The sequence below is a fragment of the Microcoleus sp. AR_TQ3_B6 genome, assembly GCF_036702785.1.
Taxonomy (GTDB): domain Bacteria; phylum Cyanobacteriota; class Cyanobacteriia; order Cyanobacteriales; family Microcoleaceae; genus Microcoleus.
The window spans coordinates 1-55,757 of sequence record NZ_JAUBVJ010000054.1 but is presented as its reverse complement, the minus strand read 5'-3'; the positions used below and the strand labels follow the sequence as shown (position 1 = coordinate 55,757).

The following is a 55,757-nucleotide window of genomic DNA, read 5'->3' as shown; positions in this document are numbered from 1 at the left end:
TTACCTATAAAGAGCTGAATCAACGAGCTAATCAGTTAGCGCACCACCTTGGGAATTTGGGTGTGGGTGCAGAGGTATTGGTGGGTATTTGTGTAGAGCGTTCATTGGAAATGGTAGTAGGCCTGCTTGGCATCCTCAAAGCTGGTGGAGCTTATGTACCCCTAGACCCGGCTTATCCCCCAGAACGTTTGGCTTTCATGTTAGAAGATGCCCAAGTACCAGTGCTCCTGACTCAGAGGCAGTTGGTCGAATCTCTTCCCAAACACCAAGCACGTATCGTTTGCCTGGACACAGAGTGGGAAATCATTGAGCGACAGAGTGAGGAAAACCCTGGATGCAGCTTAACGCCTGAGAACCTGGCCTATGTGATTTACACTTCCGGGTCTACAGGGAAGCCCAAGGGTGTTCTAGTGGCGCACTCTGGGGTAAGCAACCTGGCTACAGCACAGATCCGGATCTTCAATGTGCAACCGAACAGTCGTGTCCTCCAGTTTGCCTCTTTGAGCTTTGATGCCTCGATTTGGGAGGTTGTCATGGCCTTGATGGTAGGAGCGACCCTGGTAATGGGAACGCGGGACTCCCTGCTACCTGGAGGATCTCTGATTCAGCTATTGCGCGACTATGCGATCGCGACTGTTACGCTGCCACCGTCAGTGCTGGCGGTACTACCCGCTGAGGAACTACCCGCGTTGCGGACAATTATCGTCGCCGGAGAAGACTCTTCCCCCGACCTCGCAGCCAAATGGTCATCAGGGCGTCGATTTTTTAATGCTTATGGGCCAACGGAATCCACCGTCTGTGCCACCATCGCCGAATTTACCGATAGTAAAGAGTCACTGCCCATCGGTCGGCCTATTGCCAATACACAGGTCTATATTCTAGATGCTCAACTGCAAGCTGTTCCGATCGGCATTCCCGGAGAGTTATACATTGGCGGTGCTGGTTTAGCACGGGGCTACCTCAACCGGCCCGAACTAACTGCGGAACGCTTTATCCTCAATCCCTTTAGCGACGAACCGAGCTCGCGCCTCTACAAAACAGGCGACTTAGCCCGCTACCTATCCGACGGCAATATCCAATTCCTGGGTCGCATCGACCAGCAAGTGAAAATTCGCGGCTTCCGCATCGAACTCGGGGAGATCGAAGCGGTATTGAGCCAACACCCGGATGTGCGAGAGTCCGTCGTTATGAAGCGGGAGGATGCGTGGGGCAATCAGCGCCTAGTAGCTTATATTGTTTCCAACCTCACACCACAACGTATTCCCTTCAAAAGTGAGTGTCTGGCAGAATTTGACGGGAACCCGGCGGTGAAACTTCGCACAGAAGACATCTCATTAGGTGGCGTCGGCCTCCTGGGCGTACCAGATACTTGTGGGCCCGGTCAAAGGGTCCGCCTGCGCCTGCATCTGCCTGAATGCGATGAGGAGCTATGGTTGGCGGGAACTGTCGCTTGGTGCCGGGGAAACCTAGCAGGGATTGAGCTGGCTCTGGGTGCGAGCGAACAAGATCTTTTTCAACACACCATAGAGTATCTTCTGGAAACGTATGGCTTCTGGAAATTTTTGCAACGCACAGCGGTCGGGAGTTTACGCAATCTTCTCCAGCAGAAACTGCCCAACTATATGATGCCCTCCAGCTTTGTGTTTTTGAAGACGTTGCCACTGACACCGAACGGCAAAATAGACCGCAAGGCGCTGCCAGAGCCAGATAGTTTTAACCCACAGTTGGATTATGCTGCACCCGAGACAGAGAGCGAAGAAGCGATCGCTACAGCTTGGCAACAAGTATTGCACCCAGCAAAAGTTGGTGTAGATGATAATTTATGGGACATCGAACTCGGCGAGATTCAGGCGGTATTGAGCCAACACCCGGATGTGCGGGAGTGCGTCGTTATGAAGCGGGAAGATGCGTCCGGTAATCAGTGCTTAGTAGCTGCTTATATCGTTTCCAACCTCATACCAGAACGTACTCCCTTCAAAAGTGATTGTCTGGCAGAATTTGACGGGAACCCGGCGGTGAAACTTCGCACAGAAGACATGTCATTAGCTGGCGTCGGCATAGTGGGCGTACCAGATACTTGTGAGCCCGGTCAAAGCGTCCGCCTGCGCCTGCATCTGCCTGGTTCCGGTGAAGAGCGGTGGTTGGCGGGAAGAGTCACTTGGTGCCGGGGAAACCTAGCAGGGATTGAGTTTGCTCTGGGTGCGAACGAACAAGCTATTTTTCAACAGAGCATAGCGTATCTTCTGGAAACTCAGGGTTTCTGGAAATTTTTGCAACGCACATCGGTCGGGAGTTTACGTAATGTTCTCAAGCAGAAGCTGCCCAACTATATGGTGCCCTCCAGCTTTGTGTTTGTGAATCATTTTCCCCTAACACCCAATGGCAAAGTAGACACTCTGGCGCTACCAGTTCCAGACGCTCTTAACCCGCAGTTGGAAACAACTTATGTTGCACCCCAAACTGAGCTAGAGCAAATTATCGCTACCGTTTGGCAACAGGTATTACACTTAGAAAAAGTAGGTGTAGAGGATAGTTTCTTCTCTCTAGGCGGTAATTCATTACTGATAGCTCAGGCTCAAAGTAAACTGCGCGAATTGGTGGATAAAAAGGTTTCAATCATGGAAATGTTTAAGTATCCAACCATCAGCTCTTTGGCAAAATATTTAAGTGAGGAACCTGAGGAAAAATCTTCTTTAGGGCAAAATCAAGATCGCGTTAATAAACAAAAAGACGCAATCAATCGCCAAAAGCAAAAACAGCGATCGCAAGGAAAGAATAAAAATGGATAGCTCTGAATTTTCCCAGTTTAGAGAAGGTATCGCTATCATCGGCATGGCAGGTCGCTTTCCTGGTGCTAAAAATGTTGATGAGTTCTGGCAAAACCTACGCGATGGCGTGGAATCTATTTCTTTCTTCTCTGAACAAGAACTAGAATCTTTAGGTATTGACCAATCAGTGGTGCGTGACCCCCGCTATGTAAAAGCAAGAGGGGTACTAGAAGATATTGAGTTATTTGATGCTTCATTCTTTGGGTTTAATCCTAGAGAAGCTGAAATCACAGATCCACAACACCGCTTTTTCTTGGAGTCAGCTTGGGAGGCTCTAGAAAATGCTGGGTACAACTCAGAAACTTACGAAGGTTCGATAGGGGTTTACGCAGGCGCAGGGAGTTTCAATAGTTATTTATTGAATAACCTTTATCCCAATCATCAGCTTAGAGAATCATTTGGAGATTTCCAACTTGCGATCGCCAATGAGAAAGATTTCCTAGCCACTCGCGTTTCTTATAAATTAAACTTGAAAGGACCGAGTATTACTGTACAAACAGCCTGTTCTACTTCATTGGTTGCTATTAGCATGGCTTGCCAAAGCTTGCTGAGTTACCAATGCGATATGGCTTTGGCTGGTGGCGTTTCTATAGGCGTTAACCAAAAAACAGGATATTTTTATAAGGAGGGAATGATTTTTTCACCCGACGGACACTGTAGAGCCTTTGATGCTAAGGCCCAGGGAACTGTTAGCGGTAGCGGTGTAGGAATTGTGGTTTTGAAAAGATTAGAGGAGGCGATCGCAGACGGAGATTATATTCATGCGGTGATTAAAGGTTCTGCGCTCAATAATGATGGTGCCAAAATTGGCTATACAGCTCCCAGTATAGATGGTCAGGCGCAGGCGATCGCAGAGGCTCTGGCGATCGCAGAAATTTCCCCTGAAACCGTCAGCTATATAGAAGCTCACGGAACCGGAACACCTCTGGGCGATCCGATCGAAATCGCTGGGCTGACGCAAGCTTTCTCACTTGAAACTAAGAAAAAAGGCTTTTGTGCGATCGGTTCGGCAAAAACCAATATCGGACATTTGGATACTGCGGCTGGTGTCACGGGGTTAATCAAAACTGTCCAAGCTCTCAAACACCAATTAATACCACCTAGCTTGCATTTTGAACAAGCTAATCCCAAGATTGATTTTGCCAACAGTCCCTTTTACGTTAATACTAAACTTTCGGAATGGAAAGCAGGTAAAACGCCGCGCCGTGCTGGAGTTAGTTCCTTTGGCATCGGTGGAACTAATGCTCATGTGGTGCTAGAAGAAGCGCCTACTGTAGAAAAATCGGGAAAATCCCGACCATCACAACTGTTGGTTTTATCTGCAAAAACTAGCTCTGCACTTGATTGTGCAACGGTAAATTTGAGCAACTATTTAAAGCAGCATCCCGATGAAAATCTTGCGGATGTTGCTTATACGCTTCAAGTTGGTAGAAGAGCTTTCAGCCATCGACGGATAGTAGTTTGTAATGACATTGAAGAGGGCGCGATCGCTCTCGACAATCTCGATCCCAAACGAGTTTTTACCAACTTACAAGAGTCCAAAAACCGACCTGTCGTATTTATGTTTTCAGGACAGGGTTCGCAGTACATTAATATGAGCTGGGAACTCTACCAAGTTGAAACAACATTTCGCGAACACATCGATATCTGTTCGGAAATTCTTAAACCTCACTTGGGAATCGATCTGCGCCACGTACTTTATCCAAATGAAGCACTAGCACAAGCAGCTACAAACCAATTAAAACAGACTGCGATTACACAGCCAGCACTGTTTGCGATCGAGTACGCTTTAGCTAAATTGTGGATGTCTTGGGGAGTGCATCCCAAAGCGATGATTGGTCATAGCATTGGTGAATATGTAGCAGCTTGTTTGGCTGGTGTTTTCTCCTTAGAAGATGGCTTATCCTTGGTAGCTGCACGAGGTAAATTAATGCAACAACTGCCGAGTGGTTCCATGCTTGCAGTTCCACTTCCAGAACAGGAATTGCAAGCATCTTTGGGCAATAAACTCGATTTAGCTGTTATTAACGGAGCATCTATGAGCGTGGTTTCAGGTGCTACTGATGCCGTAGATGAATTGGCACAAAAACTACTCGAAAAAGGTATAGAGTGTCGCCGATTGCACACTTCTCATGCTTTCCATTCACAGATGATGGAGCCAATTTTAGAACCCTTCACCGAACAGGTGAAAAAAGTTAAGCTGAAAGCGCCTAAAATTCCATATTTGTCTAACTTTACTGGTAATTGGATTACAGCAATGGAGGCGACAAATCCGAGTTATTATGCTCAACATTTGCGGCAAACAGTACGCTTTGCAGAAGGCTTACAAAAGCTATTAAAAGACAAAAATCAAATCTTGCTAGAAGTGGGGCCCGGACGGACGTTGAACACGCTAGCAAAACAGCATCCCAATAAGGGGGCCCAGCAGATTGTACTTTCTTCATTGCGCCATCCACAAGACCAAAATTCAGATGTAGCTTTCTTACTTACTACATTGGGTAAACTCTGGTTAGGAGGAGTACAAATAGATTGGTCTAAATTTTATGCTTCGGAGCAGCGTTATCGTCTCCCATTGCCAACATATCCGTTTGAGCGCCAACGTTACTGGATTGAAGCACCAGGAATCGAGCAACCGATTAAAACTGCATCTTTACCAGATGAAAATTCCCAACCAGTAGATTCAACACCACCTCACTCTAGACCGAATTTACCCAATACCTATATTGCTCCTAGAGATGAAATTGAGCAAACTATTGCTAGTATCTGGCAAGAATTTTTAGGTATCGAGCAAGTAGGAATTCATGATGACTTTTTTGATTTAGGCGGAGACTCATTATTAGCAGTTCAACTAATAACTAAGTTAAACGAAACACTGCAACAATCCTTGTCTCCCCATAGCCTATTGCAATCATCGACTATTGCTGCTTTGGCTACATTAATTAAAAACACTTCCGACTTATCGGATAATTCTAACCAGCCACTACAGCCAGCTTCTGAATCTTTGTTAGTAGAAATTCAGCGCGGTAGTTTTAAACAACCTTTGTTCTTAGTCCATCCGGTAGGGGGTCACGTTTATATTTATCGGGATTTAGCGCGTTATCTAGGTTCCGATCAGCCTGTTTTTGGTATACAAGCGGACGCTTCAGATCGGGAAACAGAGTCTTTTACTAAAGTTGAGGAGATGGCTGCTCGCTATATTGAAGCAGTACGCGTTCAACAACCTGAAGGCCCCTATTTTTTGGGTGGTTCTTCCTTTGGAGGAACTGTTGCTTTTGAGATGGCGCAGCAACTCAATGCCCAAGGTGAAAAGATAGCAGTGCTAACTTTAATAGATACCCCTGGCCCTGGTCAAATGCCCGTTTTAGCGAGGGAAGATGATACAGCTATTTTGGTATATTTACTAGGCGTTGGTTTCAATATGTCTCTTTCTATGGAGGTTCTTCAAAAACTGGAACCAGAGGAGCAACTTCTCTACTTTTTGGAGCAAGTAAAGATTGCTAATAGGGTAGTTCCTCCACATTTTGGATTACCTCAGATTCGCCAGTTTCTTCATCTGTTTAAAGTACACGCCCAAGCGATGCAAAATTACATACCCCAAAATTATCCGGGTCGAATCATCTTTTTCCGTGCTAAGGAACAAAATGAAGTTAATCCTAAAAATCCAGAATTGCCCTGGATGCAGGTTGCTTCCGTCGGTGTAGAGGTAGGAGAAGTGCCGGGGAATCATATCACTATGAATTATCCCCCTCATGTTCAGGTTATGGCTGAACAACTTAGAGTATACCTTGATGAGGCAAGGCAGCTAATTGAGACGAGAGAGGTACTTTGTGGCGCTGAAGCGCACTTTTGACCTAACAGTTTGTGTGTTGAGTCAGTGTTGCTAAATGTGGAGACGACAGTAATCTCTATATTTCTGGATACTGCCTCTTTAATTCTTAAATAGATAACTTTCAAAGGAGTTCCCATGACTTTATACGCAGATAATATCCAATCCGAAGGTGAAAGCTCATCCTCAGTGCTACTAGAAATGACGTTTGGGTTTAAAACATCCCAGGCTCTTTTTGTAGCGGCTAAACTGGGAATTGCAGATATTCTGAGTGACGGTTCTAAGAATGCTGATGAACTTGCAAAAGCTGCTGGTGTAAATTCTCATGGTATGTATCACCTGATGCGTATGCTAGTAAGCGTGGGTGTATTTTCTGTGGAAGATAATGAGAAGTTTTGCTTAAATTCTCTGGGAAAACATCTCCGGACTGGTACTTCTGATTCTTTACGGGGTACAGTTATGGCAATGGGTGATGAGGGCTATCAGGCTTGGGGAAATTTACTATACGGTATAAAGACGGGAAAAACTGCATTTAATCATACTTTTAATAGGGACTTTTATAGTTATTTAAAGCAAGATTCGGAGGCTAGTGGAAATTTTAATGAGTGGATGAAGGAGACGACAAGAGAGTGGCTGCTTCCGGTTCTTGAAGCTTATGATTTTTCAGAAGTTAAGACACTTGTGGATGTTGGAGGGGGCATTGGAACTCTAACGGCTGTTATTTTGAATGCGAATCCCAAGATGCAAGCTATTTTGTTCGATCGCGAAGAGGTGGTTGTTAGTGCGCAGCGGGTTTTGGAAGGGGCTGGAGTTGCAGATAGGTGTCAAATAGTTGGAGGAAACTTTTTTGATGCGGTTCTCCCTGATGGCGATCTTTACTTAATTTCTCGCGTCCTCCTCAATTGGGATGATATTCATGCTATTAAAATTCTTACTAACTGCTACCAAGCTATGACTGTTAAAGACAGGCTGGTGGTTGTTGATTTTATCTTGCCTAAAGGCAAAATGTCGCCCTTTATGGGTCAGATCAGTCTAAATCTGTTCATTCTGGGCGGTAATTTTATGCGTACAGAGGATGAGTTTTATAATTTACTTTCATCGGCGGGATTCAAGGTGACTAATACGATCCAAACAAGGGGGCCAGTAAGTGCGATCGAGGCGAAACCTGCTTGAGATTAGCAGGTCTAAAAACACCGGAATTATTCTGGTGTAGGATTCCTATTTCTCAATTAATCTCGCTCCTCTTATAGCAATTATGAAAAGTTCTGCAACAATCACAAAAGTAGGTTGGGTGGGACGAAGTGCAACCCAACATCAGGACTGTAGCAATATTTTTCATAATTGCTATTATCGGGACTTGAACAAATTTCCTGTCTACACAAAGCCTAAACCTGCTATGTGTCAGGCAAATACGTCACCATTATGTTGCAGCCAAGCGAAAAAACGATCGTACTTCTCCTCGTGCGATCGCGTTGCTAGGGATTTCAATCACCCGCTTTATGGTCGATATCCATCTATCCTACCGCTTCACCGCATTGTGTTCCCACTTCCAAACACAGCTAGAAATCAAATTCGTACAGATATGAGCCGTAATTGGCACTAACAAATTCCCAGTCGCTAAAACGCTGTAACCCAACAGCAATCCGACAGCGGTTGCCCAAACAGCATAAGGCCACTGATCCATGCCTCCCAAATGCAGAATGCCGAAACAAAAACTCGATAAAACTAAACCGGTAACATTCAATCCCAAAGCAGACAGCATCACGCCTCGAAATAGCAATTCTTCGCTAAGTCCCGGCAGCAGTCCCAGCCAAATTAAATCCGGCCAAAACAAAGGTTTGAGCACTACTTCCAAGTAAACGTCTGCACTGCGGCGATAACCGGGCCAGAGGTGATAAACGATCGCACTGCCGCCTGTAATTGCCAGTCCGAGCGCACATCCTTTGAGCAAGTCCATTCCTATCAATTTGACTGGCAAAAGCGATAGCGATCCAAATAGCAACCACAATTTACCTACCGCCAGCAACATAATTGCTGTCACGCCCATTGCTACTAAAACTTGGGTGCGCGTCAAGGGTTCAATTTCATGATGTTCTGGAAGTTTTTGTGCCACTTAATCACTTTTAGATTTGAGGTTTGAGATTTGAGATTTGAGATTTGTTGGGTTTAGTCAGACAAACGACGCAGGGGGGAGATGTCTGCACCCAAGGAAGCTGGACTGATGCCGGCTCGCTTTGCGACCAAAACTCCGATCGCCTCTAAATATGAGTTTACCTGCAAAGCTTGGATTCCGAGTTTTTCTGGAGTCGCCTGCATCTGGGTTTTGTTGTCGCCGACAGCGATGATTTGTACGGACTCACGCCCGCTCAAACTCAGAATAGCACTGCCGCCGCAGGCTGTGGCGGGTATCACCACCGCATCGACTCGATCGGCCCACAAACCCTGGGACTCGAAATCTCGCCTGTTTGCATAGAATTTCTCTCTTGTGGGGCGGGCAAGATGCCCGCCCAATACCTGCGTGCGGGCATCTTGCCCGCCCAATACCTGCGACAGGCAAGATGCCTGTCCCACAGTAGGAGTGACAAATTGGGGGGCTTTGCCCAGGCCCGCAAGCACGCAAGGTAGGAAAGTATAGCCGATTTCCTCAGCAGCCGATCGCGGGGACAGGTGCGGATCGAGGGGAAGCGCTGACAAGGCGGGGGCGTGGGCGCAGGGGATTTTAAAGGTCCTGACGATGAGGTGGCTGATGACAGCTTCCGCGCCGGCGAGGGGGTCAACTCCTTTGCCGCGGCGGTAGTTTTCGAGGGCGAGGCTGCCTTCATCGTCGGGAAATCTGGCTACAACTGCGATCGCCTCTACTCTTGCTTGTTCGATTAATTTTTCGGCAGCGCGCAATAAACTGTCTGGATTGCCGATCGTCCCCCAGGATGCCCCTGATTCAGAAATACGCAATTCTACTTGCAGGGGGCGATCGGTTAAAACAAAATCGGTTATATTCAAACCCAATGTAGCTCTCGCAGCATCAACGGCTTGCAAGTGGCGCAACTGCAAGTCTGGTTCAATGCCGGCATCGAGGATTAAGCCGATGCGATTTTGATGTACCGGTTGCAGGCCCCAGCATCCGGCAGCAAATTTGTCAAGGGCGTAACCTTCAACGTAGAGTGCGTTAGGTATGGGCCAATAAAGTTGGGCGCCGTTGAGGACGTTGGGGTGAGTGATCAGGGTGTCTGAAATTTGGGCGATCGCCCTAGCCACGGGCAGCGCATCTCCTGCAAAGCCCCCGATCGAGGCTCCAACGCCTGTGGGGACTATCAAAACCACTGTGAAAGGGCGCTGGTTCACGCTGTTGCGGGGGAGGCTTCCACGAGCACGTAGCCTTCTACCACAGCCTTTTGCCGATCAACATCCACGTCTGTGACTGCCCACCGCAGGGGTTCGCCGTGCTTTTGCAGTTCAATTTCAATCGCCGAGTGCAATTCTTCGGCGGTATCGTGGAGGTCAACTTCTGCGGAAATGAAATGGGTGGTCATGGGGCGATCCATAGTGGTTTTACTTTGATCGGTACTTAGGTCAATTTTAGCTTAGTCCTAGGATTTACCGAACTGGCGATCGTACACAATGTCTTCTTTTTCGGTTTCTATCCTCAAGTTCGATCGGGGATAAGCAATGCACAGCAACACATAACCTTCTGCCTGAAGTTCGGGACTGACGCCCATGCAATCAACTTGCTCTACTTCACCCTCAATAATTTTAGCAGCGCAAGTAGTACAAACCCCTGCATTGCAAGAGTTAGGCAGATCGATGCCGGCAGCGTTGGCCACTTGCAGAATTTGTTTATCTTCCGGCACTTCTACGGTATAGGTTGAGCCTTGGTGGAGCAATTCAACTGTGTAAGTCTTAGACATATTTCAATGATTGGTTTTAATTCCCAATTGGAATTTACGCTAGATTTGCAAACAAAGCAATTAGAATTTTACCGCGGTTGGTGATTTTGTGCAAATTTACAACTGCATTTTTTATTGTTAAAATTTTTGGCGTTGCTGAATACAGCTATGAATTCAAGATTTCGGCATTGCTATAAGCCCGGTTGAGGGGGAGTTTTGTAATATCGTTTCCGGTTGCACCGGAATGATGTTGACTGTTGACGGTTGACTGTTGACAGTGAACAGTCAACAGTGAACAGTGAACTCGAATTTACTATTTCGATGCTAACGGATTTGATATAAGGCATCTTTCAAGTCAATTAAAGCGTTTTGGTAGACTCGGCTAGACAACAGGTTCATCCAAGGGAATTCAGTTTGCTTCTCGATCTCAAATCCGCGCTCCGAAGTCGGGCGTAAAGTCGAATCCCGAGGCCAACAAATAATTCGCGCAATTTTTAGTTTTTTGACCCCTCCTTCTACAGTCAACAGTCATCAGTCAACAGTCAACAGTCAACAGTCATCAGTCAACAGTCAACAGTCAACAATGACCGACGGTGTTACCGTAATTGATATGAATTGTCAGTTTTGACGCTGAGTGTGGTTGACTCTCCCAGATCATTAAGCCTTGGTTTTCGGTCGAGTGAAAATATTCACAAAAAATTCCTTCGCTGTCAACCAGATCGTGGTGAACAACTCGGAGGAATTTTAGAAAAGTATCTGGCTATTTAGTCAAGATCTAACAACCATTCAATTCACTGTTGACTGATAACTGATAACTGATAACTGTTCCCCCTGAACTCATCGCCACAACTTAGCGATCTCATCCTTTGTAAACGGATTCTCACCCTTTTTCAGGGCATCAATCCAGCCTTGGCGCTGTTTTTTGCCCTCTGCCGAATCCGTGCCCTTGATATACGCTTGAAAATCTGCCATCGCCCCTGCCCTATCCCCCATCAGCGCCCGGGCCACCCCACGAATATCTCGAGCCCGGATATCGCCCGGTGCAAGTGCTACCGCCGTATCGCACGCCGAGATCACGGTCTTTGCCTCTCGCTGCTGCACACCGTACTTACACAGCCTCTGCCAAGACTCTTGAGGGATCTTCCAGGTTGCGTCGAACTGCTTTGCTTTCTCGAAGGCATCCACTGCTTTCTGAACTTCACCCTCTTTGACTAGGTTTTCCCCTTTTTCGATCAAACCTTCAGCAGCCCACCGTTTAACCTTGTCCTCTGCTGGCACCTTAATGCTGGGCGATAATTTCTGGGCCTTTTGGAACGTCCTGATGGCTAGGCTGAAATCGCCTTGCTGCGAGATTGATCGACCTCGATTGACTAAAAACTGGGCTTTTTCCGCATCGTTCCAGGCCCACTTTTGACAGGTTTCCCCCGCCTCTTTCGCCACGGAGATCATTTCCGTATCCTCACCAAACTGCGTTTCGGGCGTGACTAAAACGGGATGTAAAATTATTCGGTTGCACGCCATCTTCAGCCAATCTTCCCAAGTGCCAACGCGCCATTTGCGCGTGCCATACGAACTGCCGCTGATAATGCTTTTACCGTCAGGGCTAAACGCAACTGAATCGACTGGGTTCATATCTCCCAGGAGGGGCTGACCGATGGGTTCACCGGAGGTGTCCCACAGGCGAAGCGTGGCATCCCAACTACCGCTGGCAATGGTTTTGCCATCCGGGCTAAATTTCACCGAGCGGATTATATGGGTGTGTCCTCTAAAGGGTTTACGGATGGTTTTGCCAGAGCCATCCCACAGGCGGAGCGTACGGTCCCGACTGCCACTGACGATCGTGAGGCCATCCGGACTAAATACCGCCGAGTTGACCGCATCCTTATGCCCTTTAAAGGGTTGACCGATGGGATTGCCTGAAGTATTCCACAGGCGAACTTTCCGGTCATCGCCACCGCTGACGATTGTTTTGCCGTCCGGGCTAAATGCCACGGAGTTGACCGAACCTTGATGTCCCTCAAAGGGTTGACCGATGGGCTTGCCAGAGCGATCCCACAGGCGGAGCGTCTTGTCCGCGCTACCACTGACAATGGTTTTGCCGTCTGGACTCCATGCCACTGAATTGACCGTACCTGTATGTCCTTTAAAGGGCTGACCGATGGGCTTGCCTGAGGTATCCCATAGGCCAATTGTACCGTCATAGCTACCACTGACAATGGTTTTGCCATCGGGGTTCAATGCCGCTGAGTCTACTCCAAAGTCGTGCCCGGTGAAGGGTTGAGCGATGAGGTAGCCGTCCCTATCCCACAGACGAATCGTCCCGATATAGTCGCTACTGAAAATGGTTTTGCCATCGCGGCTCAATGCCACGGACGAGACTGCACCCTGGTGCCCGATGAGGGGATGACTCAGGAGAGGCTTCCCCCCCAGATCCCAAAGAGAAATGCTTCCATCCCCGCCCCCACTGACGATGACGCTACCCGTGGGACTAAATGCGAGTGACCTAATCGATGTACCCTCATGCCCTTTGAAGGGTTGACCGATGCGTTCCCCCGAGGTGTTCCACAAACGAATCAGCCCGTCATCGCTGCCACTGGCAATGGTTTTACCATCGGGGCTCCAGGCCACTGACGCGACCTCCTCCTTATGCCCCCTCCAAGGTTGACCAAAAGGTTGACCAATGGGTTGACCCTGACGAGTCCACAAACGAACCGTTTTGTCTTTGCCGCCACTGACGATGGTTTCTCCATCGGGACTTAATGCGATCGATCGAATCCCACCCTTATGCCCTTTAAAAGGTTTACCGACGGGATTGCCTAAAGTATTCCACAGGCGAATCGTCCCGTCCTCGCCACTACTGACGATCGTGAGGCCATCGGGGCTAAATCGTATTGACCAGACATTGCCTTGATGCCCTTTGAAGACTTTGATGAGCTTACCAGAGATGTCCCACAAGCGAATCGTCCCCTTATCATCGCCACTGACGATCGTTTTGCCTTCTGGGCTAAATGCCACGGAATGGAGGGCGGTTTTAAGCCCCTTGGGCAACGGGTCGAGCTGTTGATGGGTGGGATAGCCAGAGGTATTCCACAGGCGAATCCTCCCGTCATCACCCGCACTCGCGAGGGTTTTGCCGTCTGGACTCAACGCTAATGAGTTGACTGCCTCTGTGTTTGCTGTCAGGAGATTGCGCTCTCTGGCATCTTCGGTGGCATCGCGCAAGCTAGACTGCACCTGGGCCCACGTCTTCGGGTCAACCTTTGACGATGGAGGTGCGTTTTCACCTGTGGCTTGAATCGCCCGAATGAGTGCCTCTACGGGCTCGGCTTCGAGCAAAGTCTGCACGCGGTAAGCCTTTTCCGTTAACTTCTCGGCGCGCTCCCTTTCAGTTGTCACTTCTTTAGATTGTTCATTCACCACTAATAGCAAAAAAGTTGTGGCAATAGTGACAAATGTCATGATCGAGAGCGCACCCACGACCGCTCCCGTTAATAGCATCTTATTTTTGCGTTTTTCTGCGCTACTTTCGGCTATATATGCCTTTTGTAACTCCGTCGCGACGGGCTGTTTCTTTTGTGATTGAATGTCTTTCAACCAAACTTCGGCGATCGCCAATTCACTCCCGCGCAATAGTAGATCTTTCGTCTTATTTTTTTGCTGCCACTCCAACGCCCGCTGAGACCATTTCGTATGATTGTGTAAGTGTTCTCTGTCGGTATCCAGGGTTCTGACCAATTGATTAAAATTGGCATTGAAATCCCCCTCGTTTTGATTGAAATCAATCCACTGGACTTTGGCTAACTCCGGATGCAAGTCTTCTGAATTGACCGATCGATGCAGCAGCGTCACAAACCGCTTGTTCAAATTGGCTGCATACTCCACTTCCATCGCGCAATAGGGTGAATTTACCGATTGCGGGGAAAGAATAAATAAGAAATTATCTGACGATTGGATGCCCTGCTCGATTTCTCGCGCAAAATCCGCTCCCGAGGCAATACTTTCTTGGTCGAACCAGGTGGTTTTTCCCTGTAGTTGCAGTCCGTTATTGAGCTTTCTGGCTAAATCCGAATCTACGCGAGAATAAGAAATAAAAACATCGAGGGATTCCAAGGGCGGTTGCCGCAAACTTTCAGCAATAAATTCTTCTATTAATGCTGTTGGGCGATGCTGCGTTCGTTTCTGCCCTACTTTCAACCACGTCTCTGCACTTCGCAAGTTATAACCTCGCAGCAGAATACTCGGATTCTTATGCTGTCTCTCCCACTTCAAGGCTTGAGTTAGGAACACTTTATGCTCGTTATAGTAAACTTCATCCTGATGTATAATCTTCAGCAATTGGCTTTCATCGAGTACATAATCCCCTTCTGCTACGTTGTCGGTGAGGTCGATATACTGCACGCCCTGCAATGCCTTGGGAATCGATTCGGGTAGCGTTTCTCGAACTAAAATGGGGATAAGTCGCTTGTGGAGTGATACTGCATACTCTAATTCTTTCCGAACAAACTCGGATTGTACAGAGTCCGGCGATACCAGATAGACTAAATTATCGGTTTGTTCGATGCCGCGATCGATCGCACTCTGAAAATCTTCTCCGGTTTGAACATCGGTTGTATTCGTCCAAACGGTCAAACTTTCTCGCCTCAGACTGTTGCGAATTTTCTCCATTGTTTCGCGATCGCGTTCGGAATAAGAGATAAACACCTGAGTCATCAAGTTATTGCCATTCTTGATGCTTTCAGTAATGTATTCGCAATGCAAATCCGTCGGAAAGCAAGGCGGCTGTTCCGAGTTAAAATGAATTTTTAACCAAGCTTCTGCTTGCTTTTTCTCGTCGCCAACTAACAGCCATCTATTTTGTTTTTGCTGCCGTTCCCAGTCTAAGGCTTTGACTAACAATTGCGTATGCTTTTCTACATAATCGGCGTGGCGGTTTAATAATTCAAGTAAGCCGGTGAAAGATTTATCGAAGTCATCAATTCCCTCGCGAAAATACACCCAGTTGATTTTGCGGATCGCCGGGTGCATATTGTTAAAATGCGAATGCAATCCTTTGGCTTTGTAGGCTTCCCACTCCTCGTCGGTTCCCTGGGGTTTTCTCTGCTGCCACAGGTGTCGATCGATCTCTTCGACGTGCAGTAAGGGAATTATCCGTTTGTTGCGCCTTATCGCCAGTTCAATTTCCTTGGCGCAATAAGGCGAGTTGATCGAATGCGGTGCGATGATAAATAAGAAGTTCTCCGCTTTCTCGATGCCGTCGTCAATTTGATTTTGGAAATCGACTCCCAGGGGAATATCGTTTTGGTCGAACCAAATATTCAACCCTTCTTCTCGCAGGCGATCGTATAACTTTCTGCCGAAACCTAGACTATCTGCGCGTCCGTAAGAGATAAAAGCGTCAAATATTGTTTTCATAGTGAGGGATAGGTAAATGGGGAATAAGAAATCGGGCAATTTCCCTCAGGGAATTCAAACATTTTAGATAGGGCCAATAGTATACAGCAAAACCGCACCACCTCACGCGATCTGATTGGATGGGACTCGAACAAAATCAAGCGCTGCGGAATCAAAGTATAATTTTGCGTGTAGGGGTAATTCTAAGTGCTTACCCCGTCAGCGGTGAGGCAACTACGGGGGGATTGAGCCTACAAATTTCATACCCAATTTAGCAAGGCCGATTTACGATATCTTGACAAACTAGATATCGTGGGTTGACTTTCCCTATCTCTATCATGGCTTGGGACTACTGTCTCTTTCAATCCCAAAAGTGCGATCGTAAAGTCGAAAAAGTCGCATCTTTGGCATGAGTACATAATTTAGGGCGTTGCTGGATACAGGTAGGAATTCAAGATTTCGGGATGGCTATAGACCAAGTAGGGTGAGTTTTGTAACGGCAGCATCTCAATGAAAGCAGCCCAGCTAGAAATTGGAGTTTTGAGGCAGGAGTTTTGAGGCAGGAGGCAGAAGGAAAGAGTCAATCGATTTTAGATTTTAGATTTTAGATTTTAGAGGCGACCCCACGGATAAATGCGGGGGCTTTAGGATTTTCGATTTTCGATTTTCGATTGATTCCACGGATAAATCCGGGGGCTTGTACTATCAAGAAATTATTGGTCAGAAGGAAGGAGCTAGAAGAAGTATTTTTACAAATATGAGATGCTCACTTTGTAACTTGCGAGACAAGTTGATTTATACCATGAATCAGCAATGCCAAATTTTTTATTAATTGCTTGGGGCGAGCGATGGCGTCGCGCCCCGCAAGCTACGGCATTTTGTCAAGGACTTTTTCACAAATTATCACGAGGATCGCGGGCGAACTCTGCCAGAAAGCAGTAATTACGTAACTAATTTTTGCCTTCAAGCCAACAACTCCTCAACAGCAACACTAAAACCCGCCAGCACTAACTGAGTGCTGACGGTAGAACCCTGGTTAAAGGTTAACTTTTGAGTTTGAGTCACAATCATTATCCAGCGACTTTCGGGAAAAACAATCCAAACTTCCAGACAACCAGAATCTAAATACTCTTGTGCTTTCAAAAATATATCTTCCGCAATATCAGTAGGAGAAACTATTTCAGCAATTAACGGCGGACTTTGAGGCAAAGTAGGAACATCGCCATATTCAGCAACAAGTTCAGCAGTCAGATAAGCTACATCAGGGCGGCGCACTCGCCTGTCAGTACGACAAGGAACTTCTGTATAGACTTCGCCACCTTGTCCGCTAGATATCTTGTAACTTCTCCAAGAATAATCTAGTCGAGATTGGATTCGACTGTGTTTTACTGTCATGCCATTTTTCTCCGAGATTTGCCCGTCCACCCATTCCATATCATCGGCGGGACAGGCTATAAATTCTTCTAGAGAAACATTGTCTGATAAAACGGCTACCATTACCATCGCCATTTACTCCCTTTTGCAGAATTCACTGATATTGTAGCAATTTTTGGTAATTCGGGATTGGTAATGGGTAATTTGGAATGGGAATTAACAAATAATTTATGCCCTATGCCCCCTTCCCTCTGCCCCATTCCCATCTACTCAATATCAATTTTATTGGGAGGTTTAGGTTGATTCTGTTGCTCATCCTTTAAAGTTTTACGCCCAGAACTAGCATAATCCTTATAAAAATCCACAAACATTTTTGTCAACTGCTGCAAAGAAAGTTGTTCCCCATTAACTTGAGCTTTCATATAAGCTTTAAGCACTTCAATGTAAGCCAAACCGAGAGCAAGCGTGAGAGTTGCTGCGGTTGCAGCGGAGATAGCACCGCCGACAACAGTACCCGCACCCGGAATCATTTTAATCAAATTAGTAACAATACTTCTGCCCACAGCAGTAACTCCGCCTGTGCCGCTAATAGCAGACAGCATCGCCGAAATAAAGCCCTTATCAAAGGGCATTCCAAAAATCACAGTAATATTAGCAATCATTGCCGTTTGCATCGTCATCAAAATCGGCGCATCAGCAAACGGTACAGGAGTCGCACCGACAATTGCAGAACCTGCAACATAAGCACTTAGATACTTAAATGCCATATCGGATTTGAGCGCAATATTGGCAATTTGTTCTTTAACAAAAGCTTTTTTAGCTACTTCCGGCAGCAGTTGAAAAGTTGCATCTACCAACTTATCTAAACCGTGAGATTTTACTGTATAATCCTCATCTATTTCTTCCGGCTCAGCCATCACAGGGATGATTTGACTGACTGGCAAATTCATGTGTTCCAGTTGCTTGAAAAACTCGCTCGGCTTTTTAGATGTCGTCTGAGTCAGCACTAAAAGAACTGGTACCTCTTTGACTTCCATTTCTTTTAGCCAGCTTTCCTCGACAGATTCTATTCTATTGGCGCTGTGATTGATGCAGTACCAGATGACGTGAATGTGGTCTTTTGGGTGGAGGAGTCTTTGGTCTTCAATTAGTTTTGCAACGTTTAATTGAATAACTTTAATTTGTTCGGCGTTGAGTTCGAGTCCGGGAGTATCGTAGACTGTTATTGGGCAATTCGGTTTGGTATATTGGCGAATGCCTTGAGTGATGGGGCGGCCGACTCCGGTTTCTGCTAAGCGTTGGCGAAAAACGGAATTTATCAGGGTACTTTTGCCGACGCCGGTTTTGCCGATGACTAAAACATTGCACTGTCCCACTTGGTTTTCTGCCTCTTTGAAGGCGTAGTAACTTCTATTTAAAAGCTCGTCTAAGGAAAAGTCGTCTGACATGGCGGTTTGCTCCGATAAGGGTGGGATATTAATTCAATACCACCGAATAGAATTCCGATGATCTACAAACGAAGTCCGCGAAGGCGGACTGAGGAGTCTTAAACTTATTGTAGCAATTTGATTTCAGAACTGGTGCAACGGGTAGAGGAGAGTTTTGTATCGCGTGCTGCTAAATGAAAGGTTGTAGAATTTAGTTTAAGCTAGCAATCGATCGACTTCGATGCTAAAACCGATCAGGATTTGTTGGGTGCTGGCGGTATCGCCGGATCTAAATGTCAATATTTGATTTTGAGTCATCACGAATACTAAATGACTTTCGGGAAAAACTAACCAGACTTCCTGACAGCTAGATTCTAAATATTCCTGTGCTTTGAGAAAGACATCTTCGGCGATATCGGTGGGTGAAACTATTTCGGCAATTAAAGGGAAACATTGGGGTAAAGTGGCAAGATTGCCAAATTGTGCAACTAATTCAAGTGTGAGATAGGCGACATCGGGGCGGCGAATTTGTTGGTTGGTGCGGCAAGTAGCTTCGACATAGACTTCTCCCCCTTGTCCGCTGGAATCTTTGTAATCTCCCCAGTAACGACTTAGCCTTGACTGAATTTTACCCGTCTTTAGTGTCATGCCATTTTTCTCCACAAGTTTGCCGTCTACCAATTCCATGTTGTCGGGCGGCTCGGTGATGAACTCTTCTAAAGTAAAATTATCTTGTACAGCACTAGCAGTGACCATAGTTATTTCCTCGCTTTTACCAAACTCACTTGTTACTATTATGGCTGATACGGTGAGAAGTTGTTGCGTGATGAGTACCCGCACTTTTACGGTAGTTTCTCCCGCAGGGAAAGCCAACTGTTGAGATTTTCATCTAAAACATATTGATCGCTGTCAGCGAGTGCTGCGATCACTTTCAATCGATTTTTAAGTTGTCTTAACTCGCGAATTTCTGCAATGGGTAGCGTTTTCCAATCAGCTGCTTTTTTTTCCACATCTTCGCACGACTCTTTGATGTTGTTCCAAAACCATTGTAGAATTAAGTTAACATCGAGAACAGGATGACCGGAAATTACTCCGTGTTTTTCTATCGCCCCAGCCCGCAGCATCATTGAGGAAATCGTAAAAGACTCGCCGCTACCTGGTTTTTTGCGATCGGCATCATTGGCTAGCCGATCGTAAATTGCGGTTGCTACTTCTGCCCATGTGCGATCGGGCAAACCTACACCATTTGGACTTTTTCGAGCCGATTCAGAGCAAACATCGGCTAATAATAGCCAGTTAAAGTCTTGTGGTTGGGCGGTTTTACCTGAAAATATGTTGTTTACCCAAATCAGTACAGATTGGGCATTTTGTTCGAGGATGCGATCGATCGATATTGTCGCAGGAGATTGAGTCATAATTTATCTACTCCACATATTCTCTGCTCAAGGAGTTACTTGGATTTTTAGCAAAGACTTAAGATAAGTATAAATTAATTCTTTTTTCCAAAGTATATGTTCATAATCACTGGTCATAGGATGGATGGTAACATTAACCCCGTTTTCTTGAGATTGAAGTCGATTGAGTCTGTGCTGACATTTGATATAAGTATCTCTAGGTACATAAAATCTGACTTCACCTCCTCCATTTTCCCGAAGATAGTTAACATATTTCTTAGATGCTGTCTTAATAGAGCTAATCGAACTAGGTTTATAAGCTTTGGCATCACAAATTAAACGGTGAGATGTTAAATAAAAATCTGGTTTACAGTAGTCTTTGCCATTTTGAAAGTAAAATGTAGGTTTAATTTGCAAACCTGAGTGAAGATTCTCTATATCATCAGAGTCTAACAGCATTTTTAATAAGACTAATTCCCCTTGATCGCCTTGTAATTGTTTACTCGGTTTTTTTTGATAATAGTCACTCGCGGGATTTTGGGTTAAATCAGTGAGTCTTTCTGTTGCGTTCGGATTTTCGTATAAAATCCAAGAGTCACCCGGAATGTTAGCGAGTTCGAGGGCTAACCATGTGGGTACGCCTGATGCAATAGCCGTTGTCAAAAAAATCTCGCTTTTGGCGATCGCATCTTGAATAGGGGCATCATTAACAGCCGTATTTGCCAATTTAGTTGTTGGAGAAATGATTGAAGCCAAAAATTTTTGATTCCCAATCGTGCCAACACCCCACCGACTTTGTATCTCTTCTAATTCCTCTCTTAAATGTTCAACTTGACTAAAGCATTCCTCGCACATTTCTAGCAGCGTGGAAAACTGCCAATCTAACTCAGAAGCAGGACACTCAGAAAGTCTATCGGCGCAAGCATGAACTTCCTCCATCCCTTCTCGTAGTTGGGAGACTTTACTCCGCCATTGTTCGATGTCGTCTCTGAGTGACCCCATATTTTACTCCTTAACCCCAACGGGATTTTATTCCTTCAAGCATTTCTATAGCTGTTCGGAGTTCGCTAGATACCTCCTCAGTGCCCTCCGTTAAACTTGATAATTTGTTGCTTAATTCCTCGACTGCTGTCTCAGGAATAGTTGCTGATGAGCTACTGACCTCTTCCAGAGACTCAACTATTCTGTTAATCATGGATTGGAATTCTTCAATTTCAGCTTTGAGACTCATTTAGATACCTCCATCTATAGATAAAAACCTTTTACGATTTAGTAGCTAGATAACGCCATAGCGTATCTTCTACTAGGACTTTCTTGCCCACGGGAACTTGAATATAGGGAGTATTTACAAAATCATTATCATCACCTCCAACTAGCATTAAAACAGCCCTGCCGCGAGATTCCTTTGAGATTTTAGCAGCTTGGCTAGTTTCTATAATAGCTTCACTTGCCGCTAAACTTACTCGGAAAACGACTTTTTCTTCGCAGGATTCAAGCACCTGTGGTGTAATAATGGCAGTTGATGGTTTTTGAGTGCAGTAAATAACGTGAAGACCACATTTACGCCCCTTACGCGCATACTCAATTAATCTCGTTTGAATCGTTTCTTTTAATTTACTGGGCGCAAGTGCTATGTCTGCTGCTTCATCAATAATCCAAAGCGTGCGCTGAATCTCAACCCCCTCTTCTCTTAACTGTTTAATATTCTGGACTTCAGCTTCTTTCAGTAACTCGATACGTCTTTGATACTCCTCAGTATGAATTTTTTCAACTAATTTTTGACATTCTTCTACCGTTGTAATAATTTCAACATTATCTTTGAAGTGCTTCACTAAAAAGTTAAAGTCAACTCCAGCAAAATCGGCAATATAAATTTTCCCTGTGGGATTAGCATAGAGAAACTGGAAAATTACCCAATTCAGAAAGTTAGTTTTACCGGCACCTGGTACGCCAGCGACTAAGCGATGAGGAGTTTCTGCCCAGCTTGATATTACGGGATTTCCTTCGTCATTAATACCTACAATGTAGCAATCTCGGTAAGTATCCGAATCTTGTTCCAGTAGACTTTTGTAATAATTGAATAAGTCTTCAGGATTAGCAACGGGCAAGGACTTTTCAGTTATACTTTCAATAGAGATTTCTTGGGTAACAGCTATGCGGAAAAAACCGCTAATTTCTTGAGCAGTCGCCAGTCGATGCAATGGTTTTAAATCAACTATTCGAGATGGGGGCGGAGTTGAGGACAACTTTGCTAAACGAGAACCATCTGAAACAGCATTATATAGTTGCGGTAGTTTTGGATTTGGCTCTGAGTTGACACCACCTATTATGGGTGGTTGACTTTGATGGTTGAATGATGGTTTTTCGGGAAGACTGACAGAATTGCCAAATTTTCCTAATCCTTTTTTTTGTGGCTGAATTGCATTTACAATTGACCGTTCACTGTTGTTTTTATGCCAACCTTCCCATTCAATAGCACTGGAAATATCTACGTTTTTTGTGGCTTCCAAGCTTTCGGAAAATGCGGGGTTGCTTTTGTTGACTTTGACAATTCGGCATTGTTTACCGTGAGGGGTTTCTTTGGTGGCGTGCTCGATGAGGGTACTGAGGACGACAGAAGCATCGCTCCAATTTTCTGCTAAGGCTTTGATACTATATTGGAATAAGTCACTGCTGGGATATAATTGTTGGTATTTTTGATAGAGTGCTAATGTCACAGATAGAAGGTTGTCTTTAGTGCCGCTGGCGTTGACTTTTTCCAATTGAGCGAGCATTTGGTTGATGGCATTTACCCAGGATTTTTGATTGGGGTTATCATAGGTTTGGAGGGTGATTTCTAAAATTAGTTTGCTGTCGGCGCGCTGGATGACATCGCAGACTGCTGACATATCATTGGTTTGATTTGCCTCGAAGAAGTGAGGGATGTAGTAATTTTGGGGTTCGATTAATTCCTCATGTTTTAGTATTTCACCAATAATTTGCACCCATTCTAAGTTTTGGCAGATGGTAAGGTTGGGTTGAGGGGTGAGGGTGAAGAATTCGCTTAATTTGCCTTTGGTGAGGAGGCTAAGGATTTCTTGGGAATTTTCTTCCGTTTGGGTATTGTGTGGTTGATTGATTAGGAGGTATGTTTTGAGTTTGGGGGATTGAGTGAGGTCATAGATGTAGCGGATGGAAATTGTTAGGTTAGTACCGAGGCGGCGGATTGAGCGCAGTGTATGATCCTGAGTTTGTAGTAGCTCTCGACGGATAGTACGTTGGTAAGTGCTATCCTGCAAAGATTTATGAGAGTGAATTTCTAATAGTAGGGGGAATTTATGAATTGTCATTTCTAATTACCATCGTTTAGATAACTTGCTATAGCCTTTCTCCAAAAAATGAGGCACGAATCTTAACTATGAAAGCTTGATAATACAGGATTTGAGCATAACTTATTTACCTAAAAATGCTATCGTCTGCTCTCCTGAGTTTCTGGTGATATAAAAAATACAGATTCCCGTGATGCAGACAATATCCCTGCATGAGAAAAATGCTTACACTACTTTTGCCACCAGCGCGGCAGCTCAAGCAAATCGTCTAATAAAGCTTCTATCAACTTCTCTTTATTATTCAGATGTGATATCAAAAATCTGTAACCAAGCACTATCAAGCCTATCACGATAAATAATATTATTAGTATATCTTTAAGAATCAACAACATAAATATTAATGCAATAATTACTAAACAACCATTGTTAAGTAATTCATCCAATCCAGAATTCTGTTCGGATTGCTGCGACCATACTTCACTTCTCTTGTCCAATGATTCATAGAACACCTGATGACGAAGAGAATCTAATTCATCAAAAGTCTGAAGGCAATCATTATATGTATCAATTTTTTTAGGATGTTCTAACGAGGCAAAGCCCGAAAAATTCTTTATTTTACGATACAAATTAGAGTCTATCGACTTAATCCGATATGGTATTCTTTTTAAGAAAGATTGGTATTTTTTGATTGAGTTTTGAATATGAACTAATTCCTTGATTTGCTCTCTTAAAGGATGAGTAGATTTTTTATCAGTAGCTTGTATGGCATCCTCATGTTTACTTTGCAAATATCCTGTCACCAATGATCCTGATTTCCCATATTTTTCCCCTAGTAATTCAGCAGCATCTATAGCACTTGTAAATATTCCTGAAATTTCCCTTTGATACTGAATAGCTGATGAAAGATTAGTTTCTAGTTGCGAAATAGTCAAGTCTTTATAAACTAATTTCTTGATTTCCCTTCTTAAAGGATTATCTAATTTTTCATTATCTTCAGTAGCACTCTCCTGCATCCATTGCAAATATTCTGCCCATACTACTGATTTTCTATACTTTACTTCCGCTTCAGGGTTATACTTATTATTGGGATTTGTAGGCCTGTAAGTGATTGGTGAAATTTCTCTTTGATACTGACTTGCTGATGAAAGATAAGTTTCTAGTTGTGAAATCTTTGATTCTTGTAGTTCAGGCTTTTGCCAAGTTTTCAAAGTGTAATTAAAAACCAAAGCATCTAACACGGTATGAGCATCAGCATTTACTCTAGCTAACTCCTGCTTGTATGGAGTCAACAACCTCACCGCTAGATTCCGCAACTCTGTATCTTCCAACAGCAGCTTGCTCAAAGTGGTCAGTTTTTTGTTTAAATTTCTTGCTGTATAAACGAGTTCCGCCGCGTCAATCTTCAAAGATACTTCATAGTTATAATTCAAGAACTGATCCAAAGTCTCGAACAGCAATTCTTCTATTTGAGAAGATTCTTTAAATATCAATCTGATCTGACGCAGAGCCACATTCTGCAACGGTATATCTTCTAGCAGCAGTTTACTCAACGTCTCTACTTTCTTTAAGCCGCTTGCTTTGGTGATAATCTCTATCGCCATTATTCTCAAAGTCACTTCCTGGGTGCGATCGATCAAAAATTGCTCTAAATACCCATAGATAAATTTCTGATTATCAACAGATTCCATAAAAAGTGACTGAGCATGGTGCAGCACAACTTCCAGCAATTTGGTATCTTTTTCTTGGCTCAGCAACTTGCTCAAGGTTTTTAGCTTTTTGCTTAAATCCGTTGCTGTATGAATGATTTTAGCCGCAGTTATTCTCAAACTCACTTCATGGTTGGAGTTATGCAAAAACTCTTCCAAAAGCCCATAGATAAATTCCTCAATCTCAGCAGATTCTTTAAAAATTTGCTCTGCTTCACGTAGCGCCGCCTCATGTACAATTCTATTGGACGATCTCAATCCCAAATACACCCCTCGCCCGTGTAAATCGTGAACGACATCTCCTACTAACTCCTGATAATTCCAAGAGCTATCATTACCAGCGAATAACTCCTCAACCGGCCCGTACAGCCAAAATTCTCGGTTTCTATCATATTCTGCCGTTGTTTCCCCTCTGGTGTTTAGGCGCTGAATTCTGTTAATTTCCACCAGCTTACGATCGCGAATTTCCCTACGAATGCGATCGAGAGGTTCAGTGAAACCGCCCCCTTCTAAATGTTGTAAACTCTGCTGAGAATATCCGATCGCCTCCAACGCCGAAGCCGCCGCCCACCGAGTCAAATCGTTGCTAACTTCCCCCTTCCCCTTCACTTCCTTCGCGATATCTCTAAGCACATCCCAGTCTGCTAAAGCCTCTTTAACGTGATAGTGTTTTGCAGCCACGCCTAAGCCTTGTAGCGCTAAAGCCCGCGTGGTTAGTGATGCTTGAGTTTGCCAGATGTTGACGAAAAAAGGAACAGCCCGATCGGGATTGTTTTCTGCAAAATCGAAGAATGCTTGGATTTGTTCTCCCACATTCCTGTAGCGATCGGGTAAATCGCCTCCGCCTGGGATGTTTGAAAGGTTACTCATGGGCTTAACTCAGATAGAGGGGGAAGCGCATGGAGAAATTATAACTGTTGCGGTCGAGCTTGTACCAATTTTTTGAATGTTTGCGGCAGAGATTACATACCCAGCCCCGCTTAACAACGGGGGGACAAAAATTTACAGGACTTACCCACACCAAAGAAACCGGGTTTTTCACTTTAGTTAAAGGCTCAAATGCAGTATTCTCGTCAAAAAACCCGGTTTCTAACCACGCCTGCGTCTAGGAATAATTTAGAAATGTTCCAGCAGAGATTTCTCTTGTGCGTAAACCTTTCGCAGCGACTCCAGCCCGATCGCCCCCAACATCAATTTAATCACCCCCACCAATTCCCCCCACTCCAACAATTCAGAAACACAAACAGCTTTGTGAAATCTATCCGCATAGAAATCGACCCAAAAATCCGGCGCGTGTCTCTGTTTCTGACTCGCTATCCGGCGCTTCCAATAACCAAAATCTAAACCAGAGGGCGATTCCACTCCCAAAACTGGCGGAAAGTCGGCATAACTGACAAACCGACTCATGCCTTTGGCGTGCACGTACAGGATATGCGCCCAGCACTCGAAGCGATATATTTGTTCTACCTTGATTTTCAGCAGCCGCGCGATCGCCTCTTTCGTCACAAACCGGCTCAATCTGTGTCTGGGGGTTGATTTTGGTCGAAAGCTTGCTAACATGGTTGATACATCCCACTTGATGGGAATTTTAAATGGTTGATACATCCCACTTGATGGGATTTGAACTTTGATAGGCGATCGTCCTTCAGTTTTCCATGCCTAGGGGCGATTGCTTTTTACATTACAAGTTTATGACTTATATTAGTCAAAAGTCAAGAGGTTATGGGATTAATTAAGTTGCGGGTTCGAGAATTTGCGGCAGAGAAAGGCTGGACTCTAAAAGAAGTTTCAGAGCGATCGGGCGTCGTCTACAGCACGCTCAGAACCTATGCCCGATCGCCTGGATTAGCAACAGTTGACGTGACAGCCTTGCACAAGTTGGCTAGGACTTTTGATTTGTCGATCGAAGATTTGTATGAGATTGTGCAGGAATAGTCGATCGCTTTTTACGATAAAATTTTATCCCAGAGTAAATCTAGTTTTTTGTCAATGGGTTTAATTAGATTGCGGGTTAAAGAATTTGCTGCTGAGAAAGGCCCGACGATCAAAGAGGTTTCTGAGCGATCGGGAGTCATTTACAGCACACTCAGCACCTATTCACGTTCTCCGGGAATGGCAATGGTTGATTTTACTTGTCTGCTCAAGTTGGCACGTACTTTTGACGTGATGGTGGAAGATTTGGTTGAGGTCGTCAAAGAGTAGTCGATCGCTTTTTGGGATAAAACTATCTGATGATGGTACACCATCATTTGTCAAGTATGGGTTTAGTCAGGTTAAAAGTCAGAGAACTAGCTAGCGAGAAAGGCTGGACGCTGAAAGAAGTTTCAGAACGATCGGGAGTAATTTACAGCACCGTCAGACACTACGCCCGCTGTCCGGGAGTGTCAACCATTGACTTTATTTCAATACATAAATAGGCTCGCACCTTTGATGTAATGATTGAAGACTTGGTGGAAATTGTGCAAGAGTGAGCGATCGCTTTTTACGATAAAATTTTATCTCAGACTAAATCTAGTTTTTTGTCAATGGCTTTAATTAGATTGAGGGTTCGAGAGTTGGCTGCTGAGAAAGGCTGGACAATCAAACAGGTTTCAGAGCGATCGGGCGTAGTCTACAGCAAGCTGAGAACCTATGCCCGATCGCCCTGATTAGCAACAGTTGATGTCAGGGCCTTGCACAAGTTGGCGAGGACTTTTGATGTGTCGATCGAAGATTTGTATGAGATTGTGCATGAATAGTCGATCGCTTTTACGAACTAATTATCCAGTCAATATTACTCGACAGTTGCTAACATCTGATTGACAGACTCACCCCGTTGTAGCGCTTCCCAATCAGATTTAACAGGTTGGTAAGAACAGTAACACACCACAATTCGCTCCTCAGTATCCGAAGCAAAAAACTGCTGAACGCGAGTAACTACCCAATCTCCATCTTTCCCGTGGGTGACTCCATTACCGGGGTCCGATAGATTTTCATAATCGCGGGTTTTGTCCCCTACTTGAGGAATTTCTGGGTTTTCTTCCCAAGTCCAATTTTCCCAAAGTATATTAGTGAGACTGCCCCTGGGCATAAGCTGACGTTCTTCCCAGCCGGGAGCACTCATGCTTTCGGTTTTGTAGACAATCCAGATTTTTTTAGTCATTTTTCCTCCCTTTCCTTTAATCTTGGTAATCTTGCCACATATCCTGAAACGAGGTTTGTTCCCCGTCAAACACGCAAGCCACATCAGGGGGGGTGTTACGAGTCACTCGGATTTCTTTTAACCGCCAGTGGTATTTTTCGCCCATCTTTTCACAGAGTTCGGGATCTGTAACATTGTGTACGTTTTCTGGCTTTGGATTCGGTACGCGATCGCTCCTCACTTCTGACTTCCCTTACAGTTTAAAAACTAAATGTCTTGCCCTGTATGCGATCGCTCCACCACTGCACACAGCAGCTATGTGTTGTTTTGGTTTTGACTTGCTTCTATTTTTGGTTGCTCAGCCTTCATGACATATTGCTCCATAAATTCCAGCAAAACATCCCTCATATTTTTACCGTCCCTAGCAACAGCCGACTTAAATCGGTTCCGCAATTCCGGCGGCATTTCTACTCTAATAGCCACAGTCTTGTTTTCATCCATACAGGCTCAAGGCTTTACAACATATACATTGTGACATTTTTATGTAGTTTGCCTAAAAACCAGCTTTCTGCATACAGGTGCATTATTTTAATAATATGCCTTAGTGCATACTAATGCAAGAGTGCAATAAATGCCGTTTTCCGCGAAAAACGCTACAGAGCGTTAATTTAAGTCATTTAGCTATGATTTACGCTCATAAACCCGGTTTCTGCAAAAAATCTTGAGTTTGGCTTTGTTAGTACATTGCGGTCAATTGTTACAACTTTATAAATAATAGGACTTATGCAGAAACCGGTTTTTTTACGAAAATACTGCATTCGGGCCTTTAACACTGGTGATGAAAGATCGCGCATCGGTTAAAATACAGAAGTAACTTTGCGATCGATAAGTCTGAATGCCTACGTTACTCCGAGTCGGCCCATACCGTTTCTTTTGCTAGGCGGGCGATCGGGATGAACCACCGCACGTTCACGTTGAGCGCGATCGAGAAGAAGCTAAGTTTTGGCTTAGTCCAGTTCGCCTTCAAAATAATAAAGGCTTCAATCGTACAGAAATCAATGGCATTCAGAAACTTGTTGAAGAACATCAACAGCAGTTATTAGCAGGTTGGAATGACTTCTTTAATGGTTGAGTTGCTAGAAATCCCCCAAGCACAAAACGTAGTTGTTACAGACGACGCGCTAACAGTCGATCTATCCGATGGTCGTACTATTTCTGTTCCTTTAGCTTGGTATCCTCGGCTATTGCACAGCACACCAAACGAACGCAATAATTGGCGATTTATTGGTGGAAATGATGGAATCCACTGGCCGGATATTGACGAAGACATTAGCATCAAAAATATTATTCTGGGTAAACCATCTGGAGAAAGTCAGAAGTCATTTCAGCGGTGGTTAGACGAACGTAAAAAATCCGATAGAACATGAGTATATCGCCTAAAATAAGTTAATTCAGCAAAAAGTCATAGTGATATCATGTCCGGTCGAGGAACCGCGATTTTTGTAGGGGCGGGTTCACCAACAATACCTGCGAATAATTGACCATCTCAAAAACCCGCCCCGACCGGGATATTATGGTTAATCGATCGGACATGATATGAGATATAAGCAAGGAGCGATCGCGATGACATTAACTACAGCAAAATGGACAATAGATCACTACCATAAAATGATCGAAGCCGGCATTTTAAACGATCGCAAAGTTGAATTACTAAATGGAATAATAGTCGAAATGGTACCCGAAGGAACGGCGCATACTTATTTTAGCGATCGATTTGCCAACCGATTGCGAGTCGCATTATCTACGAGAGCCCAAATTCGCGAAGCCAGACCGATTACTCTGCCAAATAACTCAGAACCAGAACCCGATATTGCCGTCGTTCAACCTCTCAACGATATCTACCTGGAACATCACCCATATCCAGAAAACATTTTTTGGCTGATTGAATATGCTGATTCCAGTTTGAGTAAAGACTTAGAGGAAAAAAGCAAGATTTATGCAGCAGCCGGAATTCAAGAATATTGGGTTGTTAACCTGCGCGATCGACAATTAATTGTGTTTCGCTTCCCGGAAGGCGATTTTTACCAGCAGCGAAATACTTTCCGAACTGGCACCATTGAACCCCTTGCTTTTCCCGATCTTACCATCCATATTTCTCAACTAATGAACAGGTAAATTATTGCCACCATACATCTCAGATTCCCCACCCCCAACAGGCACACTACGAATTTTGGTTATTCGACCGCTTGAAACTGCCGATCGTTGCCACAAGCGAGGGGTACCTTTGTATAAAAAAAAACTTAATTTTCGCTCCAACTCCCGAAAAAACCGATTGTGACCAAGAATTTCTTGAGGGTACCCGCCACGTGATGTATCCGTGGAATCAATCCCAAATCGAAAATCGAAAATCCTCAAGAAAGAGCATTTATCCGTGGGGTCAATCTAAAATCTAAAATCTAAAATCTAAAATCGATTGACAGTCTCGGTGCGGAATGTAAGATAGATCGAGGTAAGTTTAGATCGTCGAATTTTTTTTGTATTTTCACTAAAAAAAGCGCCTGAGTTCGCCCAGACGCCTAGCATAAAATCAACAAATTGTCAACCCTAACCTAACCCTTCAAAGCCTCAGCACCGCCGGAAACTTCCAGAATTTCCTGAGTAATTGCTGCTTGCCGCGCCTTGTTATAAGTCAGCGTCAAACTACGGATCAAATCGCTAGCATTCTCACTAGCATTGTTCATCGCCGTCATCCGCGCCGCCAACTCGCTAGCAGCAGACTCTTGCAAAGCCCGCAGCAATTGGTTGTTCAAATACAAGGGCAAAAGAGCCTCCAGAATTTGCGCCGGATCTTGCTCGAAAATCATGTCGCGGGGCAAACTCTTCCTAGTAGGTGCAGCAACCTTTTCGCGCGATACTTGAAACTGTCCGCCTTGCGATGTCAAGCGGAAGATTTCATCATCAGGAGTTTCCAAACCTTGGGGGTCGAGGGGCAGCAAAGTTTGAATTACCGGACGCGAACTAATTAGTGACACAAACTTGGTGTAAACTAGCTCAACTCTGTCCACAGTTCCCGACAGGAACAAAGAAAGCAATTCGTCAGCAATTTGTGCCGCTTCCGATGCTGTGGGAATTTGTTCCAAGTTAGCGTAAGTAGCATCGATCGGCTGTTCGCGGCGCTGGAAATACTGAGTAGCTTTGCGTCCTACCAACACGTATTTGTAGTCTAAGCCTTCAGCTTTGATTTCCTTAGCGCGATTTTCGGCGTATTTGATGATGTTGCTGTTGTAGCCGCCGCACAAACCCCGATCGCCCGAAACTACCAAAAGTCCCACCGATCGCACTTCGCGTTTTTTCAGCAGCGGCAAATCCAAATTTTCAAACTGCAAGCGTTCCGCCAAACCGTACAATACCTCTGCGAGTCGATCGGCAAAAGGTCGAGTAGCAGTCACCTGTTCTTGAGCGCGGCGCACCTTAGCAGCGGCCACCAAACGCATCGCTTCTGTAATCTTTTTAGTGTTCTTGACCGACTTAATGCGATCGCGAATAGTTTTCAGATTTGCCATAATTTTCTCCTTAGTCCCTAGCCCGCATCTTTTTAATTAAAACCGCGAATAAACGCAGATAAACGCAGATGAACTTCCGATAATCTGCGTTTATCCGCGTTCATCTGCGGTTCAAAATTCCAACTCGATTTACGCAGAAACCAAGAAAGTTTGCTTGTATTCTGTGATGCCTTCTTTCAGCAGCTTCTCAGCTTCATCAGTCAAGGCCTTTCCGCCTTGAACAATTTCGCCGTACTTCGGCTTGCTAGTCCGCAAATAGTCGCGCAAACCAACAGTAAACTTGCTGACTTTTTCCACCGGGATGTCATCCATATAGCCGTTAATACCGGCATAGATTACAGCCACTTGTTCGTTCATCGGCAGAGGCGAACTTTGGGGCTGTTTCAACAGTTCCCGCAAGCGCTGACCGCGCGACAATTGATTCTGAGTAGCTTTATCCAAGTCAGAAGCAAACTGAGAAAATGCTGCCAGTTCTTCAAACTGCGCCAATTCCAATTTCACCTTACCGGCTACTTTTTTCATAGCCTTAGTTTGAGCCGCCGAACCTACCCGCGATACCGAAATACCGGGGTTTACTGCGGGACGCAAACCAGCGTTAAACAAGTCAGAAGAAAGGAAGATTTGACCGTCGGTAATCGAAATTACGTTTGTCGGAATGTAAGCAGAAACGTCACCAGCTTGGGTTTCGATAATTGGCAAAGCAGTCATGCTGCCTTCGCCCAAATCGTCGCTCAATTTAGCAGCGCGTTCTAGCAAGCGAGAGTGCAGGTAAAACACGTCTCCGGGATAAGCTTCGCGACCGGGAGGACGGCGCAGCAACAACGACATTTGGCGGTAAGCTTGTGCTTGTTTGGAAAGGTCATCGTAAATGACCAAAGTGTGCTTGCCTTTATACATGAAATACTCGGCTAAGCTAGCACCTGTGTAGGGAGCCAAGTATTGCAGGGTTGCGGGGTCGCTAGCGTTGGCTGCTACTACGATCGTGTAGTCCAGCGCGCCCTTTTCTTGCAGGACGTTGACGATGTTAGCTACTGTAGAAGCTTTTTGACCGATCGCCACGTAAACGCAGATCACGTTTTCCGATTTTTGGTTAATAATCGTGTCGATCGCGATCGCAGTTTTACCGGTTTGTCTGTCACCGATAATCAGTTCCCGCTGTCCTCTTCCCACCGGAATCATCGCATCAATAGCGGTAATTCCTGTTTGCATGGGTTCGTAAACAGAACGGCGAGAAACAATCCCCGGTGCCGGAGATTCAATCAAGCGAGATTCAGTAGTTTTAATTTCTCCTTTGCCGTCAATCGGACGGGCCAAAGCATCAACTACCCGTCCCAACATTGCTTCACCCACGGGGACTTCAGCAATTCTGCCAGTAGCAGTAACTGCCGAACCTTCTTGAATGCCGAGGCCTTGGCCCATCAGCACTGCGCCGACGTTATCTTCTTCCAAGTTCAGTGCAATGCCCACGGTGCCGTCGGCAAATTCTAGCAATTCCCCAGACATAGCTTTATCCAAGCCATAAATCCGGGCAATGCCGTCGCCTACTTGCAGAACAGTACCGACGTTAGAGACTTTTACGTCTTGGTCGTACTGCTCAATTTGCTGGCGAATAATGCTGCTAATTTCGTCAGGTCTGATTGCTGCCATGTTAGTTATTATCTGTCAGTTGTCAGTTGTTAGTTGTCAGTTGTCCGTCGATGTTTTCGGCAAGAAAGAATTGGGATTTGGTAATAAGCATTTGAGAATAACCGCTCAAAAACAGAAATTTATTTATTCCTACTTTCTGTTTGATTCTTCCCTTGTTCTTTCTTCCTTCTTCCTTCTATCCGTTACATCCGTTACATCCAGTACATTGCTCGTTGCCGAACTTCCTGCTTCCTTAAATCAGGAATTCAAGCGAATTCCGAGACGGCGCAATTGTCCCCGCAGGCTGGCATCAATTACTTGAGAGCCTACTTTGATTATTACACCGCCGATTAAATCTGGGTCTATTTTGGTTTCAATTTCTACTTGACGAGCGCTGGTCATCGCCTGCACTTTCTCGCGAACCGTCTGCTGTTGAGCGTCTGAAAGCGGGACGGCCGATGTAACTTCAGCCAATACTGTTTGGTTGAGTTCTCGGAGCCTTGCCAAGTATTGTTTGCCAATTCCTTCTAAAAAAACAATTCTTCCTTTGTCTACTAATAGCTTCAGAAAGCTGTGCATCAAGGGGCTCATTTCTTCACCCGCTATTTGCTGAATCACGGCTTTTTTAGCATCCGGTTTTACCAGCGGATTGCCTAAAAATTGACGCAAATCTTCTGAACCTTCTAGCAGGCTCAGCAAGGAACGAATATCTTCGCCGAACTTCTCTGAGAGATTGCTGGACTGAGCCAGTGACATCAAGGCAGATGCGTAAGGCTGTAAGACTTCTGTGCTGACTGTACTCACGTTTTAGCCTCCCAGTAACGCAATGCTGCGATCGATTAATTGGTGTTGAGCGCTGTCGTCCAAGCTAGTTTTTAGCTGGCTTTCCACCTTTGCTAATGCCAGAGATACAACCGCCGATCGCAGTTGGGCGATCGCTCTTTCCCGCTCTGCTTCCAACTCTTGACCTGCTGTTGCTCTCATGCGTTCAACGTCCTGCGCCGCCTGAGCTAGAATTGCTTCTTTTGCTTTCTTGGCAGTTTCTTCAGCAGCGGCACGAATTCGTTCCGCTTCTGCTTGCGCTTGAGTCAATTTTTGCTGTTGCTCTGCTAGAGCTGCTGCTGCATCTTTTTGGCGTTTTTCTGCTTCTTGAATCGCCTCTTGGATTGCCGAACGCCTCTCTGTCAGGATTTTACCTACAAATCCGCGCCCGAAATAAAACAGCACTGCAATAATAATGACCAGGTTAATCAGGTTGGTTTCTAAAATATCGAAATTTAAACCGAAACCACCTTCGCCGCTAGCTTCTGTGGCTAGCAATAAAACAGTCCCCATGATACTCTTCCATAATTGCGCGTGCAGATTGGGTGTACCGATTTTAGATTTGAGATTCCCTCAAAAATCTCAAACTCTTCGGTCTCGCTATTTGGCCAGCGACTGCCCTAATAGCTTTTCGAGAATTTGGCCGCTGAGCGCGTCTACTTCTTGTTCTAGTGAGCGCATTGCTTCTTGCTTTTGCTGCTCTATTTCTTGCCCAGCCTTTTCTCGCGCGACTTGAGCTTCTTGTTGAGCCTCAGCTATTTTTGCTGCCCCAATTTTTTGGGCATCAGCTTGAGCAGCAGCAATTACTGATTGAGACTGTTTGCGAGTTTCTCCCAGTTTTTGCTCGTACTGCTGCGCTAGTTGCTGAGCTTTTGCCAAGCGTTCTTGGGCAGAGACTTGAGTGTTGCGAATGTAATCGGCGCGATCGTCAATTGACTTGCTGAGCGGCTTGTAAAAAATTACATTCAAGACTGCGACTAGAATTAAAAACTGCACCGCCATCAGAGGCAGCGTAGCATCTATATCAAACAGTCCCCCTTCCTTAGCCGCTTCTTCAACTGCTAGTAATACTGTCCAGTGCATCATGATTTTTTGACGGCTTCCATCTAATTCGCTTAATCGATTTTAGATTTGAGATTTTGGATTAGAATCGCCAAAACCTCAAATCTAAAATTTCAAATTATTATGCGAAGGGGTTGGCAAACAGCAGCACTAGGGCTACGACCAAACCGTAAATTGTGAGCGCTTCCATGAACGCCAAACTCAACAGCAAGGTGCCGCGAATTTTACCTTCTGCTTCCGGCTGACGGGCAATCCCTTCTACAGCCTGACCTGCTGCATTTCCTTGACCAATGCCAGGGCCGATTGCAGCTAAACCTACTGCCAAAGCGGCGGCAATTACGGAAGCGGCAGCAACTGTTGGGTTCATGATGATTTTCCTTATCTAAAGTACAAAATTGAGAGCCGAAAGTCTACAGAATTGTCCGATTTTACGGCAGGAAGTTTTAGGAGAGGAATTTTTTTTTCCTCCTTCATGCTTCGCCGTTTATCGGCTAGTTAATCGTGGTGTTCTTCGCCGTGACCGCCTTCTAGAGCTTCACCTATGTAGGCTGCGGCTAAGGTTGCAAAAATCAAAGCTTGAATTGCACTGGTAAATAGTCCCAGAACCATCACTGGCAGAGGAACAAATAAAGGCACTAGCAACACTAGCACTCCGACCACCAATTCGTCAGCAAGAATGTTGCCAAACAAACGGAAACTCAGGGACAGAGGCTTAGTAAAATCTTCTATGATTTTGAACGGCAGCATGAAAGGCACCGGTTCAACATAGTGGGCGAAATACCCCAAGCCGCTTTTGCTGAGACCTGCATAAAAATATGCTAGAGAAGTCAGCAGTGCAAATGCTACCGTCGTGTTGATGTCAGCGGTAGGAGCTCCCAATTCACCTGAAGGCAGCTTAATTAGCTTCCAAGGAATTAGAGCGCCCGACCAGTTTGACACAAATATGAACAGAAATAATGTACCAATAAACGGTACCCAAGGGCGATATTCTTTTTCCCCTATTTGGTTTTTAGCCAAGTCCCGAATAAATTCCAGCGCATACTCCATAAAATTTTGCATTCCGCTGGGAATTCGCTGGATTTTGCTGGTTCCTAAAATCGAAACTACGACTAAAACAGCAATTACAAACCACGAGGTTAGAAAAACCTGCCCGTGAACTTTCAGATTGCCGAGTTGCCAGTACAACTGCTGGCCAACTTCCAAATTGGCGAGGGGGAAACGATTAAAGGTGTTTAGAACGTCAAGCATTGCCATTCAACGGGCTTCCCCATACAAATCGATGAGTTGAGTTTTGCTCGAATTGCCTGACCTACCTGTAGTCTAGTGCTAATGCACTTCGGATCACGTAAACCAACAGCGCAGCTTTGTAAGTCAGAAATCCCAAAAATATCGGTAAAATCTGTAGCTGATTCCACTGTGTTCCTACTATCATCACCGCTAAAAACACACCGAGCCTTGTCTTGCTGATGCGCTGATTTTGGCTGCCGATTCGTTCCACGTCTCTAGCCAACATCTTTAAGTAAACCACACCTGTGCTCGCCCCAAGCAAATAATTCAGGGCAATATTGAGCGAGTAAAAAATCCAAACGGAGATAAAAATAATCGCCGTAAAAGCAAGGGTGTACGCCAACAACTCTTGTTGGAGGCGATAAAAGTCTTGCATGGGATTGGTTGTCTCGGACGAGACTGTCGAGACGGTTGAGACTGTACCAGCTTGAGGAATATCCTCCTCTGCTGGTGTGGGTTCGGTGGGTGTGTTTTGCGTGTTCACGAAGCTCAGAAACTAATGCAGGTAGCAGGCGAGTGCTTTGCAAACTCAGAAAAATAATACCACGCTGCGGTAACAATACTTAAAATAAAATTAATCATATTTCCGGAATTTGGTGTCTGGCGCTTCGGAAAACTCAACCCGTTAAATGTCCGATCGACCTTACCCTACTTCTGGCACCCCCTGACCACACTCTTTTACACATTGTTCTCGTTTTTCTCCCTAAGTAGCTCTCACTAAGTGAGAAAGGAACCCAGGACGATCGGGCAAATAGATGAGCAGACTCTCCCTTCTCGGACTCTGCGCCCTCTGCGCCCCAAAAGTCAATTAAAACTTGCTCTCATTCAATAACCTTAAACTCTTGAAGCGCCGGGAGAAAATTTTTATTCTCGTGGCTCGATCGACTAAGCTTAATCAAAGCAAATCGCTGTACCGGCTGCAAACTCGCCCACTGTCCCAAAGTAATTGTCACGCCGAGTTCTTGTGCTTTTGCAGAAACCGACTCCGGTACAGTTGCAGCATCCATCCACGGGGGATTTTCATCAACGGTCAAATCTGTTCCCGGTTTGCCTGTCTGTTGAATTAATATTTGATTTAGCTTTTCTCGGTAATCGATAATTTCTGCTGGTGTCAAGCAAGGTTTCTCTACAAGAATTTGACGTTCTGCTTGGTTAAAATGATTCCAATCCTGCAACTTTAATTTAATGCCGCAAGTATCTAACTTGAGACGTACTTGCATGGGGATGCAGCGCAAAGCTTCCACAAAATCAGCTTCAAATTCAAAGAATGTCATAGATGTATAGACTTGCAAACTAGATTTTTTTTATTAACCGCAGAGGACGCAGACAGCACAGAGTAAGAGAAGAGAGAGAAATCGATGCAGGTTTTTTACTTTTTATCAATAATTGCAGAAAATGCGACCGGCATTTATAATTAAATAATATTACAAACTATTGACATGGATACCGTAGACTACCTTCGGATTAGTTTAATAGACCGCTGCAACTTCCGCTGTCTCTACTGTATGCCGGAAGGTAGCGAGTTGGACTATGTATTGCAGCAGCAGTTGTTAACTCACTCGGAATTGCTAACTCTGCTGCGGGAAGTTTTTATACCCGTGGGATTTACTAAGTTTCGGTTGACGGGTGGGGAACCGCTGCTGCGCCCTGGGGTGGTGGACTTGGTGAGGTCGATCGCCTCGATGCCCCAAACGCGAGATTTGTCAATGACAACTAATGGCTTTTTGCTGGCGTCCATGGCCCAAAATCTCTACAATGCTGGTTTGCGCCGGATTAATATTAGTTTGGATTCGCTGGAACCGGAGACTTTTGATAAGATAATTGGCAGTCGGGGACGATCGCGGTGGACGCAGGTTTGGGAGGGAATTCAAGCGGCTTATCAAGCAGGATTCGACCCGCTGAAACTCAATGTTGTGGTAATTCCCGGTGTGAATGACAGCGAAATATTGGATTTGGCTGCATTAACTATTAACCGGAATTGGCACGTTCGTTTTATTGAGTTTATGCCGATCGGCAATGGGGATTTATTTGGCGATAAGGGTTGGGTAGCATCTGCCCAATTGCGGCAACAAATTAACGACAAATACGGGTTAGCCGAGTCGGGAGTGCGCGGAAATGGGCCGGCGGATGTGTTTCAAATTCCGGGGGCGAAAGGCACTTTAGGATTTATTAGCCAAATGTCCGAGTGTTTTTGCGATCGCTGCAACCGGATGCGTTTGTCTGCTGACGGGTGGCTGCGGCCTTGTCTGCTGAACGAAACCGGGCAAATTGACTTAAAAACTGCTCTGCGTGGTGGGACTCCTACCAGCGAATTGCGCGATCGAGTGCAGCAGATATTGAATATTAAACCGGAGATTAATTTCAAGCAGCGAGATTCTGGAACTACTCAAGGAAATTATAGCCGCACAATGTCTCAAATTGGCGGCTAATTATCTATCTGTCGGAAAAGTAAGGTAGGCTTTGATGTCTGTTATAGTTAGTTCACAAAAATCTGCCTCAATTTCTGCTTAAGCCTTACCTATGAGGGATTTAACTTTTGATTTGAGCTTTTTTGTGAGGAATTGCAGTACCGCTCTGGGTGGAAAAAGATCCCAAGGCCAAACTATTTGGTCAATTGTATTAACGGCTGAATCGGGGATTTCAGTATTCTTAAATAATACGTTGTTGTAGAAAAGGCCAATAACTTTAAACTTGGGAACTAAAGCCTTTATCTGTTGAAGTGTGATTTGTCCCTCATAGAATTCGCCATCTTCAAACTCTGTGTAAAAATACTTGGTATGAGACAAGGTTTTAACTGCTCCTTTAATCAAGTTTTCCTCTGCGCCTTGTACGTCAGCCCAAATTAAGTCAATTCGATCGATATCTTGTTCTGCAAACCAACTATCTAAGCTGCGCGTTGGCACTTTTACTGTATTTTCCTTAAACTTACACCAAGGGTAGATTTTTAAATGATTTTTTGGAGTTTTGAGTGAAGAAGATTCGAGCCATTCTGAAGGGTCGCCCGTTTCCTCATTGGAGCCGGTACTCAGGTAAAATTCTGCTTCTCCATCTACGTCTGATATGGCAATTTGATGTAATTGGCATCGCGCATCCTTGACTGTGTTTTGATGTATTTTTCCGGAGCGCGGATCGGGTTCAAAACAATGCAATTGAATGTCGGAAAATTCTCTGAGGAAAGCTAGGGAGTCTTCGCCGGTGCATGCCCCTATTTCTAAAATTACCGGGTTGTTTTTTTGGAGTAGTTTACGCAAAGTTTGTAAAGTTTGTTTTCTCATGACTAATCCCTTTTTATTATTTATTCAGGATAATTGACTGCTCTCAGAACAGGCTTTCGGGCCTGTTCCACAAAGAGTTAATTTGATTGTGGCGTGGGCTCCTGAGCCCGCCCAAAGCATATGAGATTTTTCGCTTCGCTTGTGAATGACAACTACTCAATTAGATTTGACCACCTGGTGTTAGCAATAGTAGCGGTTTTGATAAGATCGATCGCACTCCATCCAATCCCATCTCCACATCCGCCAAAATCTCCCCAACAGTCTTCTTTCCTTTACCTAGCCCAGGCGAGGTTCCCTCTTTATTTTTGGGCGAGGCGGGCTACTTCCTCTACAGGCAAAGCAACCTCTCGCTTCAAAGCCTAGCTGCTGAGGGGGGCCTGTGTCAATCCATTTGGGATTTTACCGGGAGTCAGTAATGGAGTAAGATTAAATGAACCGCTTTCGTCGCGAAGTGCGCGAAGGAAGAGAAAGAAAGAGATGCAGTTCTTCCTGCGCGCACTTCGCGTCTTCGGGGTTCGTTCAAATAATTAAAAAGCCCTATAATTTCGGTGTTAGCAAAATTAGCTGTTTTGACAAGATCGATCGCACTCCATCCAATCCAATCTCCACATCCGCCAAAATCTCCCCTATGCTTTTACCAGACGGGCTTCCCTCTTTCTCCCCCCCTTGGTAAGGGATCCCCTCTTTCTCCCCCCCTTGATAAGGGGGGGCTGGGGGGGGTAAACAACCTTGCAAAAACTCAAATTCCGCACTTGACAAATTGATCAATTGATAGTTGCAATCAAACACTTGTTGACTAGGCCAACCGTGCATACAACGACTCAACTCTGGAATTGCCGCCAAAAGTGCCTGATCGTCCGACCAATCAATTTTATTAACAGGCTTTTTGCCCAAGAAAAACTCGTAATGAGTGATTTCCGTATCCAACAATTCAATTAATCGATAAAGCTCTCGTTCCGTCAAACCCCGAGCTCTTTCTATCAATTCCGGCGCTTTCCCCAAAAGTCTTTCTAACTGCCAATATCCCGGATTTGAAAAACCGATAAATTCCAATCCCGAAGCGTCGATTAACTCGAACAAAGTCTCAATATTGTAGTCAATTTCCTGCGGGTGAACGTACATATCAGCAAAACATTCGTCTCGCTGATTTTCTCCTGCCCAACGCTGTTTTTCGTACTTGACAAGACGGTTGTTTTCTGGTAAAGAAGCAAAGATTTGACGACCGACTTTGACGCCATCGGCATAGTCACCTTTTTTCGGGCCTTGGAGAAGTGCGATCGCCCTTTGCATGAGTTGAATTTCCCAGCGTCCGAGCTCAGCATACACAAAAATGTGCATCAAACCGCCCTGGGCCAACTTCGCCGCCAGCGCTTGAATGCCCCGGATCGGATCGGGTAAGTGGTGCAGCACGCCCACGCAGTTGATCAAATCAAACTCGCCCTCTAACTCGGCGGCATCGTACAGGCTGAGGTGGCGAAAATTTGCTTCGCGCGCCCCCGTAAGCGTTGCCCTCGAAGAGGATCGCCGACAGCGTTCTTGTGCTACTTTCAAAGCACCCGCACTCAGGTCGATCGCCGTAACCGTTGCTTCAGGATTGAGGTGAATCAGATAATCGGTGCTTGAACCAGTGCCGCAGCCAGCATCTAAAATCCGAATATCCAGTTTTGGCGGCTTTTGCCCGGTGCAAAAATTGTAAGCATCCGGCCAACTCCACCGCCAGTTGTACCCAGGCGGCGGTTCATCTGACAAAGGATCGGGCGGGAAAGGGAAAGTATCGTAAAGCCGCCGCACGGCAGCACTGATATCAGGCGTAGTATCCATAGGTGAGGTAATAGTGCGTGGGTTTTGAGATGGGTTGTCAGTAGCCTTCGGGCCAACAGCGGTACGCGATGCAATTCTATTGCTTCGTTACTCGCAACCTTTCGTGTCGCTTCGCGACCGTTGGGCAAGCCTGAAAGAAAGGCATCGGGCGATCGACTAACCCCTGATTCCCAAGCCCTGACAGCTTCTGCGTAATAAAACTTATCATTTTTTCTCATATACGCTCTCTTAAATCTATACAATAAATCTCGACAGGCTTTTTAACAAACAAGGACTGTCCATAACCCACCGCTGACCTTTCGGGTAAATCGGAGGCGTCTTTAAGCAGAAAGTTAAACGCCCAGAAAAAGGCAGAAGAAAATTTTTGATTTTCTTTTCCCTTAATTGACGGCACTGGCTGCAATCGCCCAAAGGCAACTCTCCTGCCGAGTCTTTTTTTCCACGGGTGTACGGGCGGAGCGCAGCGGAGGGAGTACCCCGTGCCTGCCTTCTGACCGGACATTTCCCGGCAGGCAGAAAGATGAAACCAAAACATTTTAATCTAAGAAAGTAAGCGCGCCCGAACCTCGTGACAGGTAAAGGCAAAAAGTAAACAAAGCAAAAATAGCTACTTTGACCTTTTACCGAGAAATTGGGTTGAAAGCCCCGTCCTTCTAGGACGGCTTCGGGAAAGACTGGCAAACAAATACCGTGGGGCGCACGGAAATTTAAGCTTGAGGAGTGAGTTGTAAGACTCAAGAATGCTTCGTAAGACCAGAGGGAACTAATGGCAGAATCAGCCCAAGAATCACCGCACGTTCGATCATCGGGCGGTGAGCGTCAACTGCATGAGAAGGCAGGGTTAGTCTGGGTAAATGCTAAAACGATTTAGATAGGGAGCGAAAGAGTCCAATGACTGTAAAAGCAAGTGGTGGAAGCTCGGTTGCGCGTCCGCAACTATATCAAACTGTACCGGTCGCAACAATTTCGCAAGCAGAACAGCAAGACCGCTTCCTACAGCGGGGCGAACTCAGCGAACTAGCAAGTTATTTCAGTTCAGGGACTCTGCGGATCGAAATCTCTGCGACGCTGACCCAAAACTCGGAACTGATAGTATCCCGCGCAGCCAACCGGATTTTTACGGGCGGTTCCCCGCTGGCATTCTTGGAAAGACCGCAAGAACCTGCGATGGCTGTAGCAGCAGCGAGTCGTGGCGGTTCGGGGAATGTCTCTGAAGGCATGAAACTGGGAACTGTCACCTACGTTGAAAGTCGCTCCGGCGGCGGCGGCGGCGGTGGCGGCGGCGGCGGATTCTTGGGGCTGGCAAATCTGTTTTCTGGCAACGGTGGCGGCTACAGCGGCCCAATCCCAGCAGGATTCCAGCCGATCAATGTCTCGCGCTACGGCCCGGGCAACATGACCAAATCTCTGCGCGACTTGAGCTGGTTTTTGCGCTACATCACCTACGCAATTGTCGCGGGCGACCCGAACATTATTTCGGTGAACGTGCGCGGATTGCGGGAAATCATCGAAAATGCTTGCTCTTCGGCGGCCACAATTGTGGCAATGCAGGAAATGAAGGCAGCATCTTTGGGCTATTTCAGAAACAATGCAGAGGCAAGTGCGATCGTCGGACAGTATTTCGACGTAGCAATTACCGAATTCAAAGCTCCCACACCTTCAGACAAGGTGCGGCAGCGCGAAAGCAACGACCAGCAAGGGCTACAACTGCCCCAAATCTACTTCAACGCATCCGAGCGACGGTCGAAATTCGTCATGAAAACCGGTCTGTCGTCGGCCGAAAAGATAGAAGTAGTCAAAGCAGCTTACCGTCAAGTTTTTGAGCGCGACATTAGCCGCGCATACAGCCAAAGCATTTCTGACTTGGAATCCAAGGTCAAAAATGGCGAAATCTCGATGAAAGAGTTTATTCGTCGCCTTGGCAAATCTCCTCTGTACCGCCAGCAATTCTACGAGCCGTTTGTCAACAGCCGCGCTGTAGAATTGGCCGCCCGTCACTTCCTAGGCCGCGGTTTGAGCTCGCGGGAGGAATTTAGCAAGTATTTTGCGATCGTCACCAAAGGCGGCCTGGCAGCTCTCGTAGACGCGATGGTTTATTCCCAGGAATATTCCGACTACTTCGGCGAAGAAACAGTGCCTTACCTGCGCGGTTTGGGCCAAGAAGCTCAGGAATGTCGCAACTGGGGTCCGCAAATTGATTTGTTCAATTTCAGCGCTCCGTTCCGCAAGGTTCCTCAGTTCATCACCTTGTTTGCGGGCTACACTCAGCCACTACCAGACCAGCACGTTTACGGTATTGGCAATGACCCCTTAGAAATTCAGTTCGGCGCGATTTTCCCGAAAGAAACTCGCAACCCCAAAAACCGTCCAGCTCCCTTCGGCAAAGACACTCGCCGTATCCTGATCCGTCAAGGTGCGGGGATTGAAAATCAATTGAGCAACCCGGAAGCTCGCGGTAAGGCTCCAGGCTCTCTGGGCCCTAAGGTCTTTAAACTAGACCAGTTACCAGGCGGCTATGTGGCTTCCAAGAAAACTGCCCGCGGTGTCTCTAGCAGCTACAGCAACAGTTCTAGTGTCAAATTTAGCGAAAGTTCGACTCAAGCGGTGATTCGAGCAGCTTACCTGCAAGTGTTCGGTCGCGACGTGTTCGACGGCCAGCGCCAAAAGGTGGCGGAAATTAAGCTGGAAAACGGCGACATTACGATGCGCGAGTTTATTCGGATGTTGGCGAAGTCAGACGTGTTCCGCAATATGTACTGGAGCAAGCTCTACGTTTGTAAGGCGATCGAGTACATTCACCGCCGACTCCTGGGACGCCCTACCTACGGCCGCCAGGAAATGAACGCTTACTTTGATATTTGCGCTAAGAAGGGTTTCTATGCCCTGGTTGATAGCATCATCGACAGTCTGGAGTACAACGAAGCTTTCGGGGAAGATACGGTACCCTACGAGCGCTATGTGACTCCCGGTGGTTTGTCGATGCGGACGATGCGATCGGGTTCCGTCGCTGAGCAAAATGTCCAAGCTCAGACGCCAGAAACTCCTCGGTTTATTGAACTGGGTGCAGCAGGCGATCGGGGCGATTTCGAGTTGCAAACTCGCCTCGCTCAAGGTGTCAGCAAGCGGCGCGAACAAACTAAGGTGTTCAAGCTGACGAATACTTCGGACAAAGTAGCTTTGAAAACTTTAATTCAAGCTGCTTACCGTCAAATTTTTGAGCGCGACATCAACCCGTATGTTGTGAAGAATGAATTCACGGCGCTGGAAAGCAAACTGGGCAACAATGAAATCAATCTCAAGGAGTTCATTGAGGCTTTGGGCTGCTCCTCGCTGTACGTTAAACAGTTCTACGCACCTTATCCCAATACTAAGGTGATTGAGTTGGGAACCAAGCACTTCTTAGGCCGCGCTCCCCGCAATCAAGCGGAGATTCGGACCTACAACCAAATCTTGGCAAGTAAAGGGATTAAGGGCTTTATCAACGCGATGTTGAACAGTGTTGAATATGCCGAGGCGTTTGGCGAGGATACTGTTCCTTACCGTCGCTTCCCGACTCTGCCTGCTGCGAATTTCCCGAATACCGAACGGCTGTACAATCTACTCACCAAGCAGAATGGTGAGTTGGTGGTTCCAAGCTTTGAACCAGTAGCTGCTACTGACAGAAGCTAACAACAAACTGCAAGAAAGTTGATTTTGTAGGTTGACAAAAATCCCTCGCTATAGTAATGCTGTAGCGGGGGATTTTTGGTAGAGGGCGATCGGGCATTGAGCATCCAGTTAAAATGAATCCAAAGGGCTGATGAGTACCGCAACAGCGACGACCCGGAGATTCCCAGATGGGCAAAACCTTGGAAAGAACAATTGGGAAATAAAGTAATGCTTAAGTTAGACAGCAAACATAGTCGTTATAATTGAAAATTTCTACTGTATAAACAAAATTTATTAAGATAGGAGTTGACTGTGACACTTGAAGAAATATGGCAACAGAAAAGCGATCGAGAACTAGAGTTTGCTGCTAGAGTAATTTCTGATTACACAGAAGAAGCTCAAGAGGTAATTAGAGTCGAAATACAAAGGCGTGGCTTAACTGAACCACCTCAATTGCCCCCAACTAAAGTATCCGTAATTCAAAACGATCCTCATTTGTTAGGAAACTTTTTGGAACAATATAGGAGTGGTAGTTTTCCAGGATGGATTAAAGCAATTATTGTAGCTCCTATACTTTTAATTATTGGAGGATTCATCCTTACTACTAGCGTGTCTTTTTTATTTAAACTGACAACAAGTATTTTTTGTATCGGAGGCGGAATAGGGATAATTTATCGGACAATTCAGCATATAAAACACAATATATTGGTTTATGAACACGGCATTGTTTACGAGCAACCAAACAATCGACTATCTGCACATTATGAGGAGTTACAAATTTGGCAAGAGAGCCGATATCGTAGATTTTTATTTACTTCAGTAGAGGTGAGTCGTACCTACACTCTAGAATTTCCCACAGGTAAACTGCTTAGTATCTCCGAAGATCTTGCGGACAAATTGCAGGTACTGGTAGTCCAACATCAACTCCCACAGGCGATCGCTGCTTATAATCAGGGCTATACTCTTGAATTTGGTGCTATCCGTCTTCATAAAAAGGGAATTGTGATTTATGGACAAGGCATCCCTTGGTCAACGGTTGGTCATGTTAGCTTCAGGCAAGGCAAAATACATATAGCTACATCTATAGCTAGAGCTACATATAGAGATACAGTCCCAATTCTAGTTGCGGATGTACCCAATGTTCAGGTTCTCATCAGTTTCCTTAGACAGCAAGGGTACTTTCAAGCATAGCTATCTGCTTCCGGAAAGGCTCCGGTTCGGTTCAGTTATCTGTGGGAGTGCGACCGCTCCACTGAGACTTCCTTGCTCAGTCGTCAAACTCAGGGCAGTAATATTTAGGAGCCAGAGCGTTAAGCGCATCAACTTCAGCATTGCCTTGAGGTTGCAGCAAGTCGATCGACATTCCCCCACTGAGCGCATTACATATCCCGCGCGCACGTTGGATAGCAGCTTGGGGATTTCGCTGAACGCGAGACAGGGCATCGGATGAGGATGAATTGAGCCGTTTGCTCAACGCTCGTTGGTAACTATTAAGAAAGGCTTGGTCATTTGGCCCTAAAGCGATCGGGCGGCTTCTGCCACTACTTCCACAAAGCTTACCTAAATCGATCGTTCGACCATCACTCGTCTGTATATAGCAAACGTAATCAACGGGTATTTGAGCGACTGAATCCCTAGATTGAGATAAATCAACGCCAAAGGCGATCGACATCATTACCAAAGAATAAAACACTCGTTTCGACTGGCCCAGGTATTGCACGACTCTTCAAACTCCCACAAACCGTTAACTTTCATAGGCTTATAGAAAACCCACACCGGATGTTGCCAGAATGCGGCGTGATTCACAATATTCTCCATAGTGCGAACACAAGAGCGTTTTACAGGCAAATAAACTGCTCGCACTATAAGGCAGTAATGTAATGTTATGCTCCTGGTTGAGAGTTCCAAGGACCCCAAATCGCAAACGTGATGCCTGGGGTTTGGAGATTAACGAACATAGTTCGACCATCCGGCGAGAAGCAGACTCCGGCAAACTCCCGATCGTTGATAGCATTTTTTGCCAGATGATACAGTTCCCCGTTGGGAGTTACGCCCACCACGAACTGCTCATCATTGCCATCTTCGCAAATGATCAGATCGCCATGAGGTGCCACAACAATGTTGTCAGGACCATCGAGTTCGTCAGCCGATGTAGCCTCAACAAAAAGTTCGATCGTATCTTGCTCGGGAAGATACCGCCAAACCTGACCAAATCCGTTCGGTGTGCCATTGGCCTCAACAGAGCCACCGTTCGTACAACAGAAGTAAACTTCACCATTGCCGTAGCAGACGCCTTCCCCACGAGCAAACTGGGCAGCACCTTTACTGAAACCTTCGACCCGTACCGTATCCGTAGCAGGGTCAGGATTGTCAATTGTCACCCATTCCACCGGTATCGGTTCGCGCTGGGGAAAGCCTGCAAAAGTCTGTGCCTGAGGCCTATCCTTAATCTTCAGGGCTTGCAGAGTACCCCCTGCCCTTAAATTGTTGCGTTCATATGGCAGAAAGCGATAGAAGAGGCTATCTGCTCGGTCTTCAGTTTGGTAGACAATTCCGGTTGTGGGGTCGCACGCCACAGCTTCATGGTTAAACCGTCCCATCGCAACTAAAGGTACGGGATTCACAGGAGCCCTTGCCCTAGCCCGAACTTCAAAGTTGTAGCCGTGAGATTTCGAGACATTTGTCGGATTGCCTGGTTGATTAGTCGCCACAGTCGAGATATTTTCCTCGCAAGTAATCCAAGAACCCCAGGGAGTCGGACCGCCCGCACAATTTCGATAGGTGCCGCTAAGCGAAGCGTAGTGGTTGAGGAGCTGACGATTTCGTCCAACCTGTAGTGTGGTTGTCCCCCCTTTGCAAAGAGGATCGTAAGGATTTCGACCCACAACTTCTGTTGTAGAATTCGGACTCAGTTCGTGATTGCGAACCAGAATCACCGTGTTTTGGGGACCTGGGAAAGCCGCCATGCCATCGTGACCACCGGGCACAGGGGAACCGTCGCTCATGATCTCGCCCGTTCGTGAAAAAGCCTCATACTTAAACCTACGGGGTAAATCTAACAATCCATTCGGATCGGGTACGAGGGGCCCATACCCTCCTCCAAATACTGATTCACGATTCGCCTTTTTGGCATAAAGCGCTTGTAGAGGAGACATCATCAAAGTGCCAGCAGCACTCGCTCCTGCTAAGGTAAAAAACTTTCGTCGTGATAGTTGCATCAGCTTTTCCGGTGAATTAAACAAAGCATACTAAACCTGCATCAAGACCAAGATAAGGTTGGTTTAACTTCTCATTAAGGTGGTCTCATTGCTGTTCAAACTCAATCCCAGCGGCTCGTAATTGCGTGGCCAACCTGGCTGTTCGTTGCTCTGTCTGTTCAGCCAGTTGGTGTTTTTGTTGAGTAGGGTATTGTTGGATACAGAACCTTAATCGGATTTCTACCAAGACGTTTTTATAAAATAAAATGTATGTCTATAGCAATCCTAAATCAGTTTCAATAACTTCCAGGCTAAACGCCTCTTAACCCTCTTCTGTCACTTTCGGCAAAAAATAATCTGGAAGGCTTATAGAATAAGACTTTTACCAAAAATCTTGATTTCAGCCATTCTGTTAGAAAATAAACGCTCAAATGCTCGCTATATCTACAGTTAAAAATTGGGCTCTTATTTTTATTTTCCCAGAGTGACAGAAGAGGGTTAATCAATGTCCCGAGGCTCTGCCTCGATTTTCGCGAGGCAGAGCCTCCGGATCTGCGTTACCAGGCTCTGCCTGGTAACGAGTAGAATCATTTAGGATTGCTATATTAACGGTAACATTTGAGATAATTCACTAATATTTATGTCCTTTAGTGGGTTTATTCATTTTTTACTGTCGCAAGTTTCTACAATTTATTTAACAGCTTCTATTTTTTCAATATCTACCTGGATAATAGCCGTTCCAAGCATTTGGTGGCCCGACTAGATCGGAGCAGATATTTTTTTTGGTAGCAATTAAAATGTCTAGCTTTCCGGCTTTGAGTCGTTCGATTAACTCTGCTGTCAACCCAAATTGTACAGTGTAAAAAGTGCGATCGTCCTGCGGTAATTGACCCTGAAGCCGATCGGTAAAAAATTATTGGGGCGTACCGATTCTGAGGGTTTGTGGAGTTTCGGCGGTTGAGTTTTTGTGCGGAATTGATTCGAGTTTCTCATCGCACCAGCAACTTCAGTATAAAGTTTTTGTCCCGCTTCCGTGGGAACCATCCGCCTCGGAGTCCTTTGAAAAAAGGGATTTCCCAAAGCTGACCGAAAGCATCCAGGATACAAGCCCCCGGATTCATTCCGAAAGCAGACTCAGGACCGGGGAAATAAAAAACCTGTATCCGATGAAACTTGCCTAACGTATTTATTCGTGGGGTCAATGCTTCAATCTAAAATCTAAAATCTAAAATCGATTGACTCTCTTGCTGCGACGTGTTGGCTAACAGCCGGTTGCGTGAGGTGGAGAACTTGGGCGACCTCCGATACGGTTCCCAGGCGGTAAACCTCGATCGAGCTGCGATACCATTCAAAGTTAATCCTAAATAGATTTATACCAGCTCTAAAATTTTATAATTTGTATTTTAGATAAATTCGACCTACGATCGAACAGGCACAAGCATACCTGATAGTAAAAGGAATAGACGATGACTAGCCAAAAAATTTTGATGGTTTTAACCAGCCACGATACACTGGGCGACACTGGTAAAGAAACGGGTTTTTATCTCCCAGAGGTGACGCATCCATTGGACGCATTTACTCAGGCAGGATTAACGGTAGATTTTGTCAGCCCCAAAGGCGGTAAAGCTCCAATGGTTGGGGTTGATTTAGAAGACCCGCTAAATCAGGCTTTTTTAGAGGATTTCCGACAGGTGGCGCGAGTGGAAAATACTCTCAATCCTGCACAAATTGACCCCGCAGAATATGGCGCTATTTTCTACGCTGGGGGACACGGTACAATGTGGGATTTTGCGGATAACCAGGAACTTGCTGAGATTGCTGCTGCTATTTACGAAGCAGGTGGCATTGTCGGTGCTGTCTGTCACGGACCGGCGGCTTTAGTTAATCTTAAGTTGTCGGATGGTGAGTACCTGGTTGCAAATAAGACTGTGGCTGCTTTTACTAATGAAGAGGAAACCGCTGTGGGACTGACTGAAGTAGTGCCGTTTTTGCTGGAGTCGAAATTAATTGAACGCGGCGCTAATTATACGAAAGTTCCTAATTTTCAGCCTCATGTTGTCGTCAGCGAGAGGCTGGTTACAGGCCAAAACCCCGCTTCGGCCGCAGGTGTCGGTCACAAAATGGTAGAATTGATAAAAAATAAGTAGATCTCAAAAAAAGATCGCACCGAGAAACCCGGTTTCTTAAACAACACCTTCGCGTCTAAGCCAAAATGCTGTAAGAAACTAGGTTGGGTGGGGGCACTCCTACCCAACCTACTCGGAAAATGGCGATGGTATTATTAAAAAAATCTGGTTTCAGGATAGCTAATTACTACCTGTTTTTTTGTCGGCGGTTAACCGTACTCAAATACCCACTTTTATCCGAGAACATTACTGCCCGTTTTTCGTCTGTGATGTCAATGAAGTCGCGCTCGCTGTAAGAAGATAAATTACTTATTTATGGGGTATTAGTAAATTCCATTCATTCCCAGGACGCAAAAATTACGTATAATTTGAGAGTGCTGGTTTGGGGAGGAATCAAGATATTGAGAACCCCATAAAACATCAGAATAAGTGGGGGAATTGTGCTGATTATTACCAGAGCGAAATGAATAAGCTATTAGGGCATAATGTTGTGAAAAATGGAACAGGGTATGGAACTAAATTTACAGAAATTTTATAGAGCCTGCAATCCCAGCTACACCCTGGCAGTAGCAAATCAAGAAGACCGACAATACTATATCGATTTCTCATCAGTGCGGGGCGGCACAATCGTAGAACAATTGGAGCGCACCATCAGCCGTCTGTCCCCCGATGCACCTACCTGTCAATTATTCACCGGTCACATCGGCTCTGGTAAATCAACAGAATTGCTGCGGCTGCAAGCTCAATTGCAGCAACAAGGATTTCATGTTGTTTACTTTGAGTCGAGTAAAGACTTAGACATGGCAGATGTAGATATCACTGATATTTTGTTGAGCGTTGCTCGTCAGGTGAGCGAAAGCGTCGAGAAAATGAAAATCAAGCTGCAACCGACTGGTTTTAAAGCTTTGCTCAAAGGGGTTGCTGATGTTTTTCAAACTCAAATAGACTTGAGCGCTGAAGCTAATATCCCTGGTGTTGGGGAAATAAATGCCAGCACGGAGGGAGAATTTTCTCTGGCGTTGGGAATTGGCAAAATTACTGCTAAGGCGAAAGATGCTCCGAATCTGCGATCGGAGTTGAGGCAATATTTGGAGCCGCGAACTAACGTAATTTTAGATGCACTGAATAAGGAGTTGCTGGAGCCGGCTAATCAAGAACTCAAACGCCAAGGGAAACAAGGACTTGTAGTAATTATTGACAATCTCGATCGCATACACCTGTGCGCAAAACCGACGGGGCGGCTGCAGCCGGAATACCTGTTTGTCGATCGCGGCGAACAGTTGGCAAGACTAAATTGCCATGTCGTGTATACAATTCCCTTGGTGCTGATTTTCTCTAACGATTTGGGCCAGTTGACCAATCGATTTGGGGTAGATCCGAAGGTTTTGCCGATGGTGCCGGTGCAGTTGAGCGACGGTTCTGAGTGCTCTGAGGGTGTGGAATTGCTGCAGCAGATGGTTCTGGCGCGGGCTTTTCCGACGGTGGACCCGAAGCAGCGCTATGCTTTGGTCGGCCAAGTTTTCGACTCTGCGGAAACTCTCGATCGCCTGTGTCGAGTCAGCGGCGGTCATGTCCGCAATTTGCTGCAACTGCTGTATAGCTGTCTGCAGAAACAAGACCCTCCTCTGTCGCGGGAAACTTTGGAAACTGTGATCGTCCAGCGCCGCCACCAGCTTACTTTGGCTATCGAACCCGATGAGTGGAAATTGCTGCGCCAAGTATCCGCTACCAAAACTGTGAGTGGGGAAACTAAATACCAAATCTTGCTGCGCAGTCTCTGGGTGTTTGAATACCGTTACGGCGAGGATTACTGGTTTGATGTCAATCCGATTTTGGCTGACGCCAAAGAGTTTCGGCAAACAGTTGACAGTTGACAGTTGACGGTTGACAGTTGACAGTTGACGGTTGACGGTTGACGGTTGAGAGTCACTCGGCGATTGAAATCGCTGTCGAGAGTCAAACTTTCGTCCGAGCAGAGGGGGACTAAAGAATAAGGGCGGTATTGTAGCAGGATCTGGTATGAAAACTCACAACAGTCAACCGTTAACAGTCAATCGATTTTAGATTTTAGATTTTAGATTTTAGATTGACCCCACGGATAAATCCGGGGGCTTGAGGATTTTCGATTTGAGATTTGGGATTAATTCCACGGATAAATCCGGGGGCTTGTACCATTAAGAAATTCTTGGTCAACCGTCAACACTCAACTAACAAAAATGATTAAAGGCACTACTAAACTGTTGGGAGTAATTGGTCATCCCGTCGAGCATTCTCTGTCGCCGGCGATGCACAATGCTGCTATTTCCCACTTGGGAGTCGATTTTGTTTACCTGCCGTTTCCGGTAAAACCAGGGGATTTAAAAGCTGCTCTTGCAGGATTTGCGGCGATCGGCGTTCGGGGATTTAGCATCACGATTCCCCACAAACAAGCCATCTTACCGCTGCTGTCGTCCGTTTCCCCGATCGCCCGCTCGATCGGCGCAGTCAATACCGTATACCTGACTGACAAAGGTTGGTGCGGCACAAATACTGACGTTGAAGGTTTTCTCGCGCCGCTGCAGACCCCCCCAACCCCCCCTTCTGGGGCTAGGGGGGGTTTCGATTGGAGTCAGAAAGTAGCAGTAATTTTGGGGAATGGTGGGGCGGCGAGAGCTGTTGTGGCTGGATGCGCTCAATTGGGATGTGCAGAGATTCACGTTGTCGGCCGCAGCGAACAAAATTTAGGGGAATTTCAGCAGAGTTGGGTCAATTCTCCGATGCCCCTGCAGAATTTGCAGGTGCATACTTGGGATAATTTGTCAATGTTAATCTCGCAGGCAGATTTGCTGGTGAACACGACGCCTGTGGGGATGTATCCGCATGGGGAAAAGTCGCCGGTTGCCTCGGGTGCGATCGATCGAATAAAAGCAGGTGCGATCGTCTACGATTTAATTTACACCCCTAATCCTACCCAGTTTCTCAAAGATGCACAGCTTCGGGGAGCGCGAGCTATTGACGGACTCCCCATGCTAGTTCAACAAGGAGCAGCCGCCTTAAAAATTTGGCTGGATAGAGAATCCGTCCCAGTCGATGTGATGCGCCAAGCCTTGCTGCAGCATTTAGGCCTAGACTAATGCGATTTCTGGAAAAAGTAGCTGTAGTTTTCAGAATTCCTATAAGTAGGAATTTGAGCCTGAATTCGCGCTAAGCTGAGAATTAAAATATACTTGCGCCGCGATTTATGAAATTTCGAGCTATCAGCCTTTTTTTTGCTACTTGCCTGATCGGAATTTTTAGTTTGGTATACACTCCACCTGCTTGGGCTCTGACGCAGATTAAACTTTCCGACCTTTCTTATCGCGAATGTCCTGCCGAAATGGGAGAAGGAACAGTCACCAGCGGCAGTTCTATGGAAGCTAACTGCTTTTTGATTACTGGGAAAGCTGAAAATAGCACCGGCAAACCAGTGGTCAATGCCGATATTTTCGGCCGCATTTATGATGCGGATGACAATCCGGTGATGCAAAACCGGACTCGCTTGGGTTCTATAGAAGAAGTTCCTCCCGGAGTTAGCGATTTTCAGCTCAGAATTTCGGTTGCCGCCAATCAACGAACACCTTTGAAGCTCAAGCAATTTAAAGCTACAGGTTTTACGGGCGTGGTTCGTCGCTAACGAAACTATTTGAGATTTTAGATTGCTGAGAAAGAGCTGTTGGGTTGGCTGCCCGTGAAACCTCGATGCAGTTTGAGATTTGAGATTTGAGATTGTTGAGTGGCTGGCAATTTCTCATTTTTAATGTATGAGTAACTCCCCAGCTTTTCAACCGGGGAGTTCATCTCAAAATCTCAAATCTAAAATTTAGTTGCCTGCTGCTAGGTCTGCCAAACAATTTAGGCTAGATGCTGAAAAACTTAAGCTTTTCCAACTACAATAATGATGTTTGCAAGTTGGTCAAAAGACTGATCAAGATTTGCGAGCCGAACTGAAGTACAAAAAATGCAATCATCGGCGAAAAGTCAATCCCTCCTAAGGGGGGGATAATCGATCGGAATAGATTGAGGTAAGGATCTGTTAACTGACTCAAAATCGAAAATGGGGGGTCATACCAATTGATATTAGGGAACCAGCTTAACAGCACCCTAAAAATCATTAGGAGTACATAGATTTGCAGAAATGTGGACAGCGTGGTTGCCAAAAGGCCTATGGAATAACTCATATATTCTGGTGGTAGTTCGAGTAAAGTTTACAGACACTTTAAGTTTGAGTTTAGCATAGCTGGAGGAGTGGGGCGAGTCGGAGTTGGGGAGACCAGGAGGGTTTTTGTTGTTCCTTGTTCCTTCTGTCTCCCCCTTTTAGCTGGAAAGATGAAGAGAGAAATCTGCGACTGTTGACCGATCGCCCGCATCGATCTGCCAGACTCATCTAAAATTTTAAATGGATTCAGGAGTCAGGGGCGATCGAACCCGAGCCGCCCGGCGCCGGCGCGTTGCCGTTTACGTCGCCCAGTTGCAGCCGCACGTCATCTATTGCCTGATTTAGCTGAGCAATTTTATCTTCTAAACTCAGCCTTGCTACTTCCATGCTGTCGGCTTCGAGTTGACTGGCTTTCCTCTGGCGGATCTTTCTTGTCTTTGCTTCTGAAGGTTCACTCAGCAAAGCTTCAGCAGCGCGCCGCGACAGTACCGTGCCCAAAACTGCACCCACCAAGCCGCCAACAGCAGCTCCGGCAATAAATCCCCCTGTAAAACCCTCTCGATTGCTCATGGCTCAACTCAACTGCGCGATATTTCTTTGATTTGTTTATTTTGACACTATTGGCTGGAGAAACCGACCGACGATCGTTCGATTTTAGATTTTAGACTTTTGATTAAAGAACTCAGAGGGCGATCGGGAAAATCAGCCGGAGGGACAAAAGCCCAAAGGCGCATCACGTCGGTTAGTTGTCAGTTGACACTCCCCGCCCTATAAGGACGGGGATTCTTTCATCGCCGGGAGCGCAATCGCTTTACCCTCAGAAAGCATCTTGACCGTGTGTCCCACGGCTGCAAGTCCTCGAATCAGAACTACTTGAGCGGCTGCAACGTCTCTATC

General features: G+C 45.7%; 50 protein-coding genes and 3 pseudogenes. 18 read left to right on the top strand and 35 right to left on the bottom strand.

Translation table 11 applies throughout. The features are described 5' to 3' along the window. The 3 genes from QUB56_RS23380 to QUB56_RS23370 all read left to right on the top strand — a co-directional run. The coding region (locus QUB56_RS23380; RefSeq protein WP_332958490.1) for an amino acid adenylation domain-containing protein at positions 1 to 2,789 on the top strand (2,789 nt) is incomplete at its 5' end. Further along, complete coding sequence (locus tag QUB56_RS23375; protein ID WP_332958489.1) at positions 2,782 to 6,678, top strand: beta-ketoacyl synthase N-terminal-like domain-containing protein; 3,897 nt, start codon at positions 2,782 to 2,784, stop codon at positions 6,676 to 6,678. The genes QUB56_RS23380 and QUB56_RS23375, both read left to right, overlap by 8 nt. 114 nt (positions 6,679 to 6,792) lie before the next feature. After that, positions 6,793 to 7,827 (top strand): methyltransferase, encoded by a 1,035-nt coding sequence (locus QUB56_RS23370; protein WP_332958488.1) that lies wholly within the window; start codon positions 6,793 to 6,795, stop codon positions 7,825 to 7,827. A 346-nt stretch (positions 7,828 to 8,173) separates the two neighbouring features. On the opposite strand, the gene QUB56_RS23365 is transcribed toward QUB56_RS23370, so the two are convergent. From QUB56_RS23365 to QUB56_RS23350, 4 genes are read right to left on the bottom strand one after another with little or no spacing between them, the layout of a single operon-like run. After that, positions 8,174 to 8,767, bottom strand: a complete 594-nt coding sequence (locus tag QUB56_RS23365; protein WP_332958486.1) for a CPBP family intramembrane glutamic endopeptidase — start codon at positions 8,765 to 8,767, stop codon at positions 8,174 to 8,176. Positions 8,768 to 8,820: 53 nt separating this feature from the next. Next, positions 8,821 to 9,996, bottom strand: coding sequence for a DUF3326 domain-containing protein (locus tag QUB56_RS23360; RefSeq protein ID WP_332958485.1), 1,176 nt, complete (start codon positions 9,994 to 9,996; stop codon positions 8,821 to 8,823). Beyond that, complete coding sequence (locus QUB56_RS23355) at positions 9,993 to 10,184, bottom strand: hypothetical protein (protein ID WP_332958492.1); 192 nt, start codon at positions 10,182 to 10,184, stop codon at positions 9,993 to 9,995. The genes QUB56_RS23360 and QUB56_RS23355 overlap by 4 nt, the downstream gene beginning before the upstream one ends. Positions 10,185 to 10,241: 57 nt before the next feature. After that, the gene (locus tag QUB56_RS23350; protein WP_332958483.1) at positions 10,242 to 10,559 is read right to left on the bottom strand and encodes a 2Fe-2S iron-sulfur cluster-binding protein; all 318 of its coding nucleotides are present in this window, start codon (positions 10,557 to 10,559) and stop codon (positions 10,242 to 10,244) included. 481 nt (positions 10,560 to 11,040) lie between these two features. On the opposite strand from QUB56_RS23350, the gene QUB56_RS23345 reads away from it, so the two are divergent. Then, the gene (locus QUB56_RS23345) at positions 11,041 to 11,166 is read left to right on the top strand and encodes a hypothetical protein (protein WP_332958482.1); all 126 of its coding nucleotides are present in this window, start codon (positions 11,041 to 11,043) and stop codon (positions 11,164 to 11,166) included. A 209-nt stretch (positions 11,167 to 11,375) separates the two neighbouring features. Here QUB56_RS23345 and QUB56_RS23340 read toward each other — a convergent pair whose 3' ends face one another. The 10 genes from QUB56_RS23340 to QUB56_RS23295 form a co-directional block, all read right to left on the bottom strand. Further along, positions 11,376 to 15,950, bottom strand: a complete 4,575-nt coding sequence (locus QUB56_RS23340; protein ID WP_332958481.1) for a TIR domain-containing protein — start codon at positions 15,948 to 15,950, stop codon at positions 11,376 to 11,378. Positions 15,951 to 16,892: 942 nt separating this feature from the next. Next, positions 16,893 to 17,438, bottom strand: coding sequence for a Uma2 family endonuclease (locus QUB56_RS23335; protein ID WP_332958480.1), 546 nt, complete (start codon positions 17,436 to 17,438; stop codon positions 16,893 to 16,895). A 131-nt stretch (positions 17,439 to 17,569) separates the two neighbouring features. Beyond that, positions 17,570 to 18,751 (bottom strand): GTPase, encoded by a 1,182-nt coding sequence (locus QUB56_RS23330; RefSeq protein WP_332958479.1) that lies wholly within the window; start codon positions 18,749 to 18,751, stop codon positions 17,570 to 17,572. A gap of 195 nt (positions 18,752 to 18,946) precedes the next feature. Then, positions 18,947 to 19,486, bottom strand: a complete 540-nt coding sequence (locus QUB56_RS23325; protein ID WP_332958478.1) for a Uma2 family endonuclease — start codon at positions 19,484 to 19,486, stop codon at positions 18,947 to 18,949. 86 nt (positions 19,487 to 19,572) lie between these two features. Next, on the bottom strand, positions 19,573 to 20,145 hold the full coding sequence (locus tag QUB56_RS23320; RefSeq protein WP_332958477.1) for a hypothetical protein: 573 nt from the start codon (positions 20,143 to 20,145) through the stop codon (positions 19,573 to 19,575). 27 nt (positions 20,146 to 20,172) lie between these two features. Next, positions 20,173 to 21,126 carry a hypothetical protein gene (locus QUB56_RS23315; protein ID WP_332958475.1) on the bottom strand — a complete coding sequence of 318 codons (954 nt, stop codon included), beginning with the start codon at positions 21,124 to 21,126 and terminating at the stop codon, positions 20,173 to 20,175. A 10-nt stretch (positions 21,127 to 21,136) separates the two neighbouring features. After that, positions 21,137 to 21,355, bottom strand: a complete 219-nt coding sequence (locus tag QUB56_RS23310; RefSeq protein ID WP_332958473.1) for a hypothetical protein — start codon at positions 21,353 to 21,355, stop codon at positions 21,137 to 21,139. Between the two features lie 31 nt (positions 21,356 to 21,386). Beyond that, positions 21,387 to 23,453 (bottom strand): FtsK/SpoIIIE domain-containing protein, encoded by a 2,067-nt coding sequence (locus tag QUB56_RS23305; RefSeq protein WP_332958471.1) that lies wholly within the window; start codon positions 23,451 to 23,453, stop codon positions 21,387 to 21,389. A gap of 209 nt (positions 23,454 to 23,662) precedes the next feature. Beyond that, positions 23,663 to 25,951, bottom strand: a complete 2,289-nt coding sequence (locus QUB56_RS23300) for a hypothetical protein (RefSeq protein WP_332958469.1) — start codon at positions 25,949 to 25,951, stop codon at positions 23,663 to 23,665. A 303-nt stretch (positions 25,952 to 26,254) separates the two neighbouring features. Then, positions 26,255 to 26,698 carry a hypothetical protein gene (locus QUB56_RS23295; protein WP_332958467.1) on the bottom strand — a complete coding sequence of 148 codons (444 nt, stop codon included), beginning with the start codon at positions 26,696 to 26,698 and terminating at the stop codon, positions 26,255 to 26,257. Positions 26,699 to 26,860: 162 nt separating this feature from the next. Between QUB56_RS23295 and QUB56_RS23290 the strand changes: the two genes are divergently transcribed. The 4 genes and pseudogenes from QUB56_RS23290 (at position 26,861) to QUB56_RS23275 (ending at position 27,876) form a co-directional block, all read left to right on the top strand. Beyond that, positions 26,861 to 27,073: a helix-turn-helix transcriptional regulator gene (locus tag QUB56_RS23290; RefSeq protein ID WP_332958465.1), complete on the top strand. Its 213-nt coding sequence runs from the start codon at positions 26,861 to 26,863 to the stop codon at positions 27,071 to 27,073. 54 nt (positions 27,074 to 27,127) lie between these two features. Further along, positions 27,128 to 27,340, top strand: a complete 213-nt coding sequence (locus tag QUB56_RS23285; protein ID WP_332958464.1) for a helix-turn-helix transcriptional regulator — start codon at positions 27,128 to 27,130, stop codon at positions 27,338 to 27,340. Positions 27,341 to 27,396: 56 nt separating this feature from the next. Then, a complete protein-coding gene (locus QUB56_RS23280) occupies positions 27,397 to 27,555 on the top strand; it encodes a helix-turn-helix transcriptional regulator (protein WP_332958491.1) in 159 nt (52 codons plus the stop codon). Positions 27,556 to 27,663: 108 nt separating this feature from the next. Beyond that, positions 27,664 to 27,876 (top strand): annotated as a pseudogene (locus tag QUB56_RS23275) (helix-turn-helix domain-containing protein). 35 nt (positions 27,877 to 27,911) lie between these two features. On the opposite strand, the gene QUB56_RS23270 reads toward QUB56_RS23275, so the two are convergent. From QUB56_RS23270 to QUB56_RS23260, 3 genes are all read right to left on the bottom strand, one after another. Next, on the bottom strand, positions 27,912 to 28,280 hold the full coding sequence (locus QUB56_RS23270; RefSeq protein WP_332958463.1) for a hypothetical protein: 369 nt from the start codon (positions 28,278 to 28,280) through the stop codon (positions 27,912 to 27,914). Between the two features lie 16 nt (positions 28,281 to 28,296). Next, positions 28,297 to 28,500 (bottom strand): hypothetical protein, encoded by a 204-nt coding sequence (locus QUB56_RS23265; protein WP_332958462.1) that lies wholly within the window; start codon positions 28,498 to 28,500, stop codon positions 28,297 to 28,299. A gap of 74 nt (positions 28,501 to 28,574) precedes the next feature. Continuing rightward, entirely contained in the window at positions 28,575 to 28,760 is a 186-nt protein-coding gene (locus QUB56_RS23260) for a copy number control protein (RefSeq protein ID WP_190657378.1), read from the bottom strand. Positions 28,761 to 29,268: 508 nt separating this feature from the next. On the opposite strand from QUB56_RS23260, the pseudogene QUB56_RS23255 reads away from it, so the two are divergent. The 3 genes and pseudogenes from QUB56_RS23255 to QUB56_RS23245 form a co-directional block, all read left to right on the top strand. Beyond that, positions 29,269 to 29,391 (top strand): annotated as a pseudogene (locus QUB56_RS23255) (DUF4160 domain-containing protein); the annotation flags it as partial. After that, on the top strand, positions 29,372 to 29,686 hold the full coding sequence (locus QUB56_RS23250; RefSeq protein WP_332958461.1) for a DUF2442 domain-containing protein: 315 nt from the start codon (positions 29,372 to 29,374) through the stop codon (positions 29,684 to 29,686). The pseudogene QUB56_RS23255 and the gene QUB56_RS23250, both read left to right, overlap by 20 nt. A 196-nt stretch (positions 29,687 to 29,882) precedes the next feature. After that, entirely contained in the window at positions 29,883 to 30,434 is a 552-nt protein-coding gene (locus tag QUB56_RS23245) for a Uma2 family endonuclease (RefSeq protein ID WP_332958459.1), read from the top strand. Between the two features lie 434 nt (positions 30,435 to 30,868). On the opposite strand, the gene QUB56_RS23240 is transcribed toward QUB56_RS23245, so the two are convergent. The 9 genes from QUB56_RS23240 to QUB56_RS23200 all read right to left on the bottom strand — a co-directional run bounded on the left by QUB56_RS23240 (position 30,869) and on the right by QUB56_RS23200 (position 37,893). Next, the gene (locus QUB56_RS23240) at positions 30,869 to 31,822 is read right to left on the bottom strand and encodes a F0F1 ATP synthase subunit gamma (RefSeq protein WP_332958457.1); all 954 of its coding nucleotides are present in this window, start codon (positions 31,820 to 31,822) and stop codon (positions 30,869 to 30,871) included. A 129-nt stretch (positions 31,823 to 31,951) separates the two neighbouring features. Next, complete coding sequence (atpA, locus tag QUB56_RS23235; RefSeq protein ID WP_332958456.1) at positions 31,952 to 33,469, bottom strand: F0F1 ATP synthase subunit alpha; 1,518 nt, start codon at positions 33,467 to 33,469, stop codon at positions 31,952 to 31,954. Positions 33,470 to 33,706: 237 nt separating this feature from the next. Further along, the gene (atpH, locus tag QUB56_RS23230; protein WP_332958455.1) at positions 33,707 to 34,252 is read right to left on the bottom strand and encodes an ATP synthase F1 subunit delta; all 546 of its coding nucleotides are present in this window, start codon (positions 34,250 to 34,252) and stop codon (positions 33,707 to 33,709) included. Between the two features lie 3 nt (positions 34,253 to 34,255). Beyond that, positions 34,256 to 34,783 carry a F0F1 ATP synthase subunit B gene (locus tag QUB56_RS23225; protein ID WP_190740265.1) on the bottom strand — a complete coding sequence of 176 codons (528 nt, stop codon included), beginning with the start codon at positions 34,781 to 34,783 and terminating at the stop codon, positions 34,256 to 34,258. Positions 34,784 to 34,870: 87 nt separating this feature from the next. Beyond that, the gene (locus tag QUB56_RS23220) at positions 34,871 to 35,356 is read right to left on the bottom strand and encodes a F0F1 ATP synthase subunit B' (RefSeq protein WP_332958452.1); all 486 of its coding nucleotides are present in this window, start codon (positions 35,354 to 35,356) and stop codon (positions 34,871 to 34,873) included. 97 nt (positions 35,357 to 35,453) lie between these two features. Then, entirely contained in the window at positions 35,454 to 35,699 is a 246-nt protein-coding gene (gene atpE, locus QUB56_RS23215; RefSeq protein ID WP_006631105.1) for an ATP synthase F0 subunit C, read from the bottom strand. 128 nt (positions 35,700 to 35,827) lie between these two features. Beyond that, positions 35,828 to 36,586 carry a F0F1 ATP synthase subunit A gene (atpB, locus tag QUB56_RS23210; RefSeq protein ID WP_332958449.1) on the bottom strand — a complete coding sequence of 253 codons (759 nt, stop codon included), beginning with the start codon at positions 36,584 to 36,586 and terminating at the stop codon, positions 35,828 to 35,830. Positions 36,587 to 36,641: 55 nt separating this feature from the next. Continuing rightward, entirely contained in the window at positions 36,642 to 37,103 is a 462-nt protein-coding gene (locus tag QUB56_RS23205; protein ID WP_332958447.1) for an ATP synthase subunit I, read from the bottom strand. A 337-nt stretch (positions 37,104 to 37,440) separates the two neighbouring features. Next, the gene (locus QUB56_RS23200) at positions 37,441 to 37,893 is read right to left on the bottom strand and encodes a nitrate reductase associated protein (RefSeq protein ID WP_332958446.1); all 453 of its coding nucleotides are present in this window, start codon (positions 37,891 to 37,893) and stop codon (positions 37,441 to 37,443) included. A gap of 165 nt (positions 37,894 to 38,058) precedes the next feature. On the opposite strand from QUB56_RS23200, the gene moaA reads away from it, so the two are divergent. Further along, positions 38,059 to 39,048, top strand: a complete 990-nt coding sequence (gene moaA / locus QUB56_RS23195) for a GTP 3',8-cyclase MoaA (RefSeq protein WP_332958445.1) — start codon at positions 38,059 to 38,061, stop codon at positions 39,046 to 39,048. 78 nt (positions 39,049 to 39,126) lie between these two features. Here moaA and QUB56_RS23190 read toward each other — a convergent pair whose 3' ends face one another. Both QUB56_RS23190 and QUB56_RS23185 read right to left on the bottom strand, forming a co-directional pair. After that, complete coding sequence (locus tag QUB56_RS23190; protein ID WP_332958442.1) at positions 39,127 to 39,894, bottom strand: FkbM family methyltransferase; 768 nt, start codon at positions 39,892 to 39,894, stop codon at positions 39,127 to 39,129. Between the two features lie 537 nt (positions 39,895 to 40,431). Beyond that, positions 40,432 to 41,715, bottom strand: coding sequence for a class I SAM-dependent methyltransferase (locus QUB56_RS23185; protein ID WP_332958441.1), 1,284 nt, complete (start codon positions 41,713 to 41,715; stop codon positions 40,432 to 40,434). An 891-nt stretch (positions 41,716 to 42,606) separates the two neighbouring features. Here QUB56_RS23185 and QUB56_RS23180 point away from each other — a divergent pair. Both QUB56_RS23180 and QUB56_RS23175 read left to right on the top strand, forming a co-directional pair. Beyond that, complete coding sequence (locus QUB56_RS23180) at positions 42,607 to 45,384, top strand: phycobilisome rod-core linker polypeptide (RefSeq protein ID WP_332958439.1); 2,778 nt, start codon at positions 42,607 to 42,609, stop codon at positions 45,382 to 45,384. Between the two features lie 291 nt (positions 45,385 to 45,675). After that, positions 45,676 to 46,554 (top strand): DUF6585 family protein, encoded by an 879-nt coding sequence (locus tag QUB56_RS23175; protein ID WP_332958438.1) that lies wholly within the window; start codon positions 45,676 to 45,678, stop codon positions 46,552 to 46,554. A 76-nt stretch (positions 46,555 to 46,630) separates the two neighbouring features. Here QUB56_RS23175 and QUB56_RS23170 read toward each other — a convergent pair whose 3' ends face one another. The 4 genes from QUB56_RS23170 to QUB56_RS37380 form a co-directional block, all read right to left on the bottom strand. Beyond that, a complete protein-coding gene (locus QUB56_RS23170) occupies positions 46,631 to 47,083 on the bottom strand; it encodes a DUF732 domain-containing protein (protein ID WP_332958437.1) in 453 nt (150 codons plus the stop codon). 163 nt (positions 47,084 to 47,246) lie between these two features. Continuing rightward, complete coding sequence (locus QUB56_RS23165) at positions 47,247 to 48,581, bottom strand: alkaline phosphatase PhoX (protein ID WP_332958436.1); 1,335 nt, start codon at positions 48,579 to 48,581, stop codon at positions 47,247 to 47,249. Positions 48,582 to 49,400: 819 nt separating this feature from the next. Then, positions 49,401 to 49,604 (bottom strand): hypothetical protein, encoded by a 204-nt coding sequence (locus QUB56_RS23160; RefSeq protein WP_332958435.1) that lies wholly within the window; start codon positions 49,602 to 49,604, stop codon positions 49,401 to 49,403. Positions 49,605 to 49,778: 174 nt separating this feature from the next. Continuing rightward, positions 49,779 to 49,892, bottom strand: a complete 114-nt coding sequence (locus QUB56_RS37380) for a helix-turn-helix domain-containing protein (protein ID WP_445243389.1) — start codon at positions 49,890 to 49,892, stop codon at positions 49,779 to 49,781. Between the two features lie 134 nt (positions 49,893 to 50,026). On the opposite strand from QUB56_RS37380, the gene QUB56_RS23155 reads away from it, so the two are divergent. From QUB56_RS23155 to QUB56_RS23140, 4 genes are all read left to right on the top strand, one after another. Then, positions 50,027 to 50,707: a type 1 glutamine amidotransferase domain-containing protein gene (locus QUB56_RS23155; protein ID WP_332958434.1), complete on the top strand. Its 681-nt coding sequence runs from the start codon at positions 50,027 to 50,029 to the stop codon at positions 50,705 to 50,707. A gap of 488 nt (positions 50,708 to 51,195) precedes the next feature. Continuing rightward, positions 51,196 to 52,560 (top strand): P-loop NTPase fold protein, encoded by a 1,365-nt coding sequence (locus QUB56_RS23150; RefSeq protein WP_332958432.1) that lies wholly within the window; start codon positions 51,196 to 51,198, stop codon positions 52,558 to 52,560. Positions 52,561 to 52,902: 342 nt separating this feature from the next. Then, positions 52,903 to 53,799, top strand: a complete 897-nt coding sequence (locus tag QUB56_RS23145; protein ID WP_332958431.1) for a shikimate dehydrogenase — start codon at positions 52,903 to 52,905, stop codon at positions 53,797 to 53,799. A gap of 107 nt (positions 53,800 to 53,906) precedes the next feature. After that, the gene (locus QUB56_RS23140) at positions 53,907 to 54,338 is read left to right on the top strand and encodes a hypothetical protein (protein ID WP_332958430.1); all 432 of its coding nucleotides are present in this window, start codon (positions 53,907 to 53,909) and stop codon (positions 54,336 to 54,338) included. 253 nt (positions 54,339 to 54,591) lie between these two features. On the opposite strand, the gene QUB56_RS23135 is transcribed toward QUB56_RS23140, so the two are convergent. From QUB56_RS23135 to QUB56_RS23125, 3 genes and pseudogenes are all read right to left on the bottom strand, one after another. Further along, positions 54,592 to 54,882 carry a YggT family protein gene (locus QUB56_RS23135; protein ID WP_332958429.1) on the bottom strand — a complete coding sequence of 97 codons (291 nt, stop codon included), beginning with the start codon at positions 54,880 to 54,882 and terminating at the stop codon, positions 54,592 to 54,594. Between the two features lie 224 nt (positions 54,883 to 55,106). After that, positions 55,107 to 55,430 carry a hypothetical protein gene (locus QUB56_RS23130; protein ID WP_332958427.1) on the bottom strand — a complete coding sequence of 108 codons (324 nt, stop codon included), beginning with the start codon at positions 55,428 to 55,430 and terminating at the stop codon, positions 55,107 to 55,109. Positions 55,431 to 55,628: 198 nt separating this feature from the next. Then, positions 55,629 to 55,757 (bottom strand): annotated as a pseudogene (locus QUB56_RS23125) (RNA-guided endonuclease TnpB family protein); the annotation flags it as partial.

Coding starts and splice junctions, on each gene's coding strand:
- QUB56_RS23335 (WP_332958480.1), bottom strand. CDS start 17,438: ATGGCGATGGTAATGGTAGCCGTTTTATCAGACAATGTTTCTCTAGAA.
- QUB56_RS23165 (WP_332958436.1), bottom strand. CDS start 48,581: ATGCAACTATCACGACGAAAGTTTTTTACCTTAGCAGGAGCGAGTGCT.
- QUB56_RS23325 (WP_332958478.1), bottom strand. CDS start 19,486: ATGGTCACTGCTAGTGCTGTACAAGATAATTTTACTTTAGAAGAGTTC.
- QUB56_RS23240 (WP_332958457.1), bottom strand. CDS start 31,822: ATGGCAAATCTGAAAACTATTCGCGATCGCATTAAGTCGGTCAAGAAC.
- QUB56_RS23185 (WP_332958441.1), bottom strand. CDS start 41,715: ATGGATACTACGCCTGATATCAGTGCTGCCGTGCGGCGGCTTTACGAT.
- QUB56_RS23305 (WP_332958471.1), bottom strand. CDS start 23,453: ATGACAATTCATAAATTCCCCCTACTATTAGAAATTCACTCTCATAAA.
- QUB56_RS23180 (WP_332958439.1), top strand. CDS start 42,607: ATGACTGTAAAAGCAAGTGGTGGAAGCTCGGTTGCGCGTCCGCAACTA.
- QUB56_RS23310 (WP_332958473.1), bottom strand. CDS start 21,355: ATGAGTCTCAAAGCTGAAATTGAAGAATTCCAATCCATGATTAACAGA.
- QUB56_RS23355 (WP_332958492.1), bottom strand. CDS start 10,184: ATGACCACCCATTTCATTTCCGCAGAAGTTGACCTCCACGATACCGCC.
- QUB56_RS23220 (WP_332958452.1), bottom strand. CDS start 35,356: ATGATGCACTGGACAGTATTACTAGCAGTTGAAGAAGCGGCTAAGGAA.
- QUB56_RS23320 (WP_332958477.1), bottom strand. CDS start 20,145: ATGACTCAATCTCCTGCGACAATATCGATCGATCGCATCCTCGAACAA.
- QUB56_RS23190 (WP_332958442.1), bottom strand. CDS start 39,894: ATGAGAAAACAAACTTTACAAACTTTGCGTAAACTACTCCAAAAAAAC.
- QUB56_RS23245 (WP_332958459.1), top strand. CDS start 29,883: ATGACATTAACTACAGCAAAATGGACAATAGATCACTACCATAAAATG.
- QUB56_RS23160 (WP_332958435.1), bottom strand. CDS start 49,604: ATGGTTCCCACGGAAGCGGGACAAAAACTTTATACTGAAGTTGCTGGT.
- QUB56_RS23225 (WP_190740265.1), bottom strand. CDS start 34,783: ATGGGGACTGTTTTATTGCTAGCCACAGAAGCTAGCGGCGAAGGTGGT.
- QUB56_RS23135 (WP_332958429.1), bottom strand. CDS start 54,882: ATGAGTTATTCCATAGGCCTTTTGGCAACCACGCTGTCCACATTTCTG.
- QUB56_RS23350 (WP_332958483.1), bottom strand. CDS start 10,559: ATGTCTAAGACTTACACAGTTGAATTGCTCCACCAAGGCTCAACCTAT.
- QUB56_RS23375 (WP_332958489.1), top strand. CDS start 2,782: ATGGATAGCTCTGAATTTTCCCAGTTTAGAGAAGGTATCGCTATCATC.
- QUB56_RS23150 (WP_332958432.1), top strand. CDS start 51,196: ATGGAACTAAATTTACAGAAATTTTATAGAGCCTGCAATCCCAGCTAC.
- QUB56_RS23130 (WP_332958427.1), bottom strand. CDS start 55,430: ATGAGCAATCGAGAGGGTTTTACAGGGGGATTTATTGCCGGAGCTGCT.
- atpB (WP_332958449.1), bottom strand. CDS start 36,586: ATGGCAATGCTTGACGTTCTAAACACCTTTAATCGTTTCCCCCTCGCC.
- QUB56_RS23280 (WP_332958491.1), top strand. CDS start 27,397: ATGGGTTTAGTCAGGTTAAAAGTCAGAGAACTAGCTAGCGAGAAAGGC.
- QUB56_RS23290 (WP_332958465.1), top strand. CDS start 26,861: ATGGGATTAATTAAGTTGCGGGTTCGAGAATTTGCGGCAGAGAAAGGC.
- QUB56_RS23145 (WP_332958431.1), top strand. CDS start 52,903: ATGATTAAAGGCACTACTAAACTGTTGGGAGTAATTGGTCATCCCGTC.
- QUB56_RS23270 (WP_332958463.1), bottom strand. CDS start 28,280: ATGACTAAAAAAATCTGGATTGTCTACAAAACCGAAAGCATGAGTGCT.
- moaA (WP_332958445.1), top strand. CDS start 38,059: ATGGATACCGTAGACTACCTTCGGATTAGTTTAATAGACCGCTGCAAC.
- QUB56_RS23330 (WP_332958479.1), bottom strand. CDS start 18,751: ATGTCAGACGACTTTTCCTTAGACGAGCTTTTAAATAGAAGTTACTAC.
- atpE (WP_006631105.1), bottom strand. CDS start 35,699: ATGAACCCAACAGTTGCTGCCGCTTCCGTAATTGCCGCCGCTTTGGCA.
- QUB56_RS23370 (WP_332958488.1), top strand. CDS start 6,793: ATGACTTTATACGCAGATAATATCCAATCCGAAGGTGAAAGCTCATCC.
- atpA (WP_332958456.1), bottom strand. CDS start 33,469: ATGGCAGCAATCAGACCTGACGAAATTAGCAGCATTATTCGCCAGCAA.
- QUB56_RS23285 (WP_332958464.1), top strand. CDS start 27,128: ATGGGTTTAATTAGATTGCGGGTTAAAGAATTTGCTGCTGAGAAAGGC.
- QUB56_RS23340 (WP_332958481.1), bottom strand. CDS start 15,950: ATGAAAACAATATTTGACGCTTTTATCTCTTACGGACGCGCAGATAGT.
- QUB56_RS23260 (WP_190657378.1), bottom strand. CDS start 28,760: ATGGATGAAAACAAGACTGTGGCTATTAGAGTAGAAATGCCGCCGGAA.
- QUB56_RS23295 (WP_332958467.1), bottom strand. CDS start 26,698: ATGTTAGCAAGCTTTCGACCAAAATCAACCCCCAGACACAGATTGAGC.
- QUB56_RS23200 (WP_332958446.1), bottom strand. CDS start 37,893: ATGACATTCTTTGAATTTGAAGCTGATTTTGTGGAAGCTTTGCGCTGC.
- QUB56_RS23250 (WP_332958461.1), top strand. CDS start 29,372: ATGACTTCTTTAATGGTTGAGTTGCTAGAAATCCCCCAAGCACAAAAC.
- QUB56_RS23140 (WP_332958430.1), top strand. CDS start 53,907: ATGAAATTTCGAGCTATCAGCCTTTTTTTTGCTACTTGCCTGATCGGA.
- QUB56_RS23155 (WP_332958434.1), top strand. CDS start 50,027: ATGACTAGCCAAAAAATTTTGATGGTTTTAACCAGCCACGATACACTG.
- QUB56_RS23315 (WP_332958475.1), bottom strand. CDS start 21,126: ATGGGGTCACTCAGAGACGACATCGAACAATGGCGGAGTAAAGTCTCC.